Source organism: Saccharothrix sp. CB00851, from assembly GCF_001905065.1.
Classification (GTDB): Bacteria; Actinomycetota; Actinomycetes; order Mycobacteriales; family Pseudonocardiaceae; genus Actinosynnema.
Map to the genome: position 1 here is coordinate 36,274 of NZ_LWLC01000034.1, position 55,699 is coordinate 91,972.

Genomic DNA, 55,699 nt, shown 5'->3' on the forward strand with positions numbered 1-55,699 from the left:
CGGAACGAGCGCACCTGGCCACCTCCCCACCACCGTCCACTGTGGCTCAGTACAGCAGCTCTGGTCCAAACGCGACAGTCGACGACACCCCGACAGCAGCTGTCGCGCACGCTTGCCCTCATCCGGTCCAGCGACAGTGCGCCACACCACCAAGACCCCGACGGAAGGGGCTGGCCGAGGGCTGGGTCACCGGCCTTCCGCTGCCCCGCACCGCACAGCTCCGCGCGCTGGGCAACGGCGTGGTTCCCCGGCAAGCCGCCTACGCGGTGGCCCTGCTGCTCGACGACCTCGCCGAACTCCTCGACATCACCACCGACACCGACCACCGGTCGCCGACCGGGCAGGAGGTGACCGCAGCATGACCACAACAAGCCTGAAGGCGACCGATACCGGACCGGCCCTGCGACTTCTGTCCCTGGGCGCCGGAGTGCAAAGCACGACCGTGCTGTTGCTGGCGTGCGAGGGCGAGATCCCGCGCTTCGACGTCGCCCTGTTCGCCGACACCGGCTGGGAGCCGCGCGCCGTCTACGCGAACCTCGACCGCCTGGCCGCGCACGCCGAACGACACGGCATCCCAGTGCGTCAGGTCTCGGCCGGGAACATCCGCGCCGACGCACTCGATCCCCGTCACCGCTTCGTGTCCATGCCCCTGCACACCCTCAACCCCGATGGGTCGCGAGGGCTCGCGAGGAGGCAATGCACCAACGAGTACAAGATCACCCCGCTGAAGAAGGCCGCGCGGGAGCTACTGGGATATCCGCATCCGCATCGGGTGCCGCGCGGGGTCTACGCCGAGCAGGCCATCGGGATCAGCACCGATGAGTTCACGCGCGCAAAGGACTCCGGGCTGCGGTTCCTGCGCAACGTCTTCCCGCTGATCGATCTCGGCTTCGACCGGGCCCGGTGCATGGAGTTCCTCGCCGAACGAGGCTTCGGGGAGACCGTGAAGTCAGCCTGTGTCGGGTGCCCGTTCCACGGCAACGCGGGCTGGCGGTGGGTGCGCGACAACGACCCGGACGGCTGGGCCGAGGCAGTCGAGTTCGACCGTGCCATCCGCCACGGCTACCCGCACGCCACCACGCAAGGGCAGGAGTTGCGCGGCCAGTACTTCCTGCACCGCTCCTGCCTTCCGCTGGACCAGGTCGACCTCGACGCGCCCCCCAAGTCCAGGAGCAAGAAGCACCTGCGGCTGATCACCACCGACTCGGCAGACGGCGTAGCGGAGGACGGTGACCCCGATGGATGCTCGCCCTGGTCGTGTCGGTCCGGGGAGCCGGTCACCGCCGTGGATCACGGACACCGCGAGCGTGCCGCATGAGCGCCGCGAACACATCACCGCCGCAGTTCGTGTTGGTACCACGGAACCGGTGGGCACGAGTAGTGGGCTCGCGGCACGCGGGGTCCGCCACGGCGGCGATGATCGGATATCTGCTCTCGGTCGTCGCCGCCGCCAACGTCGCCTCGGTGCACTGGCCGCCGCTTGTCGTCGCTGGACTTGTCGTTCCGGCGGGCACGGTGTTCGCAGGAACGAGCCTGACGGCGCGCGACCTCGTGCACGACAGGCTCGGTGTCCGCGGAGTGGCCGTGGGCATCGCAGCCGGAGCGGGACTGTCAGCCATGTTGGCTTCCCCGCAGATCGCGGTGGCCAGTGTCGTCGCGTTCACCGCGTCGGAGATCGTGGACGCACTGATCTACACGAGGATGCGCGACAGCTCGCGGCTGGGAGCTGTCGCGGCATCGAACACGGGCGGCCTCGTGGTCGACAGCGCCCTGTTCGTGCCGTTGGCCTTCGGCAGCTTCACGGCCGTGCCCGGACAGATCGTCGGCAAAGGGGTCGCCACGCTTCTCACACTTGCCGCACTTCAGATCGCGAGCGTGACCGCCCACCGGGAGGTGACGCGCCCGTGAAGTTCTACCTGGGAACCCATCAACCGTCCTGGCTGGCGCGCGACCTCGGCGTGCCGTTCCTGGTCAGCCACCGACGCCTGGCCGGCCGCCGCACGCTTCCACGCGCGAGTAGTTCGTGGGCGCTGGACTCCGGTGGTTTCACAGAACTTTCGCTACACGGGCGGTGGCGCACTGACGCTGCTACCTACGTCAAGGCGGTGCGCCGCTACGCCACCGAGATCGGCAACCTCGACTGGGCCGCGCCCCGCGACCGCATGACCGAAGACCACGTTCTCGCTCGCACTGGTCTGAGTTTGCGCACCCACCAACACCTCACCGTCGTCGACTACCTCCGCTTGCGCGACCTGGATCCGGAGTTGCCGTTCATTCCCGTCCTTCAAGGACAGTCGATCACCGATTACCACCGGTGTGCGGACATGTACGAAGAACGCGGCGTCGACCTGACCGCGCTGCCGTTGGTGGGCGTGGGAAGTGTGTGCCGCCGCCAGCACACCGTCGAGGTCGAACGCATCGTCCGCTCGTTGGCCGCCCGCGGCTACAAGCTCCACGCCTTCGGCGCCAAGGTGCTTCGGCCTCGCCCTGTACGCCGACGCCATCGCCTCAAGTGACTCGGCGTCCTGGAGTCTGCGGGGGCGGCACGTTCCCGGCTGCACCTCCACCCACCGCAGCGAATCCAACTGCCTGCGCTTCGCGATGGACTGGCACACCCGGCTTCTTGCCGCCCTTGCCCCCTCGGCACCGGCGGAACCGCAGCCGGCTACCGCGCAGTCGGAGTTGCCGTCCAGGTCGACCGTCCCCGACGTGGCTGACCGACGGCGGATTCACCTCGTCGGCTCAACGAATCGAACGCCACAGGAACGGCTCGACCACCGCTCAGAACTCGCTCCGAGGTACGCGGCGTGACGCCCACCGGTCCGCTCCGTGTTCGCGAAAGCGGGCGCACAGACCAGAGCTGATTGGTCGCCGCACCGAGGCGACAACAAAACAGGCGGCACGGGTCCGCTCGGTACGCAACGCCGCCCAGTTCGCGCACGACGGGGCGAATACGCCTGGGGTGGGGGATCGCCCGCCCCAGGCGATCGAACGCCGTAGCGCGCCGACGCGAGTGCCGCGTCGCACCCCGCTTGACCGTCTCGGGCGTACGGAGCGTGGATACACCTACGCCGTCAAACCCGACGGCGCTCGAACACCAAGTGCTGTAAGAGAAAGGAGCGCGAGATGGCCGGTGACACCAACCCCGCTCAGCGCCCCACGAACCACTCAGGACACCCACAAGTCGCTTTCTACGGCAAGTGCGGAAGCACGAGAGACGCTCCGCTGTCGCTGTTGCGGCAACTCCACGCGGTCGTGACCGCCCTGCCCGAACCCATCACGATCTCGGCCTGTTTCGCCGACATCGGAGTGTGGAACCGTCGCAGCGACGGTGCACCGCGAGTCCTGTCGTTGGCGGGACATCGAGTGCACGGCGGTCTTGTCGAACTGCTCCGGCTGGCACATGACCGCGATCGTGGTTTCGACGTGGTGGTGTGCTTCGACGAGTCCCGGCTGCCCCGGCGGATGTCCGAGCACCAAGCGGTTCTCCGGGAGCTGGCCGAGTGCGGAGTTCACGTCGCCACCCTCACCACCACCGTCCCACAGGACTTCCCGGCATCGCCCACGTCGTCGCCGCAGGCATGGCCATTCGGGTCGGACTGGTCGACCGAGGTGCACAACCTGATGCATCAACTCATCTGCAGCCCGACAGCTGACCTACGGGGGGAGGTGCGATGACGAAGAAGCACGACGACGGCCGACGACGCCCGCCCGGCCGCAACGATGCGACAAGGCCGTCGTCCGCCGTTGGTCGGGGACGTCGCACGACGACCGCGCAACAGTTCGAGCCCGAAGCGCCGGAAGTGGTCTTCGACATCCAACTCCTCGACGGGCCCGATGGCCAAGCGCTCGCACTCCAGCAGGCACGGGTACTGAGGGAGGTGACCGAATGGCTGGCCCAGAACTCGTCCGCCAGTGGGCGGACGACCGACCAGTAGGCCGTCCCCGCAGCCCCTACCACCGTGACGACGACACCGGGGCCGCCGAACCAACGCCCCGGTTGCTGCGTTTCGCGTGGGCTGGTCGCACCTCGACCGACGACCAGCAAGACCCGACCCTGTCGCTGCCCCGGCAGCTACGCGCCTCCCAGCTCGTACTGCCCGAGGACGCGCTGATCGTCGTGAACTTCTACGACGTCGAGTCCGGCCGCAAGGACCTCGATGCACGCGGCCGAGGCACCGCGCACGAGCAGTTCGACATTCCCATCCCGCGCGATGGCGGCATTCAGGACCTGCTCGCCGAGGCCGAACGCGCCGACCGGCGTTTCGACTTCGTCATCTGCGAGTCCATCGACCGCATCTCCCGCCGCACCTACATCGGCACCGACATCGAACACCGCCTGGAGCGTGCCGGGATCCGCCTGCTCGCCGCCGACGAGCCGTTCACGCTCGCTGCACAAGGCACCGGCCGCAAGGCCAAGGTCGCGACCCAGCTGCTGACCCGCCGGGTCAAGCAAGGCATCGCCGAGTTCTACGTGCTCGAGATGCTGGAGAAGTCCTGGGACGGCTTCGCCGTGCACACCGAAGAGGGCTTCAACGTCGGCAAGCCCTGCTACGGCTTCCAGGCAAGACACGTTCCGCATCCGGTCCCGGCCAAGCGAGCAAAAGGACAGAAGAAGACCTTCCTCGAGCCCAACCCGGCCGAGGCCCCGGTCGTGAAGCGGATCTTCCAGTGGCGGCTGGAGGAGCGACTCGGCTACCAACCCATCGCCGACCGACTCAACCTCGACCTGACGACCAACCCGCCGCCCACGCCGAACACCCCGTCGCGAGCGGTCGGCCTGTGGACCTACTCCAACGTGCGCGACATCCTCACCAACCCGAAGTACACCGGGCACATGGTGTGGAACCGTCGCGCCCGCAAATCCGGCGGCAACAGACGCAACCCCGTCTCCGAGTGGATCTGGTCACCCGAACCCGTGCACGAGGTGCTGGTCGACCTCGACACCTTCATCCAGACCCAAGACGTCAGCGGCCACCGCTTCGGCTCCCGCACCGCCGCCGGACCCAACACCAAACACCCGCAGACCAAACGGTCCTACCTCTTCCGCACCTACCTCTTCTGCGACCTGTGCGGGCGGCGCATGGGCGGCAAGACCCGCAAGCGCGTCTACTACGCCTGCTCACCTAAGAAGGCATACGTCCCCGCCGGCCACCCGGCCGCCGGTGGCGTCTTCATCCGTGAGGACCACCTGCTGGAGAAGGTCAACGCCTTCCTGTCCGACCACGTCTTCGGCGACTACCGTCGCCAACTGCTCGACGCCAACCTCCGCCACCTCGACGCCACCGTGGCGCAAGAGCGTGAACAGCAAGTCGCAGGGCTCCGACGGGCGATCGCCGATACCGATGTCAAGATCAAACGGACGATCCGCAACTTCGAACTCGTCGACGACCCCGACGAGGACTTCGTCCGCGACATCAACGAGCGGCGCGCCGAGCTCCGGGCCCAGCGCGAGCAGTTGGAAGTGCAGCTCGCTGAGGTGGAGCAGCGCATCCTGGCCGCGCCCAACCCCGGCCTGCTCGATGCGCTCCCCGTGATGAAGATCGAAGTTGACCAACTACCCGAGGAGCTGGCCCGCGCCCTGTTCGAAGCCCTCCGGCTGGAGATCCGCTACAACCGCGACACCAATACCGCCACATGCCGGGTCACCCTGACCGGCCCCACCATCACCGCCGCCAGCCGGACCGCCAAGGACGCGGCGGTCATCTCGCTCGACGATGCACGGCGACGCCGTCAGCAGCGCAAACAAAAGAATACGGAACAGGACCGTCACCCATCGGGTGACGGTCCTGTTCCCATCCTTGTGGTGCCCCCGGCAGGATTCGAACCTGCGACACACGTTTTAGGAACAATACCAGTGACTTAGAGTGGTTTGCGCTGCTTGTTGGCGGAGACGGTGCGGTAGTGCGGTGCGATCCGGACTGCGTCGGCGGGGTCGCGGGTGGGTTGTGGCCAGGTCCGGTGCTCGGTGCGTTTGAGCTTGTAGTTGGACATCTTGCGTTTGACCACGCGGGGGTTGCGGCGGAGTCGGCGTTTCGGCAGGAGTCGGGCGAGGATTTCGTGGATGCCGTCGAGTAGGGCGTGGGCTAATCGGTCAGGGGGAAAAAGCGGCCTGCGCGGTGGTCTGGCGGCGGGCCAGGCGCAGGCCGCGGATGAACGAGAGCCGGTCGGGATCGAGGCCGGCGTCGGTGGCGGCGGTGTGCATCAGCGACCGGATCGCGTGGTGCACCAGCAGGTGTGCCCAGACCTCCTGCTCGACGCCGTCGGGCGAGCGTGAGCGCAGCACCTGCCCGGGACCACGTTGGTGGGTCTTGAGTTCGTCCAGCGCGGTCTCGATCTCCCAGCGTTGGCAGTACAACGCCGCCAACTCCTTCGCCGGGGCCCTGCGGTGGTCCAGGATCGTGGTGATCAACCGATACGGCGCGTCGTGTTCGGGGCGGGCGAGATCGTCCAGTGTGTACTCCACGACCCGGACGGTCACCGGATCCTTGCGGCGGTAGTGGTCGTCGGTGGCCACGATCTCCGACAGATACGACCCGTCGGGCAGCTCTTCCCGCACCGGCAGCACGATATTGGCGCGCACCCGCCACAACAGGTCCGCTCCGTTCGCGGACGCGGCCCGCCACAGCGGCAGTCCGGCGAACCCGCGGTCGGCGATCACCAGGTCGCCCGCGCCCAGGCCGGGGAACAGGTCGTGTGCCAGGGTGGCCTCGGCCTTGGTGATCGGGCCAAGCGTGGCCGCGACGATCGCGTGGGTGCCGCACTCGGCCACCGCCACCACCCGCACCTGCGGAAACGCCGCCCGATCACCCCGCGCCGCCGCCCTGCCGCTGCCCGGCCGACCGAACCGTTCGGTGTTCTCCGGCGTGTCGGGCGCGTCGAACGTCGTGCCGTCGACGGCAAGCACCCGCCAGGTCCGATACCACGACCCACGCGTCGTCGGCCCCGCCAACGGCTTGGCGACCTGCTCGAACAACGCCTTCAACGGCGCCGCGCCCAGCTTGACCCGGGCCCGGGAGATCGCCGCCGTGGTCGGCACCCGCCACGGCTTCGACCACCGCGCCGCCCACGACAGGCCCTCGGTCAACAACCGGGCCACCTCTTCATAACCCTGACCGGAGAACAGACACATCGCCAACACGAAATAGACCACCACCCGCGGCGGCAACAACCGGTCACGCTGCCCCTCCCGACCGGCCTCGGCGATCACCCGATCCACCAACTCGGGCGGAAACGACCTGGTCAACAACCCAATCGCGATCCGATCCGACAACCGCGCATCCGTCTCGGGCTTCACCTGCCCAGGCCGTGGCATCCAGCACCTCCAGAACCCACAACCTACCCGATCAACCCTTAAGTCACCGGTATTGGGTTTAGGAAGGCGCGTGGCCCAACCCTGCGGTCACGTCCCCTGACCTGCGCCGAAGCGGCACCCCGTCGCCCACGTCCACGGGGCCATTTCGCAGTGGCTTCGCGGTTCGCGCTGAGGGCTCCCAGATAGCCCGACCCTGCCCGATGGCAAGACGGCGAAGCCGTCGCGGCAGCCGATCGCCATGCCCAGCCCACCCTAGCCGCGTGACCGCGCGATCGTCCCGACCGGCGACCCCCGGAACTCCGTGGCCTCCAGCTCGCCATCACTCGCGCGCCGCCTCCGGACCACGTGCACCGACTCCGCGCCCGGCCGACGGGCGGAGCGAAGCGGGAGCCCGGCGTGCCGGGATGCGGGGAGTCGGTGCCAACGTGCGTTCCGGCCAGTCGCGCGCAGCCGCAGGCGGCGCGCGCCTTGATCCCGTAGAGCCAAGTTCGGCAAGTAACACGCAGTGTGACTTAGCCTATATGTCTAACACCTACAGGTGTCCCCCGTTTAGGTGAGGAAGCTTCACAATGGTGTCTGAGGCGCAAAGGCGCGAGAAGGCGTTTGAGCAGGAGGTCACTCGGGTCGCGCGCTGGTTGTATCCCGACACGGACGGTGACGGGGCGATCATGTTCAATGGCCAAGAGCGTGATGGCGTATTCGTCAACGATGATGTGGCTGTAGCGATCGAGTCCACTGTAAGTCAGACTCGAGGTAAAGCGTTGAGTGACGCGCGTAAGCTGGACGAGCTATGTCTACATCTGCAAGACAAATATCCCGGCCGAGAGGTAAGAGGCTACCTGGTTACCAAGACTGAGCCAACAGCTGAGCAACGAACGGCTGTTCAAAGTGTCGGAAACCAGCTTGTGAGCATTATTTCGTTCGAGGTATTCAGAAACCGTTTATTGAACGTATCGGACTACCTTAGTCACAGGCGCGAGTCTTCTTTTGGCAGCGCCCGTGACCTGGTAAATGGATCATACAAAGACATCGGTGAATACTTTCCGATGGACTTTGTCGACGTTCGCGATAATGCTCAAACAGTTTCATATCGACGCGTGGTCGCACAGGTAAGGGCGACGCAGCGAGTGGTCATCTCAGGTGACTATGGGGCTGGGAAAAGTATGACCTTGCGTCAAGCTTTCTTCGACCTTGCCGATAAGTACGGAATAGATGGCGAAACACATTTTCCCATTCATATCAGTCTGCGAGATCACCACGGGCAAACTGACCCTGTCGAAGCCCTGGAAAGACATGCGCGATCCATAGGTTTCAGGCGTGCTGACCACTTGGTACGAGCGTGGCGCGCCGGATATGCACATATACTATTGGACGGTTTTGACGAGATCGCGCCAGCGAACATCGGTGGTGGTTATTTCGAGAACGAACGAAGTGCGCGATACTCAAGCGTCGAGCTAGTTCGCAGATTCGTCAGGGATACGCCTAATACGGTAGGTGTTTTGATTGCCGGACGGAAGAACTTGTTCTATAAGGCTTCTGACCTGGAAGAAGCCTTGGGTCTCAACGAAGCAGCCGTTATGCTCAGCGCAACGGACTTCACTGACCAGCAAGTTTCTGACTACCTTTCGCGGCAAGGTTGGGTAGCCGACATTCCTGCGTGGCTGCCGCCGCGTCCTCTGCTGCTCGGTTACTTGGCGACCCAAAATATTCTCGAGGAATTCGTCAGGAAAGATACACTCGACGCGCCGGAAGGGTGGGATCTCCTCCTGGCGAGGACCTTCGAACGGGAATCGAATATTGAGGGCGGCGTATCGGGCGATCAGCTCCGGTCCGTCTTCGAAAGACTGGCAACCAAGGCACGAGCGACTGGAAGTGGCGTAGGCCCGGTCTTCCTAGAAGATATCAGGCAATCTTTTCGCGAGGTCGTAGGCTATCCGCCAGATATCCGTCAAGATGTTTTACTGCGGCGACTTCCATGGTTGGCGATTGAAGATCCGAAGACGGAATCTAGGAAGATTATGGATTCTGTCTTGGCCGATGTTGCTCGTGCTGGAGATGTTGTCAAATATGTATACGATCCATATAGCACTAATCTGCCTTCCGAAGATTGGCTCCAACTTCTTGAGGAAGTGGGCATAAGCTCGGCCGCTCACCGACTCGGCGTCGAAGAGGCTGGCGCCGGTCTAGTAAGTACTGCACTTCGATATGCAGTCAATGGCCATGGTGTAGCTCCGCCTCTTGCTGCCGACTTGTTGGCGATCGCTCTAGAACTCAAGTCCAACATAGCTGGCCCTATCTATCTAAGAGGGCTAACGGTAGCTGACTTTGTAGTCCCTGCCGGCGTAGATCTTGCGTCGGTGCAGTTCCAAGACTGCTTTTTCGGCCGGCTCGAAATAGGAAGTGATCACCAAGCTATACCACAATTTTATGGTTGCGCTTTTCTGCAGGTCGAAGGAGTTCGGCAGCAAGAAGATCTGCCGCCGGACAAGTTTGTGAACTGCGAATTCGATGACTTCCTGATTTCGAGTGCTACTACGGACTCTCTGCTAGAGTTGCCATATTCGCCATCTGTACTTGCTGGCTTAGTCATCCTCAAGAAGTTGTACGTGCAAGCTGGTGCTGGAAGAAAGGATAGTGCCTTGCGTCGCGGCATGCCGCCGCAATACTATCAAGTGGTTAATAGTGTAATGGGTGTTCTTGTGGCAACTGGTCTCGTGGTCAGTACGCGTAGAAATACCAGCAAAATCTGGGTTCCGATCCGGTCGCAATCAGCTAGAGTGGCGAACATCCTCGATGCCGCGATTACCGGTGACTGGCCACGGGATGAAGACCTGATTGAGCGCCTCGCTGCCCTGGACTAAGGCGGCCGAATTTTTCACTGCGACTTACACGGGGAGCTCCGTGCATCATCTCCTGATCGCTGAGTCCGAGATATACACTCGGTGAGTCTGAGATGTACACGAACTTTCTCAGAGTAGACCTTCGGCGACATCTGATGTTTTGGGTGTAGGCGCGAAGCGCGTGCACCATGACCGTGGCAGGGCGTCAGCTGTTGTGGTGACGTTTGACTGTCTAGGGTGGGGGGCGTGGATCTCGTCGCATGGGCTTACTCGGTCGCTGAGGACCAGCTTGCTGGCTCGTTGCCTCGACGATGGGCGCATGTGCAAGGTGTTGCGATGCGGGCCGAGGAAGCTCGAGGGCTCTTCGTCGGGCAAGACCAGGAACTGCTGACGGCGGCGGCTGTGCTGCACGATGTGGGGTACGCGCCTGATCTGGCGTTGACTGGATTCCATCCGCTTGACGGTGCTCGCTACCTCGACCAACAAGGCTTCCCGGAACGGCTGTGTGCGCTTGTGGCACATCACTCGTTTGCGTGTAGGGAAGCTGAGTTGAGAGGCCTATCAGCGGAGCTGGCCTCGTGGGAAGACGAGAAATCCGCAGTGCGTGATGCACTCTGGTGGGCGGATATGACGACCAGCCCGGACGGTCAAGTGACGACGGTGGTAGATCGGCTCGCTGAGATCCATAAGCGCTATGGTCCGGATGACATCGTGACCATGTTCATCGGGCAAGCTGAGCCTGAGTTGGTTGCTGCCGCCGAGAGGACAGAGAAGCGCCTACGAGCGATCGGGCGCGGTTAGATGGCGAAGTAGGGAGCGGTCCGCGGTTCGAAGCCGTGTTCGATCCGGAGGCGGATCGAGGGGTGGATGTTGAGGGCTTCGAGGTCTTCACGGGCTACCCAGTGGACTTCGCTGGACTCGTTGCTTGTGCGCAGCTCGCCCCCGATGGGCTGAGCGCGGAAGCAGATGGAGAACTCCTGGCGGACTTCGCCGTCCGTGTAGGAGATGACGTGGGCCGGGTCGGAGTAGACGCCGATGATGTCGGTGGGGTCTACGTCGATGCCGGTCTCTTCCTTGACCTCGCGGATGACGGTGTGGCCGATGGTCTCGCCTACGTCCTGGGCTCCGCCGGGGATGGAGTAGAGGTCGTTGTCGGTGCGGCGGATCATGAGTAGGCGGCCTTGGTCGTCCTGGACGAACGCGGTCACGGCTACGACGATGTTGGTCGCCTTGGGGGCGTTGGGGTCGTTGTAGTGGTCGGTGCGCGCCATGTCTCCCTGCCTACCACTTGGGTGGCTTGGCGTCGTCCCAGACGCCCTGGAAGCTCTCGGCGTAGGTCTCGAAGAGGTCGCCTCCGGATAGGCGGCGCAGGTGGAGGACTGGGGCGTGAGCTGCCATGAAGCCGTGGACGTGGGTGTTGACCAGCATCTCGTCATCGAAGCGGTAGATCGAGTTGTAGAGCGTGGTGCGGTGGCAGCGGATCTCGGCGTGGCCGGTGTCGGCCAGTGGCTTGAAGAACGCGAGGGCGTTGCGGACCTTGGCGGCGAGGGTGCCCTTGCCGATGCCCTCTTCCTCGCTGCGGCGGGCTACCTCGCGGCTGGCTGGGTCGCCCAACAGTAGGCGGATCTTGACGCCTGCCTCGGCCTTCTGGCGGAAGGTTTTGATCAGGCTCGGGTTGTCGGTGAGAAACATGCCCGAGTAGATCAGGATCGAGATGTTCATCCGGGCCTGGTCGACCAGGTGGGACCACTGCTCCTGGGGGACGGAGTGGCGGTGCGGGTAGACCTGCACGACCTCCGATTGGGTGATCTCCTTCTTGGCATCCGGGGCGAGTGCGTTGGGCCAGAGGTAGGTCTCGGCCTCCCGGACCATGGCCGCGATGGTGCGCCGGTGGCGGGGGTACGGGGTCCGGTCGAGGTTGATCCATCGTTCGACCGTCTTGGGGTCTACGCCGGTGGCTTTGGCTACCTGGTTGAGGTCAAAGCCGTTGCGTAGCAACGAGTCTCGTAGGCGTTGGTTCGGCATGGTTCCCCCTATGGAACGAGTTGGGACGTCTTCAAGCTACCAAGGACGTCTGTAGTTGTCCCGCTATGCGGTGCTGCCGTCCCGTATTTCTGCCGAAAGTGGTGGGTGTCAAGGTGCTGGACAGAGGGTCCAGCCGACACCGACGTCAGGAGAACGGCTGTGGCGATCTCGGGTGGGAGCAGGCTCCCCACGTCGCACGACTTCGTCTTCCCACGTGGCGCGCTGGTGATGGGCGTGGAACCGGTGCTCAAGTTCCAGTCCGCCGAGGAGCGGGCGAAGGGGTTGCCGGTGCAGCAGGAGACGGACAAGGAGACCGGCCTGTTGGTGTGGTCGGTCCTGGTGATCGACCAGGCGGCGGAGCGCAAGGCAGAGGCTGCGGTGACGGTGAAGATCGCGGCTCCTCACCAGCCGGTTCCGCCGGAGGCGATTCCGGGCACCGACGTGCGGCCGGTGGTGTTCGAGGGGTTGACGGTGACGCCGTGGATTGACGACAAGGCGTGCCGGGGGAGCCACGGCGGTGAGCGGCACAGGTGCCGGGCGAGGCTCGGGTACAGCCTGCGTGCGACGGGCATGAAGCCGGTTGTGGTCAAGTCCGCGTCCAAGGCCGCGTGACCCCCGGTGGCTGACATGGTTCGTCTGCATGTCACCGCTGACCTGCCGATTCGGGTCGAGCCGCTGGTGTTCGCGGGGCGGGTGGAGATCCGGCTCGGCAACGCGTTTCCTGCGGTGCTGGTTGTTGATCGGGATGCACTGCCACGTCTTGCGGAGGCGCTTGCCGAGGGACAGGCCGCGCTGGGCACCTCGCCCGAGGGTGGGGGTGCGTGATGGGTCGCACGAAGAGGGCCGATCCGTGGGCGGCTGCGTACGCCGTGACGTTGCTCAAGGACGCGCACGAGGCGTTGACGCATCTCATGCCCGCCCCAGACGCCCCGGCGGATGCGTGGCGGCAGTTCTACCTGCGGTCGGCGGAGGTGTACGCGCGGGTCGCGGAGGTTGATCGGGGTCATCACCACGAGGCGCTGTACTGGGCGAAGCGCGAGCGTGCCAAGGCGGAGGGGGCTGTTTCGGATGAGCGTTGATCGGGCTGTGCGGCGGGGCCGTGGTGGGGTTGGTGGCGGATTGGTCCGCGTGGTGCGGGACGGGTTGCCGTTGGCCGAGCTGTCCGATGCCGGGTACACGCCGTTCATGTTCGAGGCGGTGATGCGGCAGCTCGTCGGCTTCCCGCACGACGTCTGGTCGGTGCGGGCGTTGGAGAAGGCGACGAAGATGCCGTACTCCGCGGTGCGTCACATCTGCCGTGATCTGGTCGACCTCGGGCACCTTGCGGTCGATGAGGGGACGTTGCAGGGTGCGGTGTCCGTGCACCGCCATCGGCTGTCGCCGGAAGGGCTCGCCTACTGGGGCGGGCCGGTGGTGGCGCACGACTGGCTGCATGACGCGGACGTGTGGCGTGATCCGCGAGTGGTGCCGGTGATGGGGTCGCGCCTGTCGGCCGAGGACCGGGCGCAGGGCGAGGTGGTGGGTTACTCGCTCCCGGTGCTGTACCGGGTGGCTGACGCCTTGGTGCTGGTGCCGTCACGGGAGTGGCGCATCGAGGACTTGGTGACGGCGGCCGGTGCGGCCGAGGAGATGGTGCGTCTCGCCTGCCTGGACCTGGTCGCGGCCGGACACGCCTCCGCGCACGAGTGGCGGGAGGACGGCGGGGACGAGCGCGAGGAGACGCGGTTCAAGATCACCCTCGGCGGTCTCGCGGCCTGGTTGCGCTGGATGCCCGACCCGTTGGACTACTAGCTAGCCAGTGGTGTGGGCGGGCATCGGATGCGGCGGTGTCCGCCCGCACTGTCGAGTGACAACTGAAGACGATCACTGACCTGTCGGTCGTGGTCGTCGGTGAACGGACCTCAAGTCTTGGCGGGCCTGGAGCAGTTCACCGACGACACAACGACCGGTCTTCTCGCGCGCTTTTGTTGACACACAAGGGGTTCCGGTCATGTCAAGGCTATCGGTACGTGGGGGCGGTGCGTCAAGTCGGCGCGGTGCCCCATCTGTGTGGAAGCTGTCCAACGGTCGCCCATGCGGGGCGTGCAAGCGGTTCGGGATCTACGCCCCGAACCAGCTCGTCTGCTGCTCCTGTCTGGGCTGGCTGCCGCTGATCTTCGCCCCCGTGGGGCGTGCGTGATGGGCGGCAAGTGGGTGGACCCGGCTCCGTACGAGGGTGTGCGGCCTCGGGTGCCGTGGTGGGCGTTGGTGCCGGGCAAGGCCAAGTGGTTGGCCGCCCTGGTGGTGCTGGGCTGGCTCGTCGTGGTCGGTGTCGTGCGCCTGGTGCTCGTTGTCGTTCGGTATCCGGTGGTCACGTTGGTGCCGGTGTCGGCGGCCTGGTGCTGGTGGCGGTTCGGGCTCTCGCCGCTCGTGCTGGCGCTGTTGTCGCTGGTCGCGGCCTTGGTCATCTGGGCTGGCCTGGATCGTGGGTCGTTCCTGCGGCACGGCTGGTACCGGCTGGTCACCGAGTGGCGGCGGGTGACCGTGTACGTGCCGAAGTGGCGGTCGGTGATGCGGCTGGCTGACCTGGCCAAGCGGGACCGTGGGCGTGAGTACCGGCCGAAGCTGCGCCGGGTGCGGTCCGAGGGATGGCGGGACCGGGTCCGTGTGCGGATGGTGCCTGCCCAGTCGCCTGAGGCGTGGGAGCTGCGCCGGGACGGGTTGGCGCACTCGTTCGGCGCTCGCTCGTGTCGGGTGCGGGTGTTGCGGCCGAGGGTGATCGAGCTGGACTTCGTCCACCGTGACCCGCTGCTGCGTCCCCTGGCCGTCCCCGCGTTGACGGACGCCGAGGTGGATCTCAAGCGGGTGGTCGTCGGCCGGACTGAGACCGGCAAGCCGTGGCGGCTGCGGCTGCTCGGGTCGCAGGTGCTCGTGGTCGGCGTGCCTGGTGCGGGCAAGGGCTCGGTGTTGTGGTCGCTGGTGTGGCAGCTCGCCCCGGCGGTCCGTGCGGGCCTGGTTCGGCTGGTGGGGATCGACCCGAAGGGCGGGATGGAACTTGGGCAGTGTCCGGACGCCTTCGATCGTGTGGTCTACGACAACGGGCCGGAAGCCGTTGCCCTGCTTGAGGAAATCGCCGCAGAGGTCAAGGAGCGGGCGGCGCAGTACAGGGGTGTGCGGCGGTTGTGGGCGCGGTCGACGGGTGAGCCGTTCACCGTCCTGGTTGTCGATGAGCTGGCGGACCTGATCGCCTACCAGCCGGACAAGCAGCTCCGGGAACGAGCGGTGCGGGCTATCCAGACGATCACCTCGCAGGGGCGTGCGCCTGGGTACGCGGTCGTGGGCCTGGTGCAGGATCCGCGCAAGGAGGTCGTGTCCTTCCGGCACCTGTTCAGCACCCGTGTGGCGCTGCGCCTGGACGAGCCGCAACAGGTCGACATGGTGCTGGGTGACGGTGTGCGGCAGCGCGGCGCGGCGGCGCACGAGATCAGCGAGAACACGCCCGGTGTCGCCTGGGTCAAGGAGGACGGGCAGAGGGAGCCTGAGCGTGCTCGGGCCTTCCACGTCACCGATGCCGACTTGGTCGAGCTGGGCCTGTTCCTGGCCGATGCGAAGGTGCACGACTTCCCGACTCGGCCGGACGGCTCGGGGGAGGTTGCGGCGTGAGCGAGTACCTGACTCGTGCCGACCGGATGAAGCAGCCGGCGGCGCTGGACGTGGCTCGGGCCGTGGCTGAAGAGCACGGCGTCTGCGTCCGGCCGCTGGCCAAGGAGCGGATCGACCTGGACACCGGGCGGGTCGAGATCGTGCCCGTGGCGTGCGGCTCGACCGTGGCGAGTGTGTGCCCCACCTGCGCGGAGAAGAACCGGCGGCTACGGATGGCGCAGTGCCGCGAGGGATGGCACCTGACTGAGGAACCCGACTTCACCCCGGACCAGCCCAGTGACGATCAGCGGGCGCTGACCGCCTACCGGGCCGACCTGGTGAAGGTGTACCGGCAGGCCGTCGAAGAGGGCGACGAGATCGGTGCTGAGGAGGTTCGAGAAGAGGTCGCGGGGGTCGACGCCGAGCTTCGGCTGCTCGGAATCCGCGGTTCCCTCCCCGCTCTGGAAGTACGTCCACGGATCACCCGGAAGCGGTCGACCAGGCGGCGGCAGGATGCGCCGAACCTGCCTCAGCGGCCGGTCCAGAAGCGCACGGTAGGACGGGTGTTCGGGGGCAAGTACCAGCCTTCGACCTTCCTGACGCTGACGCTCGACAGCTACGGCAAGGTGCGCGCGGACGGTACGCCGGTCGACCCGGCCACCTATGACTACCGGCGTGCGGCTCGGGATGCGGTGCACTTCGCGGCGCTGCTCGATCGGTTCGTGCAGAACCTCCGGCGGTGCGTCGGGTGGGATGTGCAGTACTTCTCGACGGTCGAACCTCAGCGGCGACTGGCGCCGCACTGGCACGCTGCTATCCGGGGTTCGATCTCGCGCGCGGAGCTGCGCGCTGTCGCAGAGGCCACGTATCACCAGGTCTGGTGGCCCAATCACGACGAGATCAAGTACAGCGGAGACCACCGGCCGGTGTGGGACTCGCGGGCGAAGGGGTTCGTTGACCCGACCACCCGCGAACCGCTGCCGACCTGGGACGAAGCGCTGGACCAGGTGGACGCTCCCGCGCACGTGGCGCGGTTCGGGGTCCAGGTGCACTCCAAGGGCATCCTCGGCGGCACTGAGGAGGCCGGTCGGCACATCGGCTACCTGACGAAGTACCTGACCAAGAGCATCGGGGAATGCTTCGACGCCCGGACCAGCCGCCAGGAGGACCACGCCGAGCGGCTCTGCGCGGAGCTGGCCGTGACGCCCTGCTCGCCGCAGTGCCCGGTGTGGCTGCTCTACGGCGTCCAACCCAAGGGCGCTCGGCTGTCGATGGAACCCGGCCGGTGCAAGGGCAAGGCGCACAAGCGCTCAACGCTCGGCGTGGCCGGTCGGCGGGTGCTGGTGTCGCGGAAGTGGTCTGGGAAGTCGCTGGCCGACCACAAGCACGATCGCAAGGAATTCGTTCGGCAACTGCTTGCCGACGTGGGGATCACCGGGGACGACCAGCCGAAACGAGTCGTCTGGAACAACGTGCAGCCCGGTGACCCGAACGTGCCCCCAAGACCACGCCTGCTGCTGCGGGCGGTCGCGGAGCGGCGTCGATGGAAGGCCGAGTACACGGCGGCGCTGCTCGCCTCGGCCAGTCCGCCAAACCGTTCGGCAACGTCTCAAGCTGCGTAAACGGGGGTTCGGGGATGAGCGGCAAAGTGCGTGAGCTGGCTGAGTTGATGTCTGTTCCGGAGATGTTGGAGGCCCTGGGCGGGGAGGTCTCGCGGGACACGTTCTACAAGTGGCGGCAGACGGGGAAGGGGCCTCGGTGCTTCTCGCTGCCCAACGGTGAGCTGCGGTGCAAGCGGGTGGACTTCCTCGCTTGGCTCGATGACCTGTACCGGGCGGCGGCGTGACCACCACGTTCAAGGTTCGGTTCTGGGAGATCGCGGACTGGTCGAAGAAGAAGGGCAAGGACGGGAAGAGGAAGGCTCGGCCCTACGGCGTGCGGTGGGTGACTGACACCAAGGCGCACTCGGAGTGGTTCGGGACCAAGGCTCTGGCCAACAGTCGGCGGTCGGAGCTGATGCAGGCTGCTCGACGGGGTGAGGAGTTCGACGTCGAGACGGGTTACCCGATCTGTGAGCTGAAGCGGCGCAACTCGCTGTCCTTCGTGGAGTTCGCGCAGTCCTATATGGACACGAAGTGGCCGGATGCTGCTGCTACTACTCGGGGAAGCACCGTGGAGGCGCTGGCTACGGCTGGGGCGGCGTTCGTCCGGGATGGAGCTGGACGGCCAGAGGTGAACGAACTGCGGGGCGTGCTCACGCGCAACCTCCTGCCTCCGACTACCCGAGACGACGAGCTGTCGCGTGAGGGCCGGGAGGTCGTTGACTGGCTGGTCGGGAACTCGCGTCCGCTGTTCGAGCTGACGGACGCTGTGGCGGTCCGTGAGGTGCTGGACGCACTGGCGGTGAAACTCGACGGCAAGGCGGCGGCTGCGACGGTCTACCAGCGAAAACGGGCCGTGCTGTTCAACCTGCTGTCCTACGCGGTCGAGCTGGGTCTGATCCCGGACAACCCGCTGACCAGGGTGAAGCGCAAGGTCGCGAAGGTGGTCGAGCAGGTTGACCCGCGTGTTGTTGCCAACCCCGGCCAGGTGGAGCGGCTGTTGACCGCGGTGACCTACGTCGGTCGGCGGAACCAGGACCGGGGCGCGCACCTGGCGGCGTTCTTCGCGACCGGTTACTACGCGGCTGCTCGGCCCGCTGAGGGCCTGGGGCTCCGTGAGGATGACTGCACCCTGCCTGAGGAGGGCTGGGGCCTGCTCATGCTCGGGGAGTCGCGTCCGGCGGCTGGGAAGCGGTGGACGGACTCCGGAGAGGTCCACGACCGGCGCGGCTTGAAGCACCGTGGGGTGAAGGACGTGCGGCCGGTGCCGATCCCGCCAATGCTCGTCCGCATCCTGCGGGATCACCTCGACCGGTTCGGGACCGGGCCGGACGGGCGGCTGTTCCGCTCACCCAGTGGAGGGGTCGTGTCCTCGTCCACCTACTACCGAGTGTGGGAGGAGGCTCGCCGGTACGCCCTGACGCCTGCTCAGGCGGCCTCTCCGCTGGCTGGGCGGCCGTACGACCTTCGGCACGCCGCAGTGTCGCTGATGCTCAATGGTGGTGTTCCGGCCACCGAGGTGGCGGAGCGGGCGGGGCACTCGGTGGACGTGCTGCTCAAGGTGTATGCGAAGTGCATCGACGGGCAGCGCGAGAAGGTCAACAAGCTGGTTGAAGCGCTGTTCGGTGACGAGTAGTGCAGGTCTCACCGCGACCCCCTGGGAACCCGACCCAGGGGGTCGAGCCGTTTCGCAGTGGTTTCGCGGACCCCGGCAAACAGGGGCAGATTCCGGCTGACAGCGACTGACCGAAAAGATCAAGCCCCGGCCGCGTTTCCGCTGGCCAGGGCCTGATTCACCCGGCGAAAGGTGAGTGCCCCCGGCAGGATTCGAACCTGCGACACACGGTTTAGGAAACCGATGCTCTATCCCCTGAGCTACGAGGGCGCGGGGGTGAGCCTACCCGGTGGGAGGTCGGGCTTCCGGTGGTGGGGTTGTCACTCGGGAAGCCTAGGAGTGTGCACCTTGGGTTAGGGGTCGGGGGCTCGGGGGTCGGCTGTCCGGGCGAAGTGGGCGACCTCATCTGTTCCGCATCGGTCCAGTGAGGTACAGAGGGGGCCATATCCCCCTCCGACGAAAGCCATCCCATGAGCAGCCGTCCCTGGCCTGACTTCCGTCCCGGCCCCCTGGGCTCCCTCGGCGCCTGGTGGCGTCGGCTCCGCGCCCGCCCCAACGCCGAGCAGTACGCCTTCGTCCCGGCCTCGACCTCGCACGAGCACCCGTTCGAATCACCGCTGCCCAGCGCGGTCTACGGGCTCGACTTCCACGCCAAGATGACGATCCACTGGCGCGTCGACCTGACGACCGGCGCACGGCACAACGCACCGCGCAGCGCCGCCGTCAACGACATCATCCACCGGGCCAAAGCCCTCACCGAACGCGCCATGCTGGTGCACCACGCCCCGCTCCAGCACCAGCTCGGCGCGGAACTGGCGGCGGAACGGCAGGTCGAGGGCACGCACGTCTGGGCACGGGCGGACGGGGTCGAGTTGACCGTGGACGAGCAGGACCTGGCGATGGCCCGCAAGCACATCGAGCTGCTCCAGACCACCACGATGCGCCAAGCCGAACGGGACGCCGAACGCGCCGAGATCAAGTACCTGCGGGACGAGGTGCTGACCGACCTGTCCAGCGCCACGATCTGGTGGCTCATCCGCAACGGCTACGAGGTGGAGCAGGCGGTCAAGTTGAGCAGGCACCTGGCCGAACTCGTCGGCATCGCCTGGCAGCGCCGGGACCGGCACTGGGCCGACACCCTCGTCACCTCCTTCGAGAGCGCCCTGCCCCGCCTGGACGACGGCCACCGCACCGACGTGCGCCTGCACCTGGCCAAGGCGCTGGGCATCTACGGCGGCTCGTCGGTGGCGGCGGAGTTCGCCGAGCAGGTCGGCCTGCCGCCACAGCCCCAACTGCCACCCCAGGGCCAGCACCAGGCGCAACTGCCGTCGCAAACCCACCCGCGAGTGCAGCCGAACCAGAACGGCGCAAAGCCGCTGCCGTGATTCCCTAACCTGGTGATCGTGACCCACAACCTGACCGAGGTGCGCGACGCGGCCGTGGCCGGCGCGTTGCGCGTCCTCGCCCGGCTCACGCCGTTCGTCGAACCCGAGTTGATCGGCCTGCGCGAAGTGGTGCGGCCCGGTGACGTGTGCGTCGACATCGGCGCCGCGCTCGGCCTCTACACCGTCTCGCTGTCCCGTCTCGTCGGTCCACAAGGGACAGTGCACAGCATCGAGCCGCTGGTGTTCGCGCACCCCGCGCTGTCGTACCTGCTGCGCCCGCGCGAGGGCCGCAACGTCGTGCGGCACTCCGTCGCGCTGGGCGTCAGCGAGGGCCGCGAGGTGATGAGCGTCCCGGTCCGGCACGGCACGCCGGTCACCGGCCGCTCGTTCCTCACCTCCGGCGCGGACGGCCTCGGCTCCAACGCCGAGTTCACCGAGCACCTGGAGGTCCTGGTCCGCACGGACACCCTGGACCGGTTCTGCGCGGCCAACGCCATCGACCGGCTGGACTTCGTCAAGGCCGACGTCGAGGGCGCGGAATTGCGCGTGCTGCAAGGCGGTGCGGACACCATCGAGAGGTTTCGACCGAAACTTCTCCTGGAGATCGAGGAGCGGCACGTGCGGCGCTTCGGCTACCGGGCAGGCGACGTGCGGGACTGGCTCGCCGAGCGCGGCTACCGGATGCACGCCTGGGACCGGACCACGTGGCGGCCGGTGGACCGGATCGACGACCGCGTGCGCAACTACCTCTTCGTGGCCCGCTAGGACGGATACGGCCTGGTCAGGTTGAAAACACGCCCGAGACAGCGGAAGACCCCGGTCCCTGGGGGTGGACCGGGGTCTTCCTGTGGGCCGGTCTACGTGACGTAGACCTCAAGTTCGTAAACCGAGTATCCGTAACTCGTTGCCCGTTGGATACCCGTCATTCGTACGAATCGTGCCGCATCGGGTGGGAAGGACGCAAGATCCCGGCCGCCATCTCCTGCGGAAGTCGTGTTGACAGTCCGCCAGGTTCGGCCATCAGTGGACAGTTCTATGCGATATCCCTTGGCATAAGCCGCTTCCCACGACACCACGACGCGGCCGACGGTGCGCGTCGCGCCCAGGTCCACCTGCAACCACTGCGGGTCGGACCAGTCACTGGCCCAGCGGGTGCCCGGGTCGCCGTCCACCGCGTTGGACGGCGGCGAGTGGTACCAGCCGCGCTCGTAGCTGCTGGCGGTGGCGGTGGCGCCCGCGGCGAGGTTGGCCAGGTTCGTACCCCGGCGGGACGGGAACTGCACGACCTGCTGGTAGGTGGGCCGGTTCTGCCAGTTCACCTTGTCGTGCGTGATGCCGCCCATGGCGCGGTGGATGATCGTGTCGGCGCACCACTGGTCACCTGCGGCGCACGAGTCGTCACCGGGGTAGACGGTGGTCGCGGGAGTCGCGGCGGCGGCGCCGAGGCTGTCCAGGAGCGTCTGGCGGCACGCTGCGAGGTTCCCGGCGCCGCAGTAGCGGGCGCCGAGGGGACCGTCGACCTGGTCGCCGAGGACGGCGCGCAGGTCCTTGTCGACGTAGCTCCACCAGCCGTTCTGGAACGAGGAGCCCTTGTGCGGCGCGGTGCCGTGCGCGTCCGACGGTGGTTCGTCGACCTGGAGGGCACGGGTGAGCTGACCGTAGAGGGCGTCACCGAGACCCGGCTTGAACTGCGCCTCCACCAGGCGCGGCCACCACGCGTCGAGCAGCCGGATGGCGTCGGCGTGGGCGTAGGTCTTGCTGCCGCGCGAGGTCTCCTTGCGCAGAGAGCCGGATCGCCGCCAGTCGCGGAGCTTGGTGACGGCGGCGGCGAGGGTCGGGTCGGTGACCGGTGCCGTGTCGAGGACGCGCAGCAGGTCGGGGAGGACCTGTTCGGCGCGGAGGTCGGCGACGCCGGCTTCGGCCATGGCTTTCGTGAGCGAGGACCGGGTGACCTTGCCGTTGGCGATCAACTGTCGGACGCGGTCGTCCAGCAGGTCACCGCGGTGCACCGAGCCCATGCCGTAGCCGGACGCGGAGTAGTCGAGGGCCTGCTTGTTGTTCCAGCTGATGTAGTAGTCCTGGTTGACCGAGTTCGGGTGCTGCGCGAACGGCGTGTAGGTCGCGGTGTTGCGGTCGGCGTTCCAGCCCTCCCACTCGTACGCGGGCTCGGCCTTCACCGGCAGGTGCGGGTCGACGGTCGCCTTGCGCACCGGGTTCGAGCCGGAGTTGAAGTACGCGGTGTCGCGCGAGTCCACGTAGAACCAGTTGAACGCGTACCCGATGTGCTCGGCGGCGCGCTGGAAATCGGCGGCCGACTTGATCGCGTCGGGGTCGTTGAACTCCTGGAACCCGATGATCGAGTCCACCTCGTGCAGGTAGGTGGAGCGCAGCGAGGTGTAGGCGACGAACTTCCCGTCGACCTTGGCGCGGCTCTGCACCAGGCCGTACTTGGTGCGGTGCATGACGAGGGTGTACGAACCGGCGGGGGTGGGGTCGGCGACCGTGGGCTTCCAGGAGTTCTTGCGCTCCAGGCGTTCCATCGGCAGGCACTGGCCGTGGTAGCGGTAGTGCAGCGAGTCGGCGGTGGGTGCGGCGCCGGTCGGCTCGCACAGTTCGACGGCGTAGGTGTCGGTGATGTCCTGGCCGGCGGAGGTCGCGCTCCACGAGTAGTCGACGCCGCGACCGAGCTGCACGTACATCGACACGCCGGCGAACGACACGCCGCGGGCGCGCAGGCCGGGGCCGTGGAGTTCTTGCAGCATCAGCAGTTGCGGCGCGAAGTAGCCGGTTTGCGGTCCCCAGACGGCGATCGGGTTGCCGGTGTCGGTGTGCGCGCCGGACACGGCCAGGGCGTTGGACATGCCCTGCTTGCGGGTGAGGAGGCCGGGGGGTAGGACGCCGTCGGCGAAGAGGCCCTTGAGGGGTTCCAGGTTCGGCGGTATGTCTACTGTGGAGGATGCGGCGGTGGTTGCGTTGTAGACCATCGGTTCCGGGGTGACGATCCCGTTGTCCGGTAGCGCTGTTCCCTGGGGTGCGGTGGGAGTGGTGGCGTACGGGAAGCGTTGGCCGTTGTGGAGGGTGAGGACGGCCTCCGGGTCGTTCTGCTCGCGGAACGACCGCCAGACCCGGTCGCCGACGGTGGGACCGTACTTGTTCTGGGCGGCGAGCTTGACCAGGGCGTTCTGCACCTCGCCGCCACCGCCGGCACCGAACAGGCCGCCCACGACGGCCGCGATCGCGACCAGGTCGGTCGGCTGGAACGGCTTGATGTCGTTCCAGTTGGTGATCGCGTCGGCGTGCCCGGTCAGGACGTACTCGCCGGGGAACGTGCGGTTGTTGACGGAGGTGGTGATGTAGGCGTTGATGCCCGCGATGTAGTCCTTGACGTCCTGCAACGCCTGCGCGCCACGCGGACCCTGGGCGGCCACCTGGTCGATCTGCGCCTGGAGGTCGGCCTCCGTGTAGGGGATCTGGTTGTAGAAGCTCTGCTCCAACGCCCGGTTGCCCTCGGCGCCGCCCGCGAACCCGGACAGCTGGCCGCGGCCGAGGTGGCGGAACAGGTCCATCAGCCAGAGCCGGTCCTGCGCGGCGGCGTACCCGGCACCGAACTCGGTGCCCGAACGGGTCGTGCCGTAGATGTGCGGCATGCCGAGGGTCTTGTCGCGGACGATCGTGACGTCGGCGCGCGGCTTGATCGTGCTCTCGACCTGGTCGGCCGGAACGCCGAACGAGGCGTCGTTGAAGAACGCGCCGAGCTGGTCGTTGGTGAGGCCGCCGTAGCCGGAGACGAGCGAGTCGTAGCGGCCGAGCTGGTCGGCCGAGTGCGCCGGGCGGGTGCCGAGGGCGCGGTGGGCCAGGATCTCGGCGAGGGTGGCGTTGCCGTTCTGGCCGGGTGGCAGCACGTCGTGGCACTGGCCGAGGCAGTGGTCGTCCGCGGTGAACGCGGTGGTCCTGACCTCGGGTTGAGCGGTGCCGGGTGTGGCGGTGCCGGGTGCGGCGGGGACGGTGACGGCCGCGGCGGTGAGGAGGGCGACCACGGCTAGCGATCGGGCGGCTCTCCGCATGGCGCGAAGCTCCTTCCAGGCAGGGATCGTGTGACGCACGTTACTGGCTGGTCGTGGATTCGCGAAAGGTCTTCGCGTTTATGGGGAGGGGTTCAGCCGTTGGGGTGTTGGGGGTTGACGTGAACGAGTTGGGTTGCGGGAATGATTTACATGATGCGACGTCGATCGCTGCTCGCCGGGCTCGCCGGTGCGGGGGTGCTCGTCGGGCTGGGGGGCGGCGCGGCGCAGGCTTCGCCCGTACTGCCCATCCGGAGTTGCGCCGACTGGGGCGCGAGGCCGCCGGCGCAGCCGACGACGGTTGTGAACGAACGGCCCGTGCGGATCCTGATCCACCACACCGCGTCGGCGAACGTCACCGACTACTCGCAGGCGGCCGCGTACGCCAACGCCCGGTGGATCCAGAACCTGCACATGGACACCAACGGCTGGATCGACTCCGGCCAGCACTTCACCAACAGCCGGGGCGGGTTCCTGATGGAGGGCAGGCACGGCAGCCTGGCCGCGTTGCGGGGCGGTGACCGGGTCGTGGTGGGCGCGCACTGTCCCGGTCAGAACACGGCGGCCATCGGAATCGAGAACGAAGGCCTCTACATGGACGTGGAGCCGCCGAAGTCGCAGTGGGACTCGTTGGTGTCGTTCTGCGTCTACACGTGCGCGCAGTACGGCATCCCGGCGACGGCGATCCAGGGCCACCGGGACTACCGGGACACCCTCTGCCCGGGCGACCGGCTCTACGCCCTGCTGCCGCGGTTGCGCGAAGAGGTCGCGTACGTGCTGGATCGGTTGTGACAACGGTCCCATGGGCCATTGCTGGTCCTGGCAACTGTGAACAGGCTGAACCCGCGTCCGTCCGTGGTGAGATAACGGGGAATTAACGTCAGCTTGCGTGTTCGTGCGCGAGGCTGAACGGGTACGAACACGAAACGCCAACGCGGGGAGGCGTCGTGATCAAGGTGATGCTGGCCGATGACGAAGACCTCGTCCGGTCCGGCCTTCGCATGATCCTCAGCAGCGCAGGCGACATTGAGGTCGTGGCCGAATGCGATGACGGGCACCTGGTGGCCGACCTGGCACGCCGGCACCGCCCGCACGTCGTGCTGCTGGACATCCGGATGCGGTCGTCCGACGGGCTGATGGCGCTGCGCAGGCTGCGCGCCATCCCGGACCCGCCGAAGATCGCCATGCTGACCACGTTCGACGTGGACGAGTACGTGTCGGAGGCGCTGCGGTTGGGCGCTTCCGGGTTCCTGCTCAAGGACACCGAACCGGAACAGCTGGTCAGGGCCGTGCGCGACCTCGCGGTGGGTGGCGCGGTGCTCGATCCCGGTGTGGCGGCGCGGGTGCTGGCGGCGGTCGCCGACGGTGAACGGGCGGCCGAACCGGCGCGGCGGTTGCTGGCTTCGCTGTCCGAACGGGAGCGCGAGGTGTTGGTCCTGATCGGACAGGGGATGTCCAACGCCGAGATCGGTGGGACGTTGCACCTGTCGGAGGCGACCGTGAAGGGTTATGTGTCGTCGGTGTTGGGCAAGATCGGGGCGGTCAACCGGGTGCAGGCGGCGTTGGTCGCGTTCCGGGGTGGGTTGATCGCTTAGGTGCTCAAGGCACGAGAGTCGAACGTTCAGAGCGCGAGAGTCGTACGTTCAGGGCGTGCGTGTCCTACGTTCGCGTCGTGCGTGTCCTACGTTCAGGGCACCTGAGTTCAACGTTCGGGGTGGCTCGGTGGTTGGGTCCGGCTCGATTTGACATGGGGCCCCTTACGGGTACTCCAGGCAGGCCAAAGCCGGCAGGCCCGGCGGGGAAAAGCGTCCCGCCAGGCCTGCCGGCTTCGACCAGCCTAAAGCACCCGAACCCCATGTAAAATCGGGCCTTTTGCGGTCGGCTGCGGGTCCGATGTGGGTGCGATTCGGGCACCAGAGTCGTGGGCTGTGGTGGCGTGGTGGCTTGGGGTTAGTTGCCGGAGACGGTTTCCGGGACGACGAGGTGGGGTTCGACTTCGACGCGGTTGCGGCCGTGGCGTTTGGCGCGGTAGAGGGCCATGTCGGCGGCGGCGAACAGTTGGTCCAGTTTGGCTGGTCCGGCGGCGACGCCGATGCTGACGGTGGGGCGTCTGGTGGTGCCCAGGACGACGGTCCAGTCGTGGCTGTCGACGGCGGCGCGGATGCGTTCGGCGACGGTCGGGCCCACTTCGAGGGTGTTGCCGTCGGTGTCGCCGAGGAGGACGACGAACTCGTCGCCTGCCCAGCGCGCGACCAGGTCGGCGGCGCGGCACTCGCGGCGGAGCAGTTGGGCGATCTCGCGCAGGGTGGCGTCGCCCGCGGCGTGGCCGGCGTCGTCGTTCACCCCCTTGAAGCGGTCGACGTCGACCAGGACGAGCCAGGGGACGCGGCCGCGGGCGGCGGTGGATTCGAGGAGGCCGGCGGCGGCGCGTTCCAGGCCCAGGCGGTTCGCGAGGCCGGTGAGGGGGTCGCGGGCGGCGGCTTCCTGGGCGGCGACGGCCAGGCGTTGGGCTTGGACGGCGACGCGGCGTTGTTCGAGCGCCTGGCCCAGTCCTTCCTGGAGCGTCTCGGTGGCGGTGCGGCCGGCGGCCACGGAGCAGCGCAGGGCGGTGGCTTCACCCACGTGGTCGCCCATCTCGGCGCAGATGTCGGCCAGGTCGAGGGAGAAGCGCAGCAGCAGGGACGGGTCGTTGATCGACTCGGAGGCGGCGACGGCGCGGCTGGCCAGGGTGCGGGCCTGGACCAGGTCGCCCTGGTCGCGGCGGACGACGGCGAGGACCCAGCAGGCGACGGCGGAAGCCCACTTGTCGCCGGCTTCCTGGGCTTGGCGCAGGGCCTCCTGGGCGTTCTCCTCGGCCTGTTCCAACTCGCCGACGCCGGCCAGCGAACGGCTGTAGGCGGCGAGGAGGGCGCGCCGCATCTGTTGGTCCTGGGCGAGTTCGAGTCCTTCTTTGAGGTAGGCGCGGGCCTCTTCGAAGATCGCCGGGGCGCGTTCGGGGTCCGAGGAGATCGCGCGGAAGTTCAGCGTGCCGCCCAAGCCCTGCAGGCAGTGGCCCAGGACCTCGACGGCGGCGGCGCGGCGGGCCACCTGGACGGACAGGCGGAGCATGTCCACGGCGGCACGGCGGTTGCCGATGCCCTCCAGCAGGTAGGCGAGGGCGTGCATGGCTTGGGCGGCGGCGGGGTTGTCGCCGGCCTCACCGTCCAGATCGGTCCAGCCCTCGGCGGCCAGTTCCAGGGCCAGCGGGATGCGGCCGAGGCGCCAGGCCAGCTTGGCGCGGTTGATCAGCACGGCGGAGCGCTGCCAGCGGTCGGCGCCCGGTGGGACGCGGCTCACCACCTGGTCGAACAGGGTGTTGGCCTCGGGCAGGCGGCCAGCGTTCAGCAACGCCTTGACCTCGAGGTCTTGTTGTGGGACCTGTTCGGCTACCAGCCGATCTCGCTGCTCCACTCGTGCTGACACTCCATTCCGACTCGGCGAGGCGGTACGCGGGACCGCTCGCCGCCGGCACGGCTACCACAGGCTACCGGCCCGAACGCCGTGTGTACCGCTCCTCGTGCAGGACTTCCTCCAAGGGCAACCGGTTGCGCCAGCCGTGCCGTTCCAGGTCGGGGGTGTCCGGCAGGCACTTGACGGGCCCGACGCACAGCCACGCCACCGGGCGCAGGGGTTGCGGGATGTCCAGCAGCCGGCGCAGCACGTCCTCGCGGTAGAAGCTGACCCAGCCGACGCCGAGGCCCTCGGCGGTGGCGGCCAGCCACAGGTTCTGGATGGCCAGGCAGACGGAGTACAGGCCCGCGTCGGCGATCGCGTGCCTGCCGAGCACGGCCGGAGAGCCCCGGTCGGGGTCGTAGGTGACGACCACCGCCAGGGACGACTCCAGGATGCCCTCGACCTTGATCCGGGCGAACAGCTCGGCCTGCCGGGGGTCGAGCTCGGAGGCGAAGACGCTGCGCTCGGCGTGGACGTGGTCGCGGAACGCGCGGCGGGTGTGCTCGTCGCGCACGACGATGAAGTCCCACGGCTGGGACAGGCCCACGCTGGGCGCGGCGTGCGCGGCGGTGAGCACCCGGCGCAGCACGTCCGGCGGGATCGGGGCGCCGGTGAACTCGCCCCTGGTGTCCCGTCGCCGGTGCAGGACGTCGTAGAAGCTCATTCGGACGATCGTGCCTCACGCGATCCGGTGAACCTGGTCGAGGGAGGGGTGGCGTGCGTCTCAACTGGGCGTTGAATGGCCGGTCATGGTCGGAACGGTGCACGGGTCCGCGCTGGGTTTCGCGGGCGGAGTGGTGGTGACCGCGCTGGCGGGCAGTTGGCCGGTGTTCGCCCTGCTCCTGCTGGTGGTGGTCGTGGTGGTCGTCTCGTGGTGGACGACCGTGCCCGGCGCGGCGCTGACCGCGGTGCAGTGCTGGGGGCTGTACGGGAGCTTCGTGGTCGGTGACGAGGGGCACCTGGTCGCCGACTGGCCCGCGTTGGCGGTGCTGGGTGTGGCGGCGACGGTGTCGCTGAGCGGTTTGGTGCGTGATCGGTCCCCGTCCGTGGTGGATTCCGCCGTCGGTTGACCTTCACCCTGGGTGAAGCCGCACGGTGTCCTCGTCGGGCCGAGCGGCCCGGCCGAGGGAGGGGTGGGGCGTGGAGCTGTTGACCATCGGGGCGTTCGCGCGGGTCGTGCGGTTGTCGCCGAAGGCCTTGCGACTCTACGACGAGCTGGGGCTGCTCACGCCCGCCAGGGTGGATCCGCTGTCGGGGTACCGCCTGTACTCGCCGGACCAGGTGGAGCGGGCCCGGCTGGTGGCGTGGCTGCGCAGGCTCGGGATGCCGCTGGCCCGCATCCGAGGGGTGTGCGAGCTGGAGCCCGAGGACGCCGCCGCCGAGGTGCGCGCCTACTGGGCGCAGGTCGAGGCCGACACCGCGGCACGCCGGAGCCTCGCCGCCTTCCTCGTGGAACAACTCTCCGGGAAGGACGACACGATGACCGTGACGTTGCGGTACGCGTTGAGGACCGATCGAGGGCTCGTCCGCGACTCGAACCAGGACGTCGGCTACGCGGGCGAGCGGCTGCTGGCCGTGGCGGACGGCTTCGGCGCGCGGGGCGAGCCGCTGAGCTCGATGGCGATCGACACGCTGGCCAGGCTGGACACCGCGATACCGGCGGGCGAGCTGCTCAACACGCTGGCGGACGCCGTGCGGCAGGCGGGGACGGCGGTGGAGGAGTACCTGTCGGCCAACCCCGCCGACGGGTGCAGCGGCACGACGTTGACCGCGATGGTGCTGTCCGGGTCGCGGCTGGGCCTGGTGCACGTCGGCGACGCGCGGGTGTACCTGCTGCGCGGCGGCCGGCTGTTCCGCATCACGCACGACCACACGGCCGTGCGGTCGTTGATCGCGGAGGGCAGGCTCACGGAGGAAGAGGCGGTCAGCCACCCGCAGCGGTCGCTGCTGGTGCGCGCCCTGCACGGCAAGGCGGTGGAGCCGGACCTGGCGCTGCACGACGCCCTGCCCGGTGACCGGTACCTGCTGTGCTCGGACGGCCTGCACACCGTGGTGCCGGAGGAGTCGTTGCGCGAGGTGCTGGTGTCCGAGCACGAGCCGGAGGAAGCCACCCGGCGGCTGGTCGAGCTGGCCAACGCGGGAGGTGGCCCGGACAACGTGGTGTGCGTGGTCGCGGACGTCGTGCCGAACTAGGGCCTGTTTCACGAGTCCGTGTTCGCGATAGTCGGGCCTGAGGCGGCCCCTGGGGGCACGGCCGAATGGGCCACATACAACAGCGGTATGCGGCCCATTCGGCCGCACCGCCAGGAACCACCTCAGGCGCGACTCTCATCGAACGAGACTCGTGAAACAGGCCCTAGCCGATCGGGCCCTGGGTCTCGCCGTCCGGGGACGTCCGCCACTGGTCGAACGGGCGGTCCAGGCGCCAGGTCGTGCCGTCGTGGGTGAGGACGCGGTCCTCGCACGTCTCCAGGTTCGACAGGGACTCGAACAGCTCGATGCTCCACCCGAACAGGCGACGGCACAGCAGGCGGATCGTGAGGCCGTGTGACACCACGAGCGCCGTGCCGGGATGGGCCGGGTCCTGCATCCGGGTCTCCAGGTCGGTCAGGAACGCGGCCAGGCGGTCGTCCACGTCCGCGCCGGACTCGCCGTTGGGCAGCCGGAAGAAGAAGTGCCCGAACGCGTGCCGCTGGTGCTTGAGCACCTCCTGCTGCACGGGGTCCTGGAGGTTGCCCCAGTCCTGTTCCCGCAGCCTCGGCTCGGCGACCGTGCGCTCCACCTGGTCGCCGAGGTCGAGGTGGCGGAGGGTGGCCTTGGTCCGCACGTACGGGCTGACGTACACGGCCGCCGGGTCGCCGTCGAGGAGTTCCTTGATCCGCGGTCCGGCGGCCCTCGCCTGGTGTTCGCCCAGTTCGGTCAACGGGAGGGCGTGGTCGGGGATGCGGCAGTACGCCAGCTCGTCGACGTTGCCCAGGCTCTGCCCGTGGCGCAGCAGGATGATCCGCACCTGCCCATCGTGCCGGTGTTACATTCGCTGGCGAAACCGGACGGAAGGTGTCACATGGTCAAGTACGTCGCCCTGTACCGGAAACCGGCCGACGTCGAGGCGTTCGACGAGGCCTACTTCGCCTCGCACCTGCCGCTGGTCGAGCGGACGCCCGGCCTGCTGCGGGCCGAGGTGGCGAAGGTCACCCGCGTCTTCGTGCCCGGTTTCCTCGGCGAGCACGAGCTGCACATCGTGGCCGAGATGTACTTCGAGTCCGCCGACGCCATGAAGGACGCGTTCCGGTCGTCGGAGTGGCAGGCGGCGGGCGCGAACCTGAACGAGATCGGCGGCGTCGAGCTGGTCGCCATGTTCGCCGCGGAGGTCGTGGCCTGATGATCGCGGTGGTGATCGGCGGCGGCACGATGGGCGCCGGTGTCGCCCACCTGCTCCTCGCCGGGGGGCACGAGGTCGTGCTGGTGGAGGCGGGCGCGGACCGTGCCGCGGCGGCGCGGCGGGCGGTGGAGGCGTCGCTGGCCAAGGCTTCGGAGCGGGGCAAGCTGGACGGCGTGCCGCACGAGCTGGTGCGCCGCCTGACCGTGGTGGAACGGCTGGACACGCAGGTCGGGCGGGGTGCGGCGCTGGTGGTCGAGGCCGTCCCGGAGGACCTGGAGCTGAAGCGGCGGGTGCTCGGCGAGGCCGCTTCGGCGTGCCCGGACGCGGTGCTGGCGTCGAACACGTCGTCGTTGTCGATCTCGGCGCTGGCCGAGGGGCTGCCCGGCGAACGGGTGCTGGGCATGCACTTCTTCAACCCCGTGCCGGTGCAGCAGCTGGTCGAGCTGGTGCACCACGCCGGGGTGGCCGCCGACGTGGTGGCCCGCGTCCGCGGCTGGGCCGAGGAGCTGGGCAAGACCGTGATCGAGGTGCGGGACGCGCCGGGGTTCGCCACGTCGCGGCTCGGGGTCGCGGTCGGCATGGAGGCGATCCGGATGCTCGAAGAGGGCGTCGCGAGCGCCGAGGACATCGACACCGGCATGCGGCTGGGCTACGGGTGGCCGATGGGCCCGCTGCGGCTGACGGACCTGGTCGGGCTGGACGTGCGGCTGGCCATCGCGTCGCACCTGGCGGCGGAGCTGGGGCCGCGGTTCGAGCCGCCGTCGTTGCTGCGGGAGAAGGTGGCGGCGGGACACCTCGGCCGGAAGACCGGCCAGGGCTTCTTCACCTGGTAAGCAGGATCCCGTGCGGATCCGAGAGCTGGTGCCGGAGGACGTCGAGGAGGCCGACCGGCTGCGCCGGGTGGCGTTCGGGAGCATCGGCGAGCCGTCGTTGCGGCCCGGTCGGCGGGGGCTGCTCGCCGAGGTGGACGGGCGTGCGGCAGGTGTGCTGACGATCAAGGACATGCACCAGTTCTGGGGCGGCGCGCCGGTGCCGATGGGCGGTATCGGCGGGGTCGCCGTCGACCCCTGGGCACGCGGGCGCGGGGTGGCCGGTGCGCTGCTCGACGCGGCGTTGCCGGACATGCGGGAACGCGGGCAGTCGGTGTCGGTGCTGTACGCGACCGTGCCCTCGGTCTACCGGTCGCGCGGGTGGGACTCGGCCGGGGTGTTCGAGTACCTGGAGTTCCCGCTGGACCGGATGCCGGCGGGGGAGCGGGTTCCCACGCGGCCCGGCGGTGAGGGTGACCTCCAGGCGCTGCACGCGTGCTACGTCGACCTCGCGTCCACGGTGAACGGGCTGCTGGACCGCGCCGCGCCGACGTTCGACGTGGCCGACGTGCTGAAGCTGGACGTGGTGACGGTGGTGCCCGGCCACGACGGCGAGGTGCGCGGCTACCTCACGGCCGCGCGGAGTTCGGCCGGGTTGCGGGTGTTCGACCTGGTCGGGCGGGACGTGGCGACCCAGCTGGGGCTGTTGCGGGAGCTGGGCAGCTGGGCGGGCGTGCTGGACCGGGCGTCGGTCCGGGTCACCGATCCGGCCGTGACCGGGCTGCTGACGAACCAGGCGATCGAGTACACCGTGACCGCGTCCACGTGGCTGCTGCGCGTGGTGGACCTGCCGGCGGCGGTGGCGGCACGGGGGTGGCCCGCGGCGCGGTGGCTGAAGCCCGCGGTCGTGGACCTCGACGTGGTCGACGAGCACGCGCCGTGGCACGCGGGACGGCAGCGGCTGGTGGTGGAGGACGGCGCGGTGCGCGTGGAGCCCGGCGGCAGCGGTGCCGTCCGGCTGCACGCCCGTGCGCTCGGGCCGTGGTTCAGCGGGATGCACGACAGCCACGCCCTGCGCCGCGCCGGGCTGCTCGACGGCGACGCCGCGCTGCTCGACCGGCTGGTCGGCGCACCGGGCACGCCGAGGTTGGCGGACTACTTCTGACAGACCCAGTCGCGGCGGCGCGAACGCACGGCGCGCGAACTTGACGGGTAGCTCACACCGGCTTCTCAGGCGGCTCTCAGGACCAGGGGCAAGACTGACGACATGCGCATCCTCGTTGTCGACGACGACCGGGCCGTGCGTGAGTCGCTTCGTCGCTCACTGCAGTTCAACGGCTACCAGGTCGACCTTGCCGGCGACGGCCAGCAGGCCCTCGAGTCCGTCCTCTCCCAGCGGCCCGACGCCATGGTGCTGGACGTGATGATGCCCCGGCTCGACGGGCTGGAGGTGTGCCGCCGGCTGCGCAGCACCGGCGACGACCTGCCGATCCTCGTGCTCACCGCCCGGGACGCGGTGTCCGACCGGGTGTCCGGGCTCGACGCGGGCGCCGACGACTACCTGCCCAAGCCGTTCGCGCTGGAGGAGCTGCTGGCCCGGCTGCGCGCGTTGCTGCGGCGGGCGGCGTCGGACGCGGCGGAGCCCGCGGGCGCGGTGCTGCGGTTCGCGGACCTGGAGCTCGACCCGAGCACCCGGGACGTGCGACGCGGCGACCGGCCCATCAGCCTGACCCGGACGGAGTTCGCGCTGCTGGAGCTGTTCCTGGCGCACCCGAAGCAGGTGCTGACCCGCGGCCGGATCCTGGAGGACGTCTGGGGTTACGACTTCCCCACCTCGGGCAACGCGCTGGAGGTGTACGTCGGCTACCTGCGGCGCAAGACCGAGGCCGAGGGTGAGCCCAGGCTGCTGCACACGGTGCGCGGCGTCGGCTACGTGCTGCGGGAGACGCCTCCGTGATCGGTGCCGCCAACGGGCGGCTCCAGCGGGTGTCGCTGCGGGCCAGGGTGACCCTGCTCGCCGCGTTCTGCGTGGCCGGAGCCGTCGCCGTCGTGTCGCTGGGCGCGTACATGACGGTGAGCCAGAACCTGCACGACCAGATGGACGCCAACCTGCGGCAGCGCGCCCAGGCCGCGGTGAACGCGCCCAAGGTCAACAACGACGTCACCGAGATCCCCGGCGCGTTCCTGGCCGCGGGTGACATCCGGATCGGCGTGCTGGACGTGTCCGGGCAGATCCTGTACCCGAAGGGGACGATCGCGCCGCCGACCCAGCCCGGTGACCTCGACGTGGCGCGCGGGTCGCGGCTGGAGAACATCTGGACCGACCTGCGCACCGACTTCCGGGTGATCGCGGTGCCGTACGGCGACGGTCAGGCGATGCTGATCGCGCAGTCCACCAAGCCGTTGAACGTCACGCTGGGCAAGCTGTCCGTGGTGCTGTTCGTGATCAGCGGCATGGGTGTGCTGGTCGCGGCGGTGGCGGGGACGGCGGTGGCGCGGACCGGGCTGCGGCCCGTGCAGCGGTTGACGGAGGCCACCGAACGGGTGGCGATGACCGGTGACCTGCGGCCGATCCCGGTGTCCGGTGACGACGAGCTGGCGCTGCTGTCGCAGCGGTTCAACGCGATGCTGGGCGCGGTGGCGGAGTCGCAGGAGCGGCAGCGGCGGCTGGTCGCGGACGCGGGGCACGAGCTGCGGACGCCGTTGACGTCGATGCGGACGAACCTGGAGCTGCTGCTGGCGTCCGAGCGGCCGGACGCGCCGACGTTGTCCGACGAGGACAAGGCGGAGATCAACGCCGACGTGCGGGCGCAGCTGGACGAGCTGACCACGTTGATCGGTGACCTGGTGGAGCTGGCGCGGGAGGACGCGCCTCAGGTCGTGCACGAGCCGGTGGACCTGGTCGAGGTGGTGGAGCGCGCGCTGGACCGGGCGAAGCGCCGTGCGTCCGATGTCCAGTTCGTGGTCGAGCTGCAGCCGTGGTCTCTTCTGGGTGATTCGAGTGCGTTGGAACGTGCCGTGCTGAACCTCCTGGACAACGCGGTCAAGTTCAGCCCGACGGGTGGTGTCGTGCGGCTGTCGTTGAGGCAGCTGGGTGACGGCAGCGCGGTCGTCGAGGTCGCGGACTCCGGGCCCGGCATCGCCGACGCCGACCTGCCGCACGTCTTCGAGCGCTTCTACCGCTCCTCCGAAGCCCGCACCCTCCCGGGCTCGGGCTTGGGCCTGGCCATCGTCAAGCAGGTCGCCGAACGCCACGGCGGCCTGGCCTACGTGGGCCGCGCCCCCGAGGGCGGCGCCCTGTTCACCGTCCGCCTCCCGGGCCGCCCGACCCTCCACCACTGACCCCGCGCGTGTCCTACGTTCGCGTCACGCGTGTCCTACGTTCCGAACACCCATGTTGAACATTCAGAACAAGGTCAACTGTTCTGAATGTTCAACATGGGGTACCGGAACGTAGGACACGCGCGTTCTGGAGGTAGGACACGCGCGGGGTGGCGGGGTCAGCCTTTGGTGGAGCCGAGGGTCAGGCCGCCGATGAACTGGCGTTGGAGGGCGAAGAAGACGACGAGGGTGGGCAGGGCGACGAGGAGGGAGCCGGCGGCGACCAGGTTGTTGTCCACGAAAAAGGTGCCCTTCAGGTTCTGCAGGGCCGACGTGATCGGCATCTTGTCGCCGGTCTGGATCAGCACGAGCGCCCACAGGAAGTCGTTGTAGATCCAGGTGAACTCCAGCGTCGCCAACGCGGCCAGCGCGGGACGGCACAGCGGCAGGATCACCTGCCAGTACTGCCGGAACACGCCCGCGCCGTCCACGCGCGCGGCCTCGCCCAGTTCACGCGGGATCGTCTTCATGTAGTTGCTCAGCACGAACACGCAGAACCCGGACTGGAACGCCACGTGGATCAGCACCAGCCCGAGCTGCGAGTCCAGCAGCAGCTCGCTGTCGCTCAGCCACGACGGCAGCGGCGTGAGCAGGTACAGCCGGTACAACGGCGTCACGATCACCTGCTGCGGCAGCAGGTTCCCGGCGGTGAACAGCATCAGCAGCACCAGGTTGAACCGGAAGCTGTACCGCGACACGCCGTACGCCACCATCGAGCTGAGCAGCAGCACGAGCACCAACGCGGGCACCGTCACGATCAACGTGTTCAGGTAGTAGTGCGGCAGGTCCGCCTGCGTCCACGCCGCCGTGAAGTTGTCGAACGTCAGGCTCTCCGCCACCGAGAAGTACCCGTTGCGCGCCGTGTCGTCGTACGTCCGCAGCGACGCGTACAAAGCCCACAGCAGGGGCGCCAAGGTCACCAGGCACGTCAAGACCAGGAAGACGTGCAACGCGATGCGTGCAGGTCGGAACGTCACGCGCGCTCCTCCTCGCGGAACACCTGGAACAGGTAGGTGACGATGAACCCGAGCGAGATCAGCAGCAGCACGACGGCCAGCGCCGAACCCCACCCGATCCGGCTCGACTCGCCGATGATGTTGTCGGTCACCAGCACGGACAGCAGCTCCAGCCCGTTGCGGCCCTTGTTGATCACGTACACGATGTCGAACGCCCGCAGGCCCTCGATCACGGTGACCACGAGCACCACCACGTTCACCGGCTTGAGCACCGGGAACGTCACCCGGAAGAACGTCTGCCACGCGTTCGCGCCGTCCAGCGCGGCGGCCTCCTTCAGCGCCGGGTCCACCGCCTTCAACCCGGCCAGGTACAGCAGCATGATGTAGCCGGTGTGCCGCCACCCGGCCGCGACCAGCACCGCGTATAGGTTGATGTCCGGGTCACCCAGCCAGTTCACCGGGTCGGCAGCGGCGGTGCCTAGCACGTTGTTCAGCAACCCCTGCTCGGGCTGGTAGATGAGCTGCCAGATGAACCCCACCAACGCCAGCGACAGCACCATCGGCAGGTACAGCGCGCTCTGGTAGATCCGCCCGAACCGCAGCTGACGGTCCAGCAGAACGGCCAGCAGCAACCCGGCCACGGTCGGCACCACGAGCAGGAACAGCAACCAGATCAGGTTGTGCCGCAGCGCGGGCCAGAACCGGGGGTACCGGGTGAAGATGTCGACGTAGTTGCCGAACCCGACCCACTCGATGTCTTCGAACCCGCCGATGCCGTCCCACGAGCTGAAGGACAGCGCGACCGAGCCGAGCGCGGGCACCCACACCAGCCCCAGGTGCACCAGCGACGGGATGCCGAGCATCAGGCCGAGCACGAGCTTGTCTCGTGGCGCCAGCGCGGTGGCACGACGCCTGCCGCGCCGGGACGTCGGGGAGGGGGCCGACGTCCCGGCGGGCTTCGCGGGGGATTCCAAGGCGGTCACGCCGTCACTCCGAGAAGATCGTCTTCGCCTGGTCGGCCATGCCCTTGAGGATCGAGTCGAGGTCGTCGGGGTTCTGGATGAACGCGTTGAGCCCGTTGGTCGCCGCGTCGCTGGCGAAGCGCGGGTCGGTGTCGCGGTCGAGGAACTGCGTGATGTGCGCGGCTTCCTTGATGACCTGCGCGGCCTTCTTCTGCAACGAGTTGTAGCCGGACGTGTCGGCCTTGTTGGACGTGGCGATCACGCCCGAGTCGGCCTTGGTGTAGAGCAGCTGGGCGGCCGGCGCCGCCAGGTACTCCAGCAGCTTCTTCGCACCCTCGGGGTTGGCGGGCTTGCGGGCCGCCATGTAGCCGTCGATCGGGGCTTCCACGGTGTCCTGGCCGTGCTCCGGGTTGATCTCCGGGTAGGGGAAGAAGTCCAGGTCCTCCTCCTCGCCCTTGAACTGCTGGGCGATGAACGAGCCGAGCAGGTACATGCCCGCCTTGCCCTGCTGCACCGCCTGCGCGGCCTCCTGCCACTCCCGGCCGAGGGCGTTCTCCTGGTGCAGCGGCAGCAGTCGCTTCCAGGTGTCGAACACCTCGCGCACCTTCGGGCTCTGCCAGTCCTCCTTGCCCGCCATGAGGTCGACGTGGAAGCGGTAGCCGTTGATCCGGAAGTTCAGCTGGTCGAACGTGCCCATGGCGGGCCAGCCCTGCTTCTGCGCGAACGCGATCGGCACCAGTCCGTCGGACTTCATCCTGGTGGACAGCGAGACCAGCTCGTCGAGCGTCTTCGGCACTTCGTAGCCGCGTTGCTGCCACACGCTCTTGCGGTAGAACACGCCCCACGGGTACTGGGTGAACGGGATCAGGTACTGCTTGCCGTCCGTGCCGGTGGACGCCTCCTTCAGCGCGGGCTCGTAGCCGCCCGACACCTTCGACCAGACCTCGCTGAGGTCGCCGGTCAGGCCCTTCTCGGCGAAGAACCGCATCCGGTAGCCCGCGAACCAGGCCAGCACGTCGTCCGGCTTGCCCTGGAGGTAGTTGTTGATCTGCTCCTGGTACTGCTCGTGCTGCTTGGTGTTGATGGCGACCTTGAGCCCGGACTCGCCCTCGAACGCCTTGAGCGCCGCCGTGATCGCGTCCTTCGGCACCTGGTCGGAGGCGTTGTTGCCGAACGTCACCGTGTCGGTGGCCCCTCCGGCGTCCGAGCCGCACGCGGCCAGGCCGGGCACGGCCGCGATGCCCGCGCCCGCGACGATCGCCCTTAACAGCGCGCGTCGGCCCAGCAGGGGGTGAGTGGGGGCGGAGAACCTCGTCATCGTCGCTCCTCCGGGTGACACTCGGTGCGAACCAAGTGAACAAAGAGTCAACAAGAGGACTCACAATGTGGGCTCCGCCACACGGAATGTCAAGCTATCCGGGGGTTCTTGTTGGAGTCTGTTGACGTTTCACCGGTAAGTCGACCACTCTTGTGCCATGACGATGTGGCCCACCGGCATGCGCGGTCCGGCGTGGGGAGCCGACTACAACCCCGAGCAGTGGCCGGAGGACGTCTGGGACACCGACGTCGAGCTGATGCGCCGCGCCGGGGTGAACCTGGTGAGCGTGGCGATCTTCTCGTGGGCCTGGCTGGAAGTGGAAGAGGGGCGCTACGAGTTCGGCTGGTTGGACCGCGTGCTCGACCGTTTGCACGCGGGCGGCATCCGGGTCGACCTGGCCACCGCGACCGCCTCGCCGCCGCCCTGGCTGACCACGGCGCACCCCGAGATGCTGCCGGTGACGGCCGAGGGGGTGCGGCTCTCGCACGGCTCGCGCCAGTCGTACTGCCCCAGCTCGCCGGTCTACCGCGAGAAGGCCGTCGCGCTGGCCCGCGCGCTGGCCGAGCGGTACCGCGACCACCCGGCGTTGGCCGCGTGGCACGTCAACAACGAGTACGGCTGCCACGTGTCCCGCTGCTACTGCGACCGGTGCGCGGAGGCGTTCCGGGCCTGGCTGCGCGCCCGCCACGACACGCTGGAGGCGCTGAACGAGGCGTGGGGCACGGCGTTCTGGAGCCAGCGCTACACCTCGTGGGAGCAGGTCCTGCCGCCGCGCGCCACGCCGTCGTTCGGCAACCCCGGTCAGCTGCTGGACTTCGACCGGTTCGGCTCGGACGCGCTGCTGGAGCTGTTCAAGGCCGAGCGGGACGTGCTGCACGAGATCACCCCGGGCGTGCCGGTGACCACCAACTTCATGGCCATCTCCGGGTTCAACGCGTTGGACTACTGGCAGTGGGCCGCCGAGGTCGACTTCGTCTCCAACGACCACTACACGCTGGCCGAGCACCCCGAGCGGCACATCGACCTGGCCTTCTCCGCCGACCTGGTGCGCGGCCTCGCGGGCGGGCGGCCGTGGCTGCTCATGGAGCACTCCACCTCGGCCGTGAACTGGCAGCCCCGCAACATCGCGAAGCTCCCCGGTGAGCTGCGCCGCAACTCGTTCGCGCACTTCGCCCGCGGCGCGGACGGCACGCTGTTCTTCCAGTGGCGGCAGTCGCGGGTGGGCGCGGAGCGCTACCACTCGGCGATGGTGCCGCACGCGGGTCCGGACACGAAGGTGTTCCGCGAGGTCGAGCAGGTCGGCGCGGAGTACCAGCGGCTCGCCGAGGTCGTCGGCTCGACGGTCGAGGCGTCGGTGGCGATCGTGTTCGACTGGCAGTCGTGGTCGGCGCTGGACCAGCCCGCCCACCCCACCAAGGACTTCGCCTACCACCGGCACGCCCTCGCCTACTACCGGGCGCTGTGGCGAGCCGGGGTGACGGTCGACTTCGTGCCGCCGGGCGGGGACCTGTCGGGCTACCGGCTGGTCGTCGTGCCCGCGCTGTACGCGGTGGACGACGTGACGCCGTACGAGGAGTTCGTCGCGGGCGGTGGCCACCTGCTGGTCACGTACCTGTCCGGGATCACCGACACACGCGGCCACGTGCACCTCGGCGGCTACCCCGGCGCGTTCCGCGAGCTGCTCGGCGTGCGGACCGAGGAGTTCCACCCGCTGCGGGCGGGCGAGGTGGTGGCGCTGGACGACGGCTCGACGGCCGAGGTGTGGGCCGAGCACCTGCACGCCGACGGTGCCAAGGTCGTCGCCTCCTACGCCGACGGCCCGCTGCCCGGCGTGCCCGCGGTGACCCGCGACGAGCGCGGCGACGGCGTGGCCTGGTACGTGGCGTGCGGCCTCGCCGGTGACGGGCTCGAACGGCTGGTGCGGACCGCGCTCGACGGTGCCGGCGTGCCGTGGGGGCCGGGCGGCGACTTGGAGGTGGTGCGTCGGCGCGGTGCGGTGGCCGGCTCCGCCGTATCGTGGCTGGTCGCGGTCAACCACTCCGACGGTGACGCCGAGCTGTCCGCGGCGGGGGTCGAGCTGCTGTCCGGCGCGCGTGCGTCGGGCCGCGTGGTCGTGCCCGCCGGCGGTGTGGTCGTGATCAGGGAAGAAGAGGTGTGACGTGCTGGCACGCCAGCGACAAGCGGTGATCCTGGAAGAGGTCCGCCGCACCGGCGCGGTGCGGGTGAGCGACCTGGTCGTCCGGCTGGGCGTCTCGGACATGACCGTGCGCCGCGACCTGGACGTGCTGGCCGCCCGCGGCCTGGTGGAGAAGGTGTACGGCGGCGCCACGTCCGTGGTCGGCCGCAGCACCGACGAGCCGGGCTTCGAGGCCAAGTCGGTGCGGCAGCTGCCGGAGAAGGAGGCCATTGCCGCGTTCGCCGCGGGCCTGGTGCGCCCCGGCACCGCGATCGGCCTGTCCGCCGGCACCACCACGTGGACGCTGGCGCGGTTCCTGGACGACATCCCGGACCTGACCGTGGTGACCAACTCGATCCGGGTCGCCGACGTGCTGCAGCAGAGCGGGCGCACCGACCGCACGGTGGTGCTCACCGGTGGCGTGCGGACGCCGTCGGACGCGCTGGTCGGGCCGGTGGCGGTGCAGGCGCTGCGGTCGCTGCACCTGGACGTGGTGTTCCTGGGCGTGCACGGCATGGCCGAGCGCTCCGGCTTCACCACGCCCAACCTGAACGAGAGCGAGACCGACCGGGCGCTGGTCGACGCGGCCGGGCGGGTCGTCGTGGTGGCCGACCACACCAAGTGGGGCACTGTCGGCATCTCCACGATCGCCGCGCTGGACGAGGCAAACGTGCTGGTGACCGACGAGGGATTGGCCGAGCCCGCCCGCGCGGTGCTCGGCGAGCAGGTGGGCGAACTGGTCCTGGCGCACGTGCCGGGCCGCGGAGAGGAACTGGCGTGAGGCGCACGGCGGGGAAACTCGCGGATGGTCGCGAGATCATCTACTTCGACGACACCCCGGACGCACCGCCGCGCGACGCGGTCGACACGCGTGACCTGCCGCGCACGCAGCCGCTGTCGGAGGTGCGGCGGGACCCGTTGACGAACGAGTGGGTGGCGATGGCCGCCCACCGGCAGACCCGCACGTACAAGCCGCCGGCCGACCTGTGCCCGCTGTGCCCGTCCACGCCGGGCAAGCCGACCGAGATCCCCGAGTCGGGCTACGACGTGGTGGTGTTCGAGAACCGGTTCCCGTCGTTCGCGCCGGGCGTGCCCGACCTGCCGTCCACTGTGGACGGCATGCCGGTGGTGGCGCGGGCGGCCGGGCGCGGCCGGTGCGAGGTCATGTGCTTCACCTCCGACCACGACACGTCGTTCGGCTCGCTGCCCGCGTCACGGGTGCGCACCGTGGTGGACGCGTGGGCGGACCGCACGGCCGCACTGAACGCCGTGCCGGGTGTGGAGCAGGTCTTCCCGTTCGAGAACCGGGGCGAAGAGATCGGCGTGACGCTGTCGCACCCGCACGGGCAGATCTACGGCTACCCCTTCGTGACCCCGAAGACGGAGCGGATGCTCGCGGTCGCGGCGGAGTACCGGGAGACGCACGGTCGTCCACTGATGGGTGACGTGCTGGCCGCCGAACGGGCGGCGGGCACCCGCGTCATCGCGGAGGGCGAGCACTGGACGGCGTTCGTGCCGGCCGCGGCCCGCTGGCCGGTCGAGGTGCACCTCGTCCCGCACCGCCAGGTGCCGGACCTGCCCGCGCTGACCGACGCCGAGCGGGACGACTTCGCGGCCCTCTACCTGGCCGTGCTGCACCGCCTGGACGCGCTCTACGACCGTCCGCTGCCCTACATCGCGGCGTGGCACCAGGCACCCGTGCGCACGAAGCGTGACCTGGCGTGGCTGCACCTGGAGGTGTTCTCGGTGCTGCGGACGGCGGACAAGCTCAAGTACCTGGCCGGGTCCGAGTCGGGCATGGGCGTGTGGGTGAACGACGCGACGCCGGAGCAGATCGCCGAGAGGCTGCGCGGCTGAGACTTCGGGGCCGACTCACAAGGGATGCCCAGATTCGTTTAAGGCTGCTCTCAGGCGGGCACCGCAGAGTGGTGGACATGACCGAAGACGAGCAGCCGAAGCAGCCACCGCAGTCGCAGCCGCCTCAGCCGCAGAGCCCGTGGGCGCGTGGGGGCGCCGGGCTCGGTCATGACGCCGGCCTCCAGCAGCAGGGTGCTGGTCGGCCGGACACCGACGAGCCCGGTGCCGTGCAGGGCGGCGCCGGTTCGTCGGGGTCCACCGGCGCGGAGGGTGCCTCGGCGCGCACGGAGGACGTGACCGACGGGTCGGCGGCAGGGGCCGACCGGTCGGCGGCGGGGTCGGCGGGTGTTCCGCGGGGGAACACCGGCCTCCCGGCCGATCTCTACCCGGACAGCGTGACCACGACCGCTGCCACCTCGAACTTCGGCTCGTCGGCTGCCTCGCAGGGTGCCGCTGGGTCTGTGCCCGGGTCGTCGGACGCGCAGTGGCGCGCCGGCCACCCGGATGACTTCGGCTCGTCGGCTGCCTCGCAGGGTGCCGCCGGCCAGTCGGAAACCGGTCAGGCCGGTGCCGTGCAGGGCGGCGCCGGTCCGATCGGAGCAGGTGTGGCCGGTGCTGTGCAGGGCGGCACCGGCCAGACCGCAACCGGTGGGTCCGGCGCCGTGCAGGGCGGTGCCGGACTGCCGGGACCCGGGCCGGAGGCCTGGCAGGGCGGCTTCCGCCGTCCGGAGCACACCGGCCCGTACGGCGTGCCGCCGACCGGCCCGGACCACCCCGGCTCGCCGACCCCTCCCCCTTCCGGGTCGGCGCAGCCCGGTGTGTCGGGCCCTTACTACGCGTCCCCCGGTTCGGTCGGCGCTCCACCTCGTCCACCGCGGGGCCGGGGCAAGGTCATGGCCGGTGTCGCCGCGCTCGTGCTGGCCGTCGGCGGTGTCGCGGGCGGTGTCGGCGGGTACGTCGGCTTCCAGGCCGCCGAGGACGCCCTCCCCGTGGTCAACGCCCTCAGCCAGACCCCGCCCGCGCAGCAGAGCGCCGACGCGCCGGACGGCTCGATCGAGCAGGTGGCCCAGAAGGTGCTGCCGACCGTGGTCCAGGTGCAGGTCACCGGTGGTGCGGGGTCCGGTTTCACGCTCAGCTCCGACGGCCTGGTGCTGACCAACAACCACGTGGTCGAGTCGGCCGCCGACGGCGGGCCGATGAAGGTGCAGCTGCAGGACGGCCGCTCGTTCGACGCACGGATCGTCGGCCGCGACCCGACGTCCGACCTGGCCGTGCTGAAGATGGAGGACGTCTCCGGCCTGCCGACCGCCGAGCTGGGCAACTCCGCCGACCTGCGGATCGGCCAGCAGGTCGTGGCGGTCGGCTCGCCGTTCGACCTCAACGGCACGGTCACGTCCGGCATCGTCAGCTCGCTGAACCGCCCGGTGCGCGCCGGCGGCCAGCAGGGCGGCGAGGACACCGTGCTCAACGCCATCCAGACCGACGCCGCGATCAACCCCGGCAACTCGGGCGGCCCGCTGGTGAACATGCGCGGCCAGGTCGTCGGCATCAACTCGGCGATCTACAGCCCGAACTCCAGCCAGTCCGCGCAGGGCGGCTCGGTCGGCATCGGCTTCGCCATCCCGATCGATCAGGCCCGCCGCACGGCCAAGGAGCTGTCGGAGACCGGCAAGGCGAACCAGACCGTGCTCGGCGTCCAGGTCGTCAACGCCCCCGAAGGCGGTGCGCAGGTCCGCGCCGTCACCGGCGGCGGCGCGGCCGAGGCGGCGGGCATCAAGGACGGTGACGTGATCACCAGGTTCGGCGACCGGCCCATCGACACCTCCGACGCCCTGGTGGCCGCCGTCCGGTCCCGCGCGCCGGGCGAGAAGGTGCAGCTCACCATCGGTGAGGACCGCACGGTCGAGGTGACGCTCGGCAGCCAGCCCGTCGAGGTCCGCTGACCCGTCGGCCGGCCCGGGCGGGGTCGGCCACCGAGAGCCCCGGCTCTCGTGCCCCGAGCCGGTCGTGGAGGCCGCACGCCGGCAGTCACCTGTCGGCGTGCGGCCTCTTGCCGTGCCCAACCAAAGCCGCGACCGCGACTCCCAGCCAGACCACCGCGACGGCCACCAGCAGCCCGACCGCGTAGTCCCGGTCGATCAGGCCGGGGTTGGGCCCGCCGGCGAACGGCCGCCAGAGCAGCGGGACGGCCAGCAGCACGAGCACACCGGTGAACGTGCCGCCGACCAGCACCGCCGCCCGCCACGGCTTCGGCACCACGCGTGCGACCAGCAGGCCGAAACCGGCGAAGAGGGGCGCGAGCAGCACGTCGTGCACGATCGGTCCGCCGACGAACCACAGCACGAGGGTCACGTCGACCACCGGCAGCACGAAGAGCGAACCGCGTTCCAGCGCGTGCGGCAGGGACGTCACCACGGGCCGTTCGAACAGCTTCGGGTAGACCGTCCACAGCTTGGCCAGCAGCAGCGGGATCGCGGCCACGCCCGAGGTGACGTGCACGCCCTGGGTGAACCGGTAGAGGCCGACCGGGCGGGTGGGCCAGGCGAACCAGCCGGGCGGGTGCTGGAGGTAGTGGCTGAGCAGCCCGGTGACGAAGCACAGGCCGAACGTGACGCCCAGCCACAGGCCGAGGCGGGTGGCGGTGTGCGGGCTGGACTCGCGCTTCACGACCGCACCAGCTCCGCGAACCAGCGCCCGTCGCGCTCGACCACCCACCGCGGCGCCAGCCCGGCCCGTGCGGCGGTCGGCGTGACGGCCCGCGCGTCGACCCGCGCCCAGTCGAACCACGCGCCACCGGCCACCCGCGCGCGTTCCCGCCGCAGGCCGCAACCGGGCGGCTCCACCTCGACCAGCACGCTGCCGCGCCGGTGCAGGAGGTGGCGCGCGCGGCGGAGCAGCACGACCGGGTCGCCGCCGATGCCGATGTTGCCGTCGGCGAGCAGCACGTGCGCCCACCGACCCGTGCCGGGCAGCCTGCCGAACAGGTCGCGGTGCAGTGCGGGCCCGCCCCTGGCCCGGGTGAGGGCGACGGCGAGCGGCGAGTGGTCCACCCCCAACGCCACCACCCCGCGCCGGACCAGTGCCGCGACCAACCGCCCCGGCCCGCAGCCGAGGTCGACGGTCGGCCCGTGGCAGGCGTCGAGCAGGACGTGGTCGGCGTCGTTGGCGTCCTCGTGCCACCGGTCGACGGGCAGGGGCACGTGGTCGCCGCCGGCCAGGTCGAGCCCGCACTCGGCGCCGCTGAGCCCGAGGTCGAACGCGGTCATCGCAGTGCTCCCAGGCGGGCCAGTGCGGCGGCGAAGCGGGTGCGCGGGATGCCGGCGGCAACCTCGCGCGCGGTGGCCATGTCGTCCACATCGGACAGCACCGGCAGCACGCCGGTGTCCCGGTCACCCAGCGCCAGCAGCGTCCGCGCGCCCGTGTCGGGCCGGGACATCGGCACACCGCGGAGGTGTTCGGCCAAGGCGGGGTCGTTGAGCCCGAGCGCCCACCAACCGCCGTCCGCCGCGGGCCCCAGCACGGTGTCGTGCGCGTCGAGCCGGCCGACCGACTCGGCCAGCAGGAGCGGCGTGAGCTGGGGCGTGTCCATGCCGATCTGGAACACCGGCAGGCCGTGCAGCCGGTGCGTGTCGGCGTGCGCGTTGGCCAGGCGGTCCGCGAACGACGTGCCCCGCTGCGGCAGCACGGTGACCCGCCGCAGGACCGCCCGGAGCTCGGCGGCCCGGCGGCCCCGGTCGAGGTCACCGGTCAGCGCCACGACCGGCCGCACGCGCGGGGTGCGCAGCACGGCGTCCAAGGTGTCCAGCAGCGCGGCGGCGGCGACGTCGGCCGCCTCCTCCGGTGTCGCGGGCGGGCAGAGCCGGGTCTTCGCCAGGCCCGGCACCGGCGCCTTCGCCACCACCAGCAGGCTCGCGATCATCAGTACTCGCTCCTCTGGGTACCACTCCTCTGGGCGACCACCGCCATGTCACGCACCGCACGCACGGTCCCGCGCACCGAGCCGGACACCTTCGACTTCGTGCCCGCCGCGCGCGGCCCGTACCGGACGTCCCGCTCGACCACCCGCCACCCGGCCGCCGCCGCACGCAGCAGCAGTTCCAGCGGGTAGCCGAACGCGCGGTCCTCGACCGCCAGGTCCAGCAGGTCCTGCCGCCGGAACGCCCGCATCGGCGCGATGTCGCGCACCGGCAGGCCCTTGCGCCGCAACAACGAGGCCAGCACCGCGTTGCCCGCCCGCGCGTGCCACGGCCAGCTGCCCGCCTCCGGCACCCGCCGCCCCACGGCCAGGTCTGCCCGCGCCAGCAACGCCACCAGGTCCGGCAGCTCGCGGGGGTCCAGCGAGCCGTCCGCGTCCAGCACGCACACCACCTCGGAGCGTGCGCGCTCGACGCCCGTGTGCACGGCCGCGCCGTACCCGGGCCGGGGCTCGTGCACCACCTCCGCGCCCAACGAGCGGGCGATGTCCGGCGAGCCGTCACGCGATCCGTTGTCCACCACCAGCGGCCGGTAGCCGGCGGGCATGGCCCGCAGCACGCCCGGCAACGCCGCCGCCTCGTCCAGGCAGGGGAGCACCACGTCGATTTCGTCCACGACCCACAGCATGGTCCGCCCTGGACGGCGGAAAACCGTTGTGCCGCTTACCAAATCGTGACGTCCGGCCCAGTTCTTACGGACCGCTGACGGATGCCCCCGCCACCACGCGGACCGGCCCGGACCGGCCTTACGGTGGGCGTGTGCTCCGTGTCCTGGCCGCCGTGGCCCTGGTCGCCTCGGCCGTCGTGGCCGGCGCGCTCCTACCCGATGACCGCGTCCACGCCCCCGCCCCGCCGCTGTTCGCGCACTGGCTGCCGCACGTCGGCATCGGCACACCGTTGGCCGTGCTGGTGGCGGTGGCCGTGGTCGTGTGGGGTCCGAACCTGGCCGGGCGGCTGGAGTGGCGCGCGGCCCTGGGCGTGGGTTACGCGACCGCCCTGGCGTGGACGTTCTCGCTGGCCCTGGTCGACGGCTGGGACCGCGGTTTCACCGGCCGGCTGACCACCGAGCACGAGTACCTGCACGAAGTGCCGGGCGTGACCGACGTGCCCGCGATGCTGCGCGAGTTCACCACCCGGATCCTGGACTACCAGCCCGACTCGTGGGCCACGCACGTCTCCGCGCACCCGCCGGGCGCGTTCCTGGTGTTCATCGGGCTGGACCGGGTCGGGCTGGCCGGCGGCGCGTGGGCCTCGGCGTTCGTGGTGCTGGTCGGCGCGTTGACGGCGGTCGCGGTGCCGGTGACGGTGCGGGCCGTCGTGTCCGAGGAGCACGCGCGGGCCGTGCTGCCGTTCGTGGCGCTGTTCCCCGGCGCCGTGTGGATCGGCGCGTCGGCGGACGGGCTGTTCGCGGGCGTGACGGCGTGCGGGATCGCGTTGCTGGCGACCCGGCGCGCGCTGGCGGGCGGCGTGGTGCTCGGCTTCGGCGTGTTCCTGTCGTACGGGCTGGTGCTGATCGGTGTGCTCGCCCTGGTCGTGCTGTGGCGGGACTGGCGGCGGATCGGTATGGCCGTGCTCGGCGCGTCGGCCGTGGTGGCGGGGTTCGCGGCGCTCGGGTTCTGGTGGCTGGACGGCTACCACTTGGTCGTCGAGCGGTACTACCAGGGCATCGCGACACCCCGCGCGTACGGATACTGGGTGTGGGCGAACCTGGCCGCCGCCGTGTTCGCCTGTGGTTTCGCGCCGTTCGCGGCACGGTGGCGGGGGTCTGCGGTCACACTGGCGGCTGCGGCGGCGGTGGCCATCCTGGCCGCCGACCTGTCCGGGTTGAGCAAGGCCGAGGTGGAACGGATCTGGCTGCCGTTCACCGTGTGGCTGGTCGTGCTCGTGCCGGACCGGCGGCGGACGTGGCTGGCGGCGCAAGCGGTGACCGCGCTCGCGGTCAACCACCTCCTGTTGACCAATTGGTGAGGCGCGGACATGGGTGAGACGACCGGGCGGGTGCTCGTCGTGGACGACGACATGACCGTGCGCGACGTGGTGCGCCGGTACCTGGAGCTGGCCGGGCACGAGGTCGAGCTGGTCGGCGACGGCGAGACCGCGTTGCACCGGATCGCCGAGCGCGAGCCGGACCTGGTGGTGCTGGACCTGATGCTGCCCGGCGTGGACGGGCTGGAGGTGTGTCGTCGGCTGCGGGTGCGCAGCGCGGTGCCGGTGGTGATGCTGACCGCGCTGGGCGAGGAGGAGGACCGGATCGCCGGGCTCCAGCTCGGCGCGGACGACTACGTGACCAAGCCGTTCAGCCCGCGTGAGCTGGCGTTGCGGGTCACGTCGGTGCTGCGCCGGTCGCGGGTGGCGGCGACGCGGTCGTCGTCGGTGCTGGAGGACGGCGGGCTTCGGGTGGACGTGGGCGCGCGGTCGGCGTGGCTGGACGGGCGTGAGCTGTCGCTGACCACCCGGGAGTTCGACCTGCTGGTGTTCTTCCTGACCAACCGGGGCACCGCGTTCAGCCGGGGCGAGCTGCTGTCGCGGGTGTGGGGCTGGGAGTTCGGCGACCAGTCCACCGTGACCGTCCACGTGCGACGGTTGCGGGAGAAGGTGGAGGTCGACTCGGCGCGGCCGGTGCGGATCGCCACCGTGTGGGGTGTCGGCTACCGGTACGACGGCGGTGCGTGATGCTGACCGAGATCTACCACATCCTGCCGTACGCGGTGCTGTTCTCGCTGCCGCTGGCGCTGCTCGGGGCGGTGCTGCTGCGGCGGTTGCAGAACGGGTCGCTGGCCACGGCGCTGACCGTGCTGGCGATCGTGCCGGTGGTCGCGACCATCGGCGGCGTGCTCGCGGTGAGCGGGTTCATGTTCACCCCGATCCTCACCACGACCGTGCTGGTGTGCCTGCTGGTGGCGCTGGTGACGGTGCCGACGGCGGTGCTGCTGGGCCGGGCGCTGGCGCGGCGCAGCGTGTGGGAGAGCGAGGCGCGGGCACGGGAACGCGCGGCCGAGGCGTCGCGGCGGGAACTGGTGGCGTGGATCAGCCACGACCTGCGCACACCGCTGGCCGGGATCCGGGCGATGGCCGAGGCGCTGGCGGACGGCGTCGTGTCGCGGCGTGACGAGGTCACCGAGTACGCGGGGCGGATTTCCACCGAGGCCGAGGCGCTGTCCGGGATGGTGGACGACCTGTTCGAGCTGTCCCGCATCACCGCGGGCGCGTTGCGGCTGACGCTGTCGGAGGTGCCGCTGGCGGACGTGGTCAGCGAGGTCGTGGCGGCGGAGAGCCCGGTGGCCTCGCGCAAGGGCGTGCGGTTGCGGACGGACGCGGCGACGTGGCCGGTGGTGCTGGGCAGCGACCCCGAACTGGCCCGCGTGGTGCGCAACCTGCTGTCCAACGCGATCCGCCACACCCCGCCGGACGGCACGGTGGCCGTGCAGGTGGACGTGGACGGCTCGTCGGCGTTGCTGCGCGTGGACGACGGGTGCGGCGGCATCCCGGAGGCGGACTTGCCGCGCGTGTTCGACGTGGCGTTCCGCGGCGCGCCGCACCGGCAGCCCGTCGGCGGCGGGCTCGGCCTGGCGATCGCGCGGGGCCTGGTGGAGGCGCACCAGGGCACGATCGACGCCCGCAACCACGGGCGCGGCTGCCGGTTCGAGGTGCGGCTGCCGCTCAGCGCAGGGGGTCCGTTGCGAACTGCTTGACGCCCGCCGCGAACGGCGTGGTGGCGTGGAAGCCGAGCAGTTCACGGGCCCTGGTAGGGTCGGCGACGACGTGCCGGACGTCCGCGGGGCGTGCGCCGCCGATCATGCGCGGACTCGGGCCGCCGCACGCCTCGGCCAGGTGGGTGGCGAGGTCGCCGACGGTGTGCGGTTCGCCGGAGCAGATGTTGAGCGCGGTGAACGTGCCCGGTTCGGCCGGCCTGCCGATGGCCAGCACGTTGGCTCGCGCCACGTCCGTGACGTGCACGAAGTCGCGGCGCTGCCGGCCGTCTTCGAGGACGGTGGGCGCCTCGCCCCGTTCGAGCGCGCTGCGGAACAGGCTCGCCACGCCCGCGTACGGGGTGTTCTTGGGCATCCGCGGGCCGTAGACGTTGTGGTAGCGCAGCGCCCAGACCGTGCCGCCCGTCTGGCGTGCCCACGCGGCCGCGTAGTGCTCTTGGGCGAGCTTGCCGGCGGCGTACGTGCTGCGGGGGTCCAGCGGGGCGTCCTCGGGGACCAGGCGCGGCTCCAGGGGGCTGCCGCAGTGCGGGCACGGCGGTTCGTAGTGGCCCTGGTCGAGGTCGGCTTGGCGGCGTGGGGCGGCCAGGACGACGCCGTGCTCGGCGCACTCGTACCGGCCCTCGCCGTACACCACCATCGACGAGGCCAGCACCAGGTGCCGCACGTCCGCCTCGTGCATCGCGGCGAGCAGCACGGCTGTGCCGAGGTCGTTGTTGCGGGCGTACAGGGGTGCGTCGGACGGGTCGAGGCCGTGGCCCACGACGGCGGCCTGGTGGCAGACCACGTCCACTCTTTCGAGGAGTCTTTTCACCGTGTCGGGATCGGTGACGTCGTGGGTCACCGGTGGATGGTCGCGGTGGGCCTGCGGGAGGTAGGCGTCGAGCACGACGACTTCGTGGCCCTCTTCGGCCAACTGGTCGGCGATGTGTGAGCCGATGAACCCGGCTCCGCCGGTGAGGAGAACACGCACGTCACCGAAGTTAGGGGTGGTTCGGCGGGAAATCGCGGGGCGACAGCGTGACGTCACGGAACCGTCAGATCCGCCGATTGGCTACGGTTGCGTTCATGGAACGCAGCGCGCAGCGACTGGGACGCGCCCTTGTCGTGATCGTGGACGACCGGGTGGCGCACGGTGAGCACGACGACAGCACAGGACCGCTGGTCACCGAGTTGCTGGAGGAAGCAGGGTTCATCGTCGACGGCACGGTCGCGGTGGAGGGTGAGGTCGTGGGCATCCGCGCCGCGCTGAACACCGCGGTGATCGGTGGTGTCGACCTGGTCGTCACCGTGGGCGGCACCGGCGTGTCGCCGCGCGACGTGACACCGGACGCCACGCAGGGCGTGCTCGACCGGCCCATCGCCGGGATCGCCGAGGCGCTCCGGGCTTCGGGGCTGGCGGCGGGTGCCGTGGACGCGGGCATCTCGCGGGGGCTGGTCGGCGTGTCCGGCAGCACCCTCGTGGTGAACCTGGCCGGGTCGCGGTCGGCGGTGCGTGACGGCATGGCGACGTTGTCGGCGCTGGTGCCGTACGTGATCGAGCAGCTGTCGGGGTTGGACGAGGCGTGACCGGGCCAGCCGACGACGCCGACCCCGCCACCTCCGCCGCTCCGGCCCCTTCGGCCGATTCGGCCGCGGAGGAGGCGGCGCGGCGTCGTCGGCTGGCCGAGGTGTTCGGCGACGTCCTGCCGGAGGACTCGTCGGACGAACCACGCCCGACCGGCCGCGACGACCGGTGGTACGAGGAGAACCGGCCGCCACACCACGGCGGCTAGCGCCCTGGCCGATCCTCCGGCCCGCGCCACCGCGCCTTGATCGAGGTCGGCGAAGACCATGACCTTCGTCACGGTGCTGCCGAGCCGGTGGACGCCGCCGCGGCGGGTGACTGGGCGCCGCCAAGCAGCCGCGGTCGTACCCGTCCCGCCTCGGCCGACGACTCCGTTGTCGTTGGCGTGGTTCGCCGGCAGTCGCGTCAGTCCTGACGCTGCCGCTGGGCGAGCAGGTCCCGGATCTCCTTGAGCAGTTCGACGTCGGTGGGCTCGGCGGGGCCGGGCTCCTGGCCGCGCTTGCGACGTTCCTTCAGCTTGTTCATCGGCAGGACGAAGATGAAGTAGACGACGGCGGCCACGATCAGGAAGTTGATCGCCGCCGTGATGATCGCGCCGAAGTCCACGATCGTCTTGTCGCTCTTGCCGAGCTGCACGGCCAACCCGTTGATGTTGTTGCCGCCGAACAGTGCGATGATCGGGTTGATCAGGTTCGTGCTGAACGCGGTGACGATCGCGGTGAACGCGGTACCGATCACCACTGCCACGGCAAGATCAATCACGTTGCCGCGCATGAGGAAGTCCTTGAAGCCCTTGATCACAGCTGGCTCCTCCATTCGGGCGTATAGGTGGGGGCGAGCGGAGGGTAACCGCTCCACCCCACCTCGGTAACACTCCGCCTCCGTGTGTCGCCCCCACCAGCCCCGCACCACGCCTGAACCCACTCCCGAACACCGGCCCCCAATCCACCCACCCGCCACCCAGCCCGTGACCACCGGGCCTGACGCGGACAGACAGCCGCCCGACCCATCCGCCGGTCCCCACCCCACCCCAGCCCGCCCACCACCCACCCACCGCCGCTTGGCACTGCCCACCGACCGCCGCCACCGCTGCCTCTCCTGTCGGGCGCTGCGGACGGAGGGCGCTGCCGGCCAGCCGCGAACCGCTGCGGCCTATGGGTGCTGCCGGCCGCTCGCGACCGCTGCCCGCCGCCTGTCGATCACCGGCCATCCGTTGCCGCCACTGGGCGTTGCCCTCCGACCGCTGCAGACAGCGGGTGCAGCCAGTCGCTCGTGGACCGCTGTGGCCGTGGGCGGTGCCTGCTGCCCGTGAACTGCTGCGGCTGGTGGGTGCGCGCGGCCGCCTGCCGACCGCTGTGCCGGTGGGTGCTGGCGGCCGCCTGCGGACCGGCTGCCCCTGCTGCCCGCCGACCGCTGCCCGCCGACCGCTGCCCGCCGACCGCTGCCCGCCGACCGCTGCCCGCCGACCGCTGCCCGCCGACCGCTGCCCGCCGACCGCTGCCCGCCGTCCCACGACCGCCGACCGCCGTCCACCGACTGCCGCCGATGCCTGCCCGCTTTGATGCAGGTGGGTGGGTCGTCGTCACGTACGGCTTGGTGGATGAGGTCGGTGGCGCAGGGCCGGTGGGGTAGGGGTGTGGAGTCAGCGCAGGATCACGGCCAGTGGGCCGGCCAGGGTTTCGGCGGCTATCCGGTGTGCCGACGCGCGTTCGGCGGAGATCACGACGACCTCGCCCTCGCGCACGGCGACCACCGAGGCGTCCGCGGCCAGCACGTGGGACTCCGCGCCGACGACGTCCACCCGGCTCCCCGGCCTCAGCAGCCCCACCACGCCCGCGTCGGCGAGGCGGATGGCCACCGAGGACACGGCCGGGTCGGCCGGTGCCAGACGGGCATCGGTCAGCGGTTCGCCGGAACGGGCCGCGCTCACCAAGCGCCTGCCTAACGCGTCACGCTCCGCCACCGCGCCGGACGGCGACAGGGACGGCGGCACGGCGACCACCCGCACGTCGTCCGCACCCAACGGCACGCCCGGTGCCAGGTCTCGGGCGGCCACGACCAAGTTCACCGTCGGGTCGTCCGGCAGCACGGCCACGCCCACGGCTACCAGGGCCAACAGGCCCGCGAGGATCCTTCTCAGGTGGAGGAGCATGCGTCCGACGTTAGGGACTGATCATGCCTCGGGACAGCGCGAACCCCCGAGCTGTGGACAACTCGGGGGCCTGTGGACAACTTCGACGCGTCAGGACGCGGCGGCGGCCGGAGTCGAAGACGAAGACGAAGACGACGAGGAAGAAGACTCCGACTTCGCGGACGACGTGGAAGAGGAAGTGGAAGCAGAAGAGGACGAACGGCTGTCGGTCCGGTAAAAGCCGCTGCCCTTGAACACGACACCGACCGCGCCGTACAGCTTGCGCAGCTTGCCGGAGCACTCGGGGCACGCGGTCAACGCGGAGTCCGAGAAGGACTGCACCGCTTCGAACCGGTGGTCGCACTCGGTGCAGGCGTACTGGTAAGTCGGCACGGTGGGCCCTCCACGAGTCCTGGTTGGCACTCCTCCGTCACGAGTGCCAACACCGATGATGCGCCACCCGGCATATGTGGCGCAAACATCACAGGTCAAAGTCACAGCAACGGCAGGCGCACCAGCCCCCGCCCCGGCGTCAGCACCGCGTCCACGCGCACGTCATGGGGCTCCGCCGGCAACGACGGCACGAACTCCTCGTCCCGCACCAGAGCAACCGTCGGACCTGTGGACAACCTCAACGCCCGGTCGTAGAAGCCGCCACCCTTCCCCAGTCGCACCCCGCCGTGATCCACCGCCAACGCCGGCACCAGCACCAACGCCGCCGAACCCACCGCCGAAGCACCCGACAACGGCCCCACCGGCTCCCGCAACCCGAACGCACCCACCCGCAGCCGGCCGTCGTACGGAGCCCAGTCCAACCCCTCCCCGACGACCACGGGCAGCAACACCCGCAGCCCGTGCGCCCGCAACGCCTCCACCATCGTCAACGACCCGGGCTCCACCGCCGAAGCGACATAAGCGCACACGGTCTCACCAGCGGAAACCTCAAAAGCAGCAACGGCCGACACCACTTCGGCCGTCATCGGCGGCATCACCGCACTGCGCCGCGCGGCCCGCAGCCGTGTGCGCAGAGTGGCCTTCCGATCACGTTCACCGGACGTCATGGCAGGTCACCCTAAGCGCGCCGTTACGCTCGCTGCCCATGAGCGCCTTCCAGACAGCAATCGTGCCGGCGGCAGGCCTGGGCACGCGCTTCCTGCCCACCACCAAAGCGGTGCCCAAGGAGTTGCTGCCGGTCGTCGACACCCCTGGCATCGAACTCGTCGCCACCGAAGCGGCCGAAGCGGGCGCGACGAAGCTCGTCATCGTGACCTCACCCGGCAAGGACGCGGTCGCGGAGTACTTCCGGCCGCAGCCGGAGCTGGAGGCGACGCTGGAGGAGCGCGGCAAGACGGACCTGCTCGCCAAGGTCCGCCGCGCACCGAACCTGCTCACCGTCGAGACCGCCGTCCAGGACAAGGCCCTGGGCCTCGGCCACGCGGTCGGCTGCGCCGAGGGCAACCTGACCGGCGCGGACGACGCCGTCGCCGTCCTCCTGCCCGACGACCTCGTGCTGCCCACGGGCTC

At 69.6% G+C, this 55,699-nt stretch carries 57 protein-coding genes, 1 tRNA gene and 2 pseudogenes (1 of these 60 cut by a window edge); 39 read left to right on the plus strand and 21 right to left on the minus strand.

The window, feature by feature from the left end:
* The 8 genes and pseudogenes from A6A25_RS45175 to A6A25_RS28955 form a co-directional block, all read left to right on the plus strand.
* Positions 1-362 (plus strand): annotated as a pseudogene (locus tag A6A25_RS45175) (hypothetical protein); the annotation flags it as partial.
* A gap of 80 nt (positions 363-442) precedes the next feature.
* Complete coding sequence (locus A6A25_RS28935) at positions 443-1,318, plus strand: hypothetical protein (protein WP_241828974.1); 876 nt, start codon at positions 443-445, stop codon at positions 1,316-1,318.
* Positions 1,319-1,416: 98 nt separating this feature from the next.
* On the plus strand, positions 1,417-1,908 hold the full coding sequence (locus A6A25_RS28940; protein ID WP_073896138.1) for a VUT family protein: 492 nt from the start codon (positions 1,417-1,419) through the stop codon (positions 1,906-1,908).
* On the plus strand, positions 1,905-2,516 hold the full coding sequence (locus A6A25_RS28945) for a deazapurine DNA modification protein DpdA family protein (RefSeq protein ID WP_241828975.1): 612 nt from the start codon (positions 1,905-1,907) through the stop codon (positions 2,514-2,516). Before A6A25_RS28940 ends, A6A25_RS28945 begins: the two co-directional genes overlap by 4 nt.
* A gap of 16 nt (positions 2,517-2,532) precedes the next feature.
* The gene (locus A6A25_RS46930) at positions 2,533-2,811 is read left to right on the plus strand and encodes a hypothetical protein (protein ID WP_443217073.1); all 279 of its coding nucleotides are present in this window, start codon (positions 2,533-2,535) and stop codon (positions 2,809-2,811) included.
* 315 nt (positions 2,812-3,126) lie between these two features.
* Positions 3,127-3,678 (plus strand): recombinase family protein, encoded by a 552-nt coding sequence (locus tag A6A25_RS43410; protein WP_143193477.1) that lies wholly within the window; start codon positions 3,127-3,129, stop codon positions 3,676-3,678.
* The gene (locus A6A25_RS43415) at positions 3,675-3,938 is read left to right on the plus strand and encodes a hypothetical protein (RefSeq protein ID WP_143193478.1); all 264 of its coding nucleotides are present in this window, start codon (positions 3,675-3,677) and stop codon (positions 3,936-3,938) included. Before A6A25_RS43410 ends, A6A25_RS43415 begins: the two co-directional genes overlap by 4 nt.
* 62 nt (positions 3,939-4,000) lie before the next feature.
* On the plus strand, positions 4,001-5,866 hold the full coding sequence (locus A6A25_RS28955) for a recombinase family protein (protein ID WP_073895550.1): 1,866 nt from the start codon (positions 4,001-4,003) through the stop codon (positions 5,864-5,866).
* Here A6A25_RS28955 and A6A25_RS44305 read toward each other — a convergent pair.
* Complete coding sequence (locus A6A25_RS44305; protein ID WP_158073836.1) at positions 5,863-6,009, minus strand: hypothetical protein; 147 nt, start codon at positions 6,007-6,009, stop codon at positions 5,863-5,865. The genes A6A25_RS28955 and A6A25_RS44305 overlap by 4 nt on opposite strands.
* 85 nt (positions 6,010-6,094) lie before the next feature.
* Positions 6,095-7,315: an IS4 family transposase gene (locus tag A6A25_RS28960; protein WP_073895551.1), complete on the minus strand. Its 1,221-nt coding sequence runs from the start codon at positions 7,313-7,315 to the stop codon at positions 6,095-6,097.
* A gap of 572 nt (positions 7,316-7,887) precedes the next feature.
* On the opposite strand from A6A25_RS28960, the gene A6A25_RS43420 reads away from it, so the two are divergent.
* Together A6A25_RS43420 and A6A25_RS28965 are read left to right on the plus strand one after the other, a co-directional pair.
* Positions 7,888-10,176 (plus strand): NACHT domain-containing protein, encoded by a 2,289-nt coding sequence (locus A6A25_RS43420; RefSeq protein ID WP_143193479.1) that lies wholly within the window; start codon positions 7,888-7,890, stop codon positions 10,174-10,176.
* A gap of 225 nt (positions 10,177-10,401) precedes the next feature.
* Positions 10,402-10,956, plus strand: coding sequence for an HD domain-containing protein (locus A6A25_RS28965; RefSeq protein WP_073895552.1), 555 nt, complete (start codon positions 10,402-10,404; stop codon positions 10,954-10,956).
* Here A6A25_RS28965 and A6A25_RS28970 read toward each other — a convergent pair.
* Together A6A25_RS28970 and A6A25_RS28975 are read right to left on the minus strand one after the other, a co-directional pair.
* Complete coding sequence (locus A6A25_RS28970) at positions 10,953-11,426, minus strand: NUDIX hydrolase (RefSeq protein ID WP_073895553.1); 474 nt, start codon at positions 11,424-11,426, stop codon at positions 10,953-10,955. The genes A6A25_RS28965 and A6A25_RS28970 overlap by 4 nt on opposite strands.
* Positions 11,427-11,436: 10 nt before the next feature.
* Positions 11,437-12,180, minus strand: a complete 744-nt coding sequence (locus A6A25_RS28975) for a DUF5919 domain-containing protein (protein WP_073895554.1) — start codon at positions 12,178-12,180, stop codon at positions 11,437-11,439.
* A gap of 159 nt (positions 12,181-12,339) precedes the next feature.
* On the opposite strand from A6A25_RS28975, the gene A6A25_RS28980 reads away from it, so the two are divergent.
* From A6A25_RS28980 to A6A25_RS45885, 8 genes are all read left to right on the plus strand, one after another.
* Positions 12,340-12,792 (plus strand): hypothetical protein, encoded by a 453-nt coding sequence (locus A6A25_RS28980; protein WP_083668772.1) that lies wholly within the window; start codon positions 12,340-12,342, stop codon positions 12,790-12,792.
* Positions 12,793-12,807: 15 nt separating this feature from the next.
* A complete protein-coding gene (locus tag A6A25_RS28985) occupies positions 12,808-13,005 on the plus strand; it encodes a hypothetical protein (RefSeq protein ID WP_073896141.1) in 198 nt (65 codons plus the stop codon).
* Entirely contained in the window at positions 13,005-13,259 is a 255-nt protein-coding gene (locus tag A6A25_RS28990) for an AMED_5909 family protein (RefSeq protein WP_143193480.1), read from the plus strand. The genes A6A25_RS28985 and A6A25_RS28990 overlap by 1 nt, the downstream gene beginning before the upstream one ends.
* A 40-nt stretch (positions 13,260-13,299) precedes the next feature.
* Positions 13,300-13,971 carry a hypothetical protein gene (locus A6A25_RS28995; RefSeq protein ID WP_143193481.1) on the plus strand — a complete coding sequence of 224 codons (672 nt, stop codon included), beginning with the start codon at positions 13,300-13,302 and terminating at the stop codon, positions 13,969-13,971.
* A 387-nt stretch (positions 13,972-14,358) separates the two neighbouring features.
* A complete protein-coding gene (locus A6A25_RS29000) occupies positions 14,359-15,822 on the plus strand; it encodes an FtsK/SpoIIIE domain-containing protein (RefSeq protein WP_073895557.1) in 1,464 nt (487 codons plus the stop codon).
* A 26-nt stretch (positions 15,823-15,848) separates the two neighbouring features.
* The gene (locus A6A25_RS29005; RefSeq protein WP_143193509.1) at positions 15,849-17,423 is read left to right on the plus strand and encodes a replication initiator; all 1,575 of its coding nucleotides are present in this window, start codon (positions 15,849-15,851) and stop codon (positions 17,421-17,423) included.
* A gap of 14 nt (positions 17,424-17,437) precedes the next feature.
* Entirely contained in the window at positions 17,438-17,647 is a 210-nt protein-coding gene (locus tag A6A25_RS29010) for a helix-turn-helix transcriptional regulator (RefSeq protein ID WP_073895559.1), read from the plus strand.
* A complete protein-coding gene (locus A6A25_RS45885; protein ID WP_073895560.1) occupies positions 17,644-19,038 on the plus strand; it encodes a tyrosine-type recombinase/integrase in 1,395 nt (464 codons plus the stop codon). The genes A6A25_RS29010 and A6A25_RS45885 overlap by 4 nt, the downstream gene beginning before the upstream one ends.
* A 176-nt stretch (positions 19,039-19,214) precedes the next feature.
* On the opposite strand, the gene A6A25_RS29020 is transcribed toward A6A25_RS45885, so the two are convergent.
* Positions 19,215-19,287 (minus strand) — tRNA-Arg (locus tag A6A25_RS29020).
* A gap of 200 nt (positions 19,288-19,487) precedes the next feature.
* Here A6A25_RS29020 and A6A25_RS29025 point away from each other — a divergent pair.
* Together A6A25_RS29025 and A6A25_RS29030 are read left to right on the plus strand one after the other, a co-directional pair.
* The gene (locus A6A25_RS29025) at positions 19,488-20,402 is read left to right on the plus strand and encodes a hypothetical protein (protein ID WP_241828976.1); all 915 of its coding nucleotides are present in this window, start codon (positions 19,488-19,490) and stop codon (positions 20,400-20,402) included.
* 18 nt (positions 20,403-20,420) lie between these two features.
* Complete coding sequence (locus tag A6A25_RS29030; protein ID WP_073896143.1) at positions 20,421-21,167, plus strand: FkbM family methyltransferase; 747 nt, start codon at positions 20,421-20,423, stop codon at positions 21,165-21,167.
* A 92-nt stretch (positions 21,168-21,259) separates the two neighbouring features.
* Here A6A25_RS29030 and A6A25_RS29035 read toward each other — a convergent pair whose 3' ends face one another.
* Complete coding sequence (locus A6A25_RS29035; protein ID WP_073895561.1) at positions 21,260-24,466, minus strand: penicillin acylase family protein; 3,207 nt, start codon at positions 24,464-24,466, stop codon at positions 21,260-21,262.
* A 153-nt stretch (positions 24,467-24,619) separates the two neighbouring features.
* On the opposite strand from A6A25_RS29035, the gene A6A25_RS29040 reads away from it, so the two are divergent.
* Positions 24,620-25,255: a peptidoglycan recognition protein family protein gene (locus tag A6A25_RS29040; protein ID WP_241828977.1), complete on the plus strand. Its 636-nt coding sequence runs from the start codon at positions 24,620-24,622 to the stop codon at positions 25,253-25,255.
* 155 nt (positions 25,256-25,410) lie between these two features.
* Positions 25,411-26,058, plus strand: a complete 648-nt coding sequence (locus A6A25_RS29045; RefSeq protein ID WP_073895563.1) for a response regulator — start codon at positions 25,411-25,413, stop codon at positions 26,056-26,058.
* Between the two features lie 355 nt (positions 26,059-26,413).
* Here the strand turns inward: A6A25_RS29045 and A6A25_RS29050 are convergent, their stop codons facing one another.
* Positions 26,414-27,913 (minus strand): GGDEF domain-containing protein, encoded by a 1,500-nt coding sequence (locus A6A25_RS29050; RefSeq protein ID WP_073895564.1) that lies wholly within the window; start codon positions 27,911-27,913, stop codon positions 26,414-26,416.
* Between the two features lie 73 nt (positions 27,914-27,986).
* Positions 27,987-28,619, minus strand: a complete 633-nt coding sequence (gene bluB / locus A6A25_RS29055) for a 5,6-dimethylbenzimidazole synthase (RefSeq protein ID WP_073895566.1) — start codon at positions 28,617-28,619, stop codon at positions 27,987-27,989.
* Positions 28,620-28,704: 85 nt separating this feature from the next.
* On the opposite strand from bluB, the gene A6A25_RS29060 reads away from it, so the two are divergent.
* Complete coding sequence (locus tag A6A25_RS29060; protein WP_073895568.1) at positions 28,705-29,025, plus strand: hypothetical protein; 321 nt, start codon at positions 28,705-28,707, stop codon at positions 29,023-29,025.
* Between the two features lie 70 nt (positions 29,026-29,095).
* Complete coding sequence (locus A6A25_RS29065) at positions 29,096-30,148, plus strand: MerR family transcriptional regulator (protein WP_073895570.1); 1,053 nt, start codon at positions 29,096-29,098, stop codon at positions 30,146-30,148.
* Between the two features lie 163 nt (positions 30,149-30,311).
* Here A6A25_RS29065 and A6A25_RS29070 read toward each other — a convergent pair whose 3' ends face one another.
* Complete coding sequence (locus A6A25_RS29070; protein WP_073895572.1) at positions 30,312-30,965, minus strand: histidine phosphatase family protein; 654 nt, start codon at positions 30,963-30,965, stop codon at positions 30,312-30,314.
* Positions 30,966-31,019: 54 nt separating this feature from the next.
* Between A6A25_RS29070 and A6A25_RS29075 the strand changes: the two genes are divergently transcribed.
* The 5 genes from A6A25_RS29075 to A6A25_RS29095 all read left to right on the plus strand — a co-directional run bounded on the left by A6A25_RS29075 (position 31,020) and on the right by A6A25_RS29095 (position 35,488).
* Complete coding sequence (locus tag A6A25_RS29075; protein ID WP_073895574.1) at positions 31,020-31,337, plus strand: EthD family reductase; 318 nt, start codon at positions 31,020-31,022, stop codon at positions 31,335-31,337.
* Positions 31,337-32,170: a 3-hydroxyacyl-CoA dehydrogenase family protein gene (locus tag A6A25_RS29080; protein ID WP_073895576.1), complete on the plus strand. Its 834-nt coding sequence runs from the start codon at positions 31,337-31,339 to the stop codon at positions 32,168-32,170. Before A6A25_RS29075 ends, A6A25_RS29080 begins: the two co-directional genes overlap by 1 nt.
* 10 nt (positions 32,171-32,180) lie before the next feature.
* Positions 32,181-33,311, plus strand: a complete 1,131-nt coding sequence (locus A6A25_RS29085) for a GNAT family N-acetyltransferase (RefSeq protein ID WP_073895578.1) — start codon at positions 32,181-32,183, stop codon at positions 33,309-33,311.
* A 102-nt stretch (positions 33,312-33,413) separates the two neighbouring features.
* Entirely contained in the window at positions 33,414-34,103 is a 690-nt protein-coding gene (locus tag A6A25_RS29090; protein WP_073895580.1) for a response regulator transcription factor, read from the plus strand.
* Positions 34,100-35,488, plus strand: coding sequence for a sensor histidine kinase (locus A6A25_RS29095; RefSeq protein WP_073895582.1), 1,389 nt, complete (start codon positions 34,100-34,102; stop codon positions 35,486-35,488). The genes A6A25_RS29090 and A6A25_RS29095 overlap by 4 nt, the downstream gene beginning before the upstream one ends.
* A gap of 158 nt (positions 35,489-35,646) precedes the next feature.
* Here the strand turns inward: A6A25_RS29095 and A6A25_RS29100 are convergent, their stop codons facing one another.
* The 3 genes from A6A25_RS29100 to A6A25_RS29110 are packed head-to-tail and all read right to left on the minus strand — an operon-like array spanning position 35,647 to position 38,763.
* Positions 35,647-36,504: a carbohydrate ABC transporter permease gene (locus tag A6A25_RS29100; protein ID WP_073895584.1), complete on the minus strand. Its 858-nt coding sequence runs from the start codon at positions 36,502-36,504 to the stop codon at positions 35,647-35,649.
* Positions 36,501-37,466 carry a carbohydrate ABC transporter permease gene (locus A6A25_RS29105; protein WP_241828978.1) on the minus strand — a complete coding sequence of 322 codons (966 nt, stop codon included), beginning with the start codon at positions 37,464-37,466 and terminating at the stop codon, positions 36,501-36,503. The genes A6A25_RS29100 and A6A25_RS29105 overlap by 4 nt, the downstream gene beginning before the upstream one ends.
* A 4-nt stretch (positions 37,467-37,470) precedes the next feature.
* Positions 37,471-38,763, minus strand: coding sequence for an ABC transporter substrate-binding protein (locus tag A6A25_RS29110; RefSeq protein ID WP_073895586.1), 1,293 nt, complete (start codon positions 38,761-38,763; stop codon positions 37,471-37,473).
* A 157-nt stretch (positions 38,764-38,920) separates the two neighbouring features.
* Between A6A25_RS29110 and A6A25_RS29115 the strand changes: the two genes are divergently transcribed.
* From A6A25_RS29115 to A6A25_RS44905, 4 genes are all read left to right on the plus strand, one after another.
* Positions 38,921-40,921 carry a beta-galactosidase gene (locus A6A25_RS29115; protein ID WP_083668773.1) on the plus strand — a complete coding sequence of 667 codons (2,001 nt, stop codon included), beginning with the start codon at positions 38,921-38,923 and terminating at the stop codon, positions 40,919-40,921.
* 1 nt (position 40,922) lies between these two features.
* Positions 40,923-41,720 (plus strand): DeoR/GlpR family DNA-binding transcription regulator, encoded by a 798-nt coding sequence (locus tag A6A25_RS29120; protein ID WP_073895588.1) that lies wholly within the window; start codon positions 40,923-40,925, stop codon positions 41,718-41,720.
* Positions 41,717-42,796: a galactose-1-phosphate uridylyltransferase gene (gene galT, locus A6A25_RS29125; protein ID WP_073895590.1), complete on the plus strand. Its 1,080-nt coding sequence runs from the start codon at positions 41,717-41,719 to the stop codon at positions 42,794-42,796. Before A6A25_RS29120 ends, galT begins: the two co-directional genes overlap by 4 nt.
* 77 nt (positions 42,797-42,873) lie before the next feature.
* Positions 42,874-44,739 (plus strand): trypsin-like peptidase domain-containing protein, encoded by a 1,866-nt coding sequence (locus A6A25_RS44905; RefSeq protein WP_198932902.1) that lies wholly within the window; start codon positions 42,874-42,876, stop codon positions 44,737-44,739.
* A gap of 421 nt (positions 44,740-45,160) precedes the next feature.
* Here A6A25_RS44905 and A6A25_RS29135 read toward each other — a convergent pair.
* From A6A25_RS29135 to A6A25_RS29150, 4 genes and pseudogenes are all read right to left on the minus strand, one after another.
* Positions 45,161-45,463 (minus strand): annotated as a pseudogene (locus A6A25_RS29135) (molybdopterin-dependent oxidoreductase); the annotation flags it as partial.
* A complete protein-coding gene (locus A6A25_RS29140; protein WP_073895591.1) occupies positions 45,460-46,062 on the minus strand; it encodes a class I SAM-dependent methyltransferase in 603 nt (200 codons plus the stop codon). The pseudogene A6A25_RS29135 and the gene A6A25_RS29140, both read right to left, overlap by 4 nt.
* Positions 46,059-46,715, minus strand: coding sequence for a TIGR04282 family arsenosugar biosynthesis glycosyltransferase (locus A6A25_RS29145; RefSeq protein ID WP_073895593.1), 657 nt, complete (start codon positions 46,713-46,715; stop codon positions 46,059-46,061). Before A6A25_RS29145 ends, A6A25_RS29140 begins: the two co-directional genes overlap by 4 nt.
* The gene (locus tag A6A25_RS29150; protein WP_073895595.1) at positions 46,715-47,398 is read right to left on the minus strand and encodes a glycosyltransferase family 2 protein; all 684 of its coding nucleotides are present in this window, start codon (positions 47,396-47,398) and stop codon (positions 46,715-46,717) included. Before A6A25_RS29150 ends, A6A25_RS29145 begins: the two co-directional genes overlap by 1 nt.
* A 131-nt stretch (positions 47,399-47,529) precedes the next feature.
* Between A6A25_RS29150 and A6A25_RS29155 the strand changes: the two genes are divergently transcribed.
* The 3 genes from A6A25_RS29155 to A6A25_RS29165 are packed head-to-tail and all read left to right on the plus strand — an operon-like array spanning position 47,530 to position 50,462.
* A complete protein-coding gene (locus tag A6A25_RS29155; RefSeq protein WP_241828979.1) occupies positions 47,530-48,738 on the plus strand; it encodes a hypothetical protein in 1,209 nt (402 codons plus the stop codon).
* Between the two features lie 9 nt (positions 48,739-48,747).
* A complete protein-coding gene (locus tag A6A25_RS29160; protein ID WP_073895597.1) occupies positions 48,748-49,443 on the plus strand; it encodes a response regulator transcription factor in 696 nt (231 codons plus the stop codon).
* Complete coding sequence (locus tag A6A25_RS29165; protein WP_073895599.1) at positions 49,443-50,462, plus strand: sensor histidine kinase; 1,020 nt, start codon at positions 49,443-49,445, stop codon at positions 50,460-50,462. Before A6A25_RS29160 ends, A6A25_RS29165 begins: the two co-directional genes overlap by 1 nt.
* Here the strand turns inward: A6A25_RS29165 and A6A25_RS29170 are convergent.
* Positions 50,431-51,450: an NAD-dependent epimerase/dehydratase family protein gene (locus A6A25_RS29170; RefSeq protein ID WP_073895601.1), complete on the minus strand. Its 1,020-nt coding sequence runs from the start codon at positions 51,448-51,450 to the stop codon at positions 50,431-50,433. The two genes, A6A25_RS29165 and A6A25_RS29170, sit on opposite strands and share 32 nt — an antisense overlap.
* A 95-nt stretch (positions 51,451-51,545) precedes the next feature.
* Here A6A25_RS29170 and A6A25_RS29175 point away from each other — a divergent pair, with 95 nt between their 5' ends.
* Both A6A25_RS29175 and A6A25_RS29180 read left to right on the plus strand, forming a co-directional pair.
* Positions 51,546-52,046 carry a MogA/MoaB family molybdenum cofactor biosynthesis protein gene (locus tag A6A25_RS29175; protein ID WP_015098113.1) on the plus strand — a complete coding sequence of 167 codons (501 nt, stop codon included), beginning with the start codon at positions 51,546-51,548 and terminating at the stop codon, positions 52,044-52,046.
* Complete coding sequence (locus A6A25_RS29180) at positions 52,043-52,252, plus strand: hypothetical protein (protein WP_073895603.1); 210 nt, start codon at positions 52,043-52,045, stop codon at positions 52,250-52,252. The genes A6A25_RS29175 and A6A25_RS29180 overlap by 4 nt, the downstream gene beginning before the upstream one ends.
* A gap of 197 nt (positions 52,253-52,449) precedes the next feature.
* On the opposite strand, the gene mscL is transcribed toward A6A25_RS29180, so the two are convergent.
* The 4 genes from mscL to A6A25_RS29200 form a co-directional block, all read right to left on the minus strand.
* Entirely contained in the window at positions 52,450-52,845 is a 396-nt protein-coding gene (mscL, locus tag A6A25_RS29185) for a large-conductance mechanosensitive channel protein MscL (RefSeq protein ID WP_073895605.1), read from the minus strand.
* A gap of 841 nt (positions 52,846-53,686) precedes the next feature.
* On the minus strand, positions 53,687-54,196 hold the full coding sequence (locus A6A25_RS29190) for an SAF domain-containing protein (protein WP_073895607.1): 510 nt from the start codon (positions 54,194-54,196) through the stop codon (positions 53,687-53,689).
* Positions 54,197-54,286: 90 nt separating this feature from the next.
* Positions 54,287-54,568: an FmdB family zinc ribbon protein gene (locus A6A25_RS29195; protein WP_073895609.1), complete on the minus strand. Its 282-nt coding sequence runs from the start codon at positions 54,566-54,568 to the stop codon at positions 54,287-54,289.
* A 101-nt stretch (positions 54,569-54,669) separates the two neighbouring features.
* Positions 54,670-55,236 (minus strand): 5-formyltetrahydrofolate cyclo-ligase, encoded by a 567-nt coding sequence (locus A6A25_RS29200; RefSeq protein WP_073895611.1) that lies wholly within the window; start codon positions 55,234-55,236, stop codon positions 54,670-54,672.
* Between the two features lie 38 nt (positions 55,237-55,274).
* On the opposite strand from A6A25_RS29200, the gene A6A25_RS29205 reads away from it, so the two are divergent.
* Positions 55,275-55,699 carry the 5' end (the start) of a UTP--glucose-1-phosphate uridylyltransferase gene (locus A6A25_RS29205; RefSeq protein WP_073895613.1) on the plus strand. The gene runs 457 nt beyond the window's last position, so the window shows 425 of its 882 coding nt (coding positions 1-425); the start codon lies at positions 55,275-55,277; its stop codon lies off the right edge, out of view.

What these genes read in the sequence shown, in the direction of transcription:
- A6A25_RS29175 (WP_015098113.1), top strand. Translation starts at nt 51,546, where the DNA reads ATGGAACGCAGCGCGCAGCGACTGGGACGCGCCCTTGTCGTGATCGTG.
- A6A25_RS29060 (WP_073895568.1), top strand. Translation starts at nt 28,705, where the DNA reads ATGGTCGGAACGGTGCACGGGTCCGCGCTGGGTTTCGCGGGCGGAGTG.
- A6A25_RS28990 (WP_143193480.1), top strand. Translation starts at nt 13,005, where the DNA reads ATGGGTCGCACGAAGAGGGCCGATCCGTGGGCGGCTGCGTACGCCGTG.
- bluB (WP_073895566.1), bottom strand. Translation starts at nt 28,619, where the DNA reads ATGAGCTTCTACGACGTCCTGCACCGGCGACGGGACACCAGGGGCGAG.
- A6A25_RS29200 (WP_073895611.1), bottom strand. Translation starts at nt 55,236, where the DNA reads ATGACGTCCGGTGAACGTGATCGGAAGGCCACTCTGCGCACACGGCTG.
- A6A25_RS44905 (WP_198932902.1), top strand. Translation starts at nt 42,874, where the DNA reads ATGACCGAAGACGAGCAGCCGAAGCAGCCACCGCAGTCGCAGCCGCCT.
- A6A25_RS29035 (WP_073895561.1), bottom strand. Translation starts at nt 24,466, where the DNA reads ATGCGGAGAGCCGCCCGATCGCTAGCCGTGGTCGCCCTCCTCACCGCC.
- A6A25_RS29090 (WP_073895580.1), top strand. Translation starts at nt 33,414, where the DNA reads ATGCGCATCCTCGTTGTCGACGACGACCGGGCCGTGCGTGAGTCGCTT.
- A6A25_RS28940 (WP_073896138.1), top strand. Translation starts at nt 1,417, where the DNA reads ATGATCGGATATCTGCTCTCGGTCGTCGCCGCCGCCAACGTCGCCTCG.
- A6A25_RS29080 (WP_073895576.1), top strand. Translation starts at nt 31,337, where the DNA reads ATGATCGCGGTGGTGATCGGCGGCGGCACGATGGGCGCCGGTGTCGCC.
- A6A25_RS29145 (WP_073895593.1), bottom strand. Translation starts at nt 46,715, where the DNA reads ATGATCGCGAGCCTGCTGGTGGTGGCGAAGGCGCCGGTGCCGGGCCTG.
- A6A25_RS29025 (WP_241828976.1), top strand. Translation starts at nt 19,488, where the DNA reads ATGAGCAGCCGTCCCTGGCCTGACTTCCGTCCCGGCCCCCTGGGCTCC.
- A6A25_RS43410 (WP_143193477.1), top strand. Translation starts at nt 3,127, where the DNA reads ATGGCCGGTGACACCAACCCCGCTCAGCGCCCCACGAACCACTCAGGA.
- A6A25_RS29150 (WP_073895595.1), bottom strand. Translation starts at nt 47,398, where the DNA reads ATGCTGTGGGTCGTGGACGAAATCGACGTGGTGCTCCCCTGCCTGGAC.
- A6A25_RS29110 (WP_073895586.1), bottom strand. Translation starts at nt 38,763, where the DNA reads ATGACGAGGTTCTCCGCCCCCACTCACCCCCTGCTGGGCCGACGCGCG.
- A6A25_RS28970 (WP_073895553.1), bottom strand. Translation starts at nt 11,426, where the DNA reads ATGGCGCGCACCGACCACTACAACGACCCCAACGCCCCCAAGGCGACC.
- A6A25_RS29165 (WP_073895599.1), top strand. Translation starts at nt 49,443, where the DNA reads ATGCTGACCGAGATCTACCACATCCTGCCGTACGCGGTGCTGTTCTCG.
- A6A25_RS29190 (WP_073895607.1), bottom strand. Translation starts at nt 54,196, where the DNA reads ATGCTCCTCCACCTGAGAAGGATCCTCGCGGGCCTGTTGGCCCTGGTA.
- A6A25_RS29160 (WP_073895597.1), top strand. Translation starts at nt 48,748, where the DNA reads ATGGGTGAGACGACCGGGCGGGTGCTCGTCGTGGACGACGACATGACC.
- A6A25_RS28985 (WP_073896141.1), top strand. Translation starts at nt 12,808, where the DNA reads ATGGTTCGTCTGCATGTCACCGCTGACCTGCCGATTCGGGTCGAGCCG.
- A6A25_RS28960 (WP_073895551.1), bottom strand. Translation starts at nt 7,315, where the DNA reads ATGCCACGGCCTGGGCAGGTGAAGCCCGAGACGGATGCGCGGTTGTCG.
- A6A25_RS28975 (WP_073895554.1), bottom strand. Translation starts at nt 12,180, where the DNA reads ATGCCGAACCAACGCCTACGAGACTCGTTGCTACGCAACGGCTTTGAC.
- A6A25_RS29010 (WP_073895559.1), top strand. Translation starts at nt 17,438, where the DNA reads ATGAGCGGCAAAGTGCGTGAGCTGGCTGAGTTGATGTCTGTTCCGGAG.
- A6A25_RS29005 (WP_143193509.1), top strand. Translation starts at nt 15,849, where the DNA reads ATGAAGCAGCCGGCGGCGCTGGACGTGGCTCGGGCCGTGGCTGAAGAG.
- A6A25_RS29075 (WP_073895574.1), top strand. Translation starts at nt 31,020, where the DNA reads ATGGTCAAGTACGTCGCCCTGTACCGGAAACCGGCCGACGTCGAGGCG.
- A6A25_RS29000 (WP_073895557.1), top strand. Translation starts at nt 14,359, where the DNA reads ATGGGCGGCAAGTGGGTGGACCCGGCTCCGTACGAGGGTGTGCGGCCT.
- A6A25_RS43415 (WP_143193478.1), top strand. Translation starts at nt 3,675, where the DNA reads ATGACGAAGAAGCACGACGACGGCCGACGACGCCCGCCCGGCCGCAAC.
- A6A25_RS29115 (WP_083668773.1), top strand. Translation starts at nt 38,921, where the DNA reads ATGACGATGTGGCCCACCGGCATGCGCGGTCCGGCGTGGGGAGCCGAC.
- A6A25_RS29140 (WP_073895591.1), bottom strand. Translation starts at nt 46,062, where the DNA reads ATGACCGCGTTCGACCTCGGGCTCAGCGGCGCCGAGTGCGGGCTCGAC.
- A6A25_RS29040 (WP_241828977.1), top strand. Translation starts at nt 24,620, where the DNA reads ATGCGACGTCGATCGCTGCTCGCCGGGCTCGCCGGTGCGGGGGTGCTC.